63 protein-coding genes and 3 pseudogenes (2 of these 66 cut by a window edge) are annotated in these 54,688 nt (G+C 67.8%); 33 read left to right on the forward strand and 33 right to left on the reverse strand.

The genetic code is table 11. From position 1 onward, the window contains the following. The 24 genes from ACZ7J0_RS03090 to ACZ7J0_RS03205 form a co-directional block, all read left to right on the forward strand. Nucleotides 1-437, forward strand: partial view of a hypothetical protein gene (locus ACZ7J0_RS03090; protein ID WP_470883411.1) — the 3' end only. The gene continues 1,384 nt to the left of window position 1, outside the view; only the last 437 of its 1,821 coding nucleotides appear in the window; its start codon lies beyond the left edge, outside the window; its stop codon occupies nt 435-437. Next, the gene (locus ACZ7J0_RS03095) at nt 434-643 is read left to right on the forward strand and encodes a hypothetical protein (RefSeq protein WP_470883413.1); all 210 of its coding nucleotides are present in this window, start codon (nt 434-436) and stop codon (nt 641-643) included. Before ACZ7J0_RS03090 ends, ACZ7J0_RS03095 begins: the two co-directional genes overlap by 4 nt. Nucleotides 644-655: 12 nt before the next feature. Continuing rightward, nucleotides 656-883, forward strand: a complete 228-nt coding sequence (locus ACZ7J0_RS03100) for a hypothetical protein (RefSeq protein ID WP_470883415.1) — start codon at nt 656-658, stop codon at nt 881-883. Nucleotides 884-905: 22 nt separating this feature from the next. Continuing rightward, nucleotides 906-1,355: a hypothetical protein gene (locus tag ACZ7J0_RS03105; RefSeq protein WP_470883417.1), complete on the forward strand. Its 450-nt coding sequence runs from the start codon at nt 906-908 to the stop codon at nt 1,353-1,355. Beyond that, nucleotides 1,355-1,546 carry a hypothetical protein gene (locus ACZ7J0_RS03110; protein WP_470883419.1) on the forward strand — a complete coding sequence of 64 codons (192 nt, stop codon included), beginning with the start codon at nt 1,355-1,357 and terminating at the stop codon, nt 1,544-1,546. The genes ACZ7J0_RS03105 and ACZ7J0_RS03110 overlap by 1 nt, the downstream gene beginning before the upstream one ends. Next, complete coding sequence (locus ACZ7J0_RS03115) at nt 1,547-6,286, forward strand: hypothetical protein (protein ID WP_470883421.1); 4,740 nt, start codon at nt 1,547-1,549, stop codon at nt 6,284-6,286. Continuing rightward, nucleotides 6,287-7,150, forward strand: a complete 864-nt coding sequence (locus tag ACZ7J0_RS03120; RefSeq protein ID WP_470883422.1) for a hypothetical protein — start codon at nt 6,287-6,289, stop codon at nt 7,148-7,150. A gap of 3 nt (nt 7,151-7,153) precedes the next feature. Beyond that, nucleotides 7,154-8,446: a C40 family peptidase gene (locus tag ACZ7J0_RS03125; protein ID WP_470883424.1), complete on the forward strand. Its 1,293-nt coding sequence runs from the start codon at nt 7,154-7,156 to the stop codon at nt 8,444-8,446. A 1-nt stretch (nt 8,447) separates the two neighbouring features. Beyond that, nucleotides 8,448-9,761, forward strand: coding sequence for a hypothetical protein (locus ACZ7J0_RS03130; protein ID WP_470883426.1), 1,314 nt, complete (start codon nt 8,448-8,450; stop codon nt 9,759-9,761). A gap of 4 nt (nt 9,762-9,765) precedes the next feature. Further along, complete coding sequence (locus tag ACZ7J0_RS03135) at nt 9,766-10,917, forward strand: hypothetical protein (protein WP_470883428.1); 1,152 nt, start codon at nt 9,766-9,768, stop codon at nt 10,915-10,917. Nucleotides 10,918-11,060: 143 nt separating this feature from the next. After that, entirely contained in the window at nt 11,061-11,594 is a 534-nt protein-coding gene (locus ACZ7J0_RS03140) for a hypothetical protein (protein WP_470883430.1), read from the forward strand. A gap of 45 nt (nt 11,595-11,639) precedes the next feature. Continuing rightward, on the forward strand, nt 11,640-12,614 hold the full coding sequence (locus ACZ7J0_RS03145) for a N4-gp56 family major capsid protein (protein WP_470883432.1): 975 nt from the start codon (nt 11,640-11,642) through the stop codon (nt 12,612-12,614). 62 nt (nt 12,615-12,676) lie between these two features. Beyond that, nucleotides 12,677-12,883, forward strand: coding sequence for a hypothetical protein (locus ACZ7J0_RS03150; RefSeq protein WP_470883434.1), 207 nt, complete (start codon nt 12,677-12,679; stop codon nt 12,881-12,883). A 9-nt stretch (nt 12,884-12,892) separates the two neighbouring features. Further along, nucleotides 12,893-14,056, forward strand: coding sequence for an SGNH/GDSL hydrolase family protein (locus ACZ7J0_RS03155; RefSeq protein WP_470883436.1), 1,164 nt, complete (start codon nt 12,893-12,895; stop codon nt 14,054-14,056). 9 nt (nt 14,057-14,065) lie between these two features. After that, nucleotides 14,066-14,203 (forward strand): hypothetical protein, encoded by a 138-nt coding sequence (locus ACZ7J0_RS03160; protein WP_470883437.1) that lies wholly within the window; start codon nt 14,066-14,068, stop codon nt 14,201-14,203. Then, nucleotides 14,203-14,490 carry a hypothetical protein gene (locus ACZ7J0_RS03165; protein ID WP_470883439.1) on the forward strand — a complete coding sequence of 96 codons (288 nt, stop codon included), beginning with the start codon at nt 14,203-14,205 and terminating at the stop codon, nt 14,488-14,490. The genes ACZ7J0_RS03160 and ACZ7J0_RS03165 overlap by 1 nt, the downstream gene beginning before the upstream one ends. Then, the gene (locus ACZ7J0_RS03170; protein ID WP_470883441.1) at nt 14,490-14,867 is read left to right on the forward strand and encodes a hypothetical protein; all 378 of its coding nucleotides are present in this window, start codon (nt 14,490-14,492) and stop codon (nt 14,865-14,867) included. Before ACZ7J0_RS03165 ends, ACZ7J0_RS03170 begins: the two co-directional genes overlap by 1 nt. A gap of 1 nt (nt 14,868) precedes the next feature. Then, nucleotides 14,869-15,780 (forward strand): phage adaptor protein, encoded by a 912-nt coding sequence (locus ACZ7J0_RS03175; RefSeq protein WP_470883443.1) that lies wholly within the window; start codon nt 14,869-14,871, stop codon nt 15,778-15,780. Then, nucleotides 15,780-16,985, forward strand: a complete 1,206-nt coding sequence (locus tag ACZ7J0_RS03180) for an H-type lectin domain-containing protein (RefSeq protein ID WP_470883445.1) — start codon at nt 15,780-15,782, stop codon at nt 16,983-16,985. The genes ACZ7J0_RS03175 and ACZ7J0_RS03180 overlap by 1 nt, the downstream gene beginning before the upstream one ends. Nucleotides 16,986-16,994: 9 nt before the next feature. Then, complete coding sequence (locus ACZ7J0_RS03185) at nt 16,995-18,908, forward strand: hypothetical protein (RefSeq protein WP_470883447.1); 1,914 nt, start codon at nt 16,995-16,997, stop codon at nt 18,906-18,908. Nucleotides 18,909-18,916: 8 nt separating this feature from the next. Next, a complete protein-coding gene (locus tag ACZ7J0_RS03190; RefSeq protein ID WP_470883449.1) occupies nt 18,917-19,204 on the forward strand; it encodes a hypothetical protein in 288 nt (95 codons plus the stop codon). Further along, nucleotides 19,204-19,434: a peptidoglycan-binding domain-containing protein gene (locus ACZ7J0_RS03195; protein ID WP_470883450.1), complete on the forward strand. Its 231-nt coding sequence runs from the start codon at nt 19,204-19,206 to the stop codon at nt 19,432-19,434. The genes ACZ7J0_RS03190 and ACZ7J0_RS03195 overlap by 1 nt, the downstream gene beginning before the upstream one ends. Before the next feature lies 1 nt (nt 19,435). Next, nucleotides 19,436-19,609 (forward strand): hypothetical protein, encoded by a 174-nt coding sequence (locus ACZ7J0_RS03200; protein WP_470883452.1) that lies wholly within the window; start codon nt 19,436-19,438, stop codon nt 19,607-19,609. Next, nucleotides 19,606-19,857, forward strand: a complete 252-nt coding sequence (locus ACZ7J0_RS03205) for a hypothetical protein (protein WP_470883453.1) — start codon at nt 19,606-19,608, stop codon at nt 19,855-19,857. The genes ACZ7J0_RS03200 and ACZ7J0_RS03205 overlap by 4 nt, the downstream gene beginning before the upstream one ends. Nucleotides 19,858-20,069: 212 nt before the next feature. Here ACZ7J0_RS03205 and ACZ7J0_RS03210 read toward each other — a convergent pair whose 3' ends face one another. The 21 genes and pseudogenes from ACZ7J0_RS03210 to ACZ7J0_RS03310 form a co-directional block, all read right to left on the reverse strand. Then, nucleotides 20,070-20,303 carry a hypothetical protein gene (locus ACZ7J0_RS03210; RefSeq protein WP_470883455.1) on the reverse strand — a complete coding sequence of 78 codons (234 nt, stop codon included), beginning with the start codon at nt 20,301-20,303 and terminating at the stop codon, nt 20,070-20,072. Next, nucleotides 20,296-20,496 carry a hypothetical protein gene (locus ACZ7J0_RS03215; protein ID WP_470883457.1) on the reverse strand — a complete coding sequence of 67 codons (201 nt, stop codon included), beginning with the start codon at nt 20,494-20,496 and terminating at the stop codon, nt 20,296-20,298. The genes ACZ7J0_RS03210 and ACZ7J0_RS03215 overlap by 8 nt, the downstream gene beginning before the upstream one ends. Continuing rightward, nucleotides 20,493-20,801, reverse strand: coding sequence for a hypothetical protein (locus ACZ7J0_RS03220; RefSeq protein WP_470883459.1), 309 nt, complete (start codon nt 20,799-20,801; stop codon nt 20,493-20,495). The genes ACZ7J0_RS03215 and ACZ7J0_RS03220 overlap by 4 nt, the downstream gene beginning before the upstream one ends. Further along, the gene (locus ACZ7J0_RS03225) at nt 20,801-20,929 is read right to left on the reverse strand and encodes a hypothetical protein (RefSeq protein WP_470883461.1); all 129 of its coding nucleotides are present in this window, start codon (nt 20,927-20,929) and stop codon (nt 20,801-20,803) included. The genes ACZ7J0_RS03220 and ACZ7J0_RS03225 overlap by 1 nt, the downstream gene beginning before the upstream one ends. Beyond that, nucleotides 20,929-21,300 carry a hypothetical protein gene (locus ACZ7J0_RS03230; protein WP_470883463.1) on the reverse strand — a complete coding sequence of 124 codons (372 nt, stop codon included), beginning with the start codon at nt 21,298-21,300 and terminating at the stop codon, nt 20,929-20,931. The genes ACZ7J0_RS03225 and ACZ7J0_RS03230 overlap by 1 nt, the downstream gene beginning before the upstream one ends. A 112-nt stretch (nt 21,301-21,412) precedes the next feature. Beyond that, nucleotides 21,413-22,084, reverse strand: a complete 672-nt coding sequence (locus ACZ7J0_RS03235) for a toprim domain-containing protein (protein WP_470883465.1) — start codon at nt 22,082-22,084, stop codon at nt 21,413-21,415. Between the two features lie 25 nt (nt 22,085-22,109). Continuing rightward, nucleotides 22,110-22,346: pseudogene (locus tag ACZ7J0_RS03240) on the reverse strand (CHC2 zinc finger domain-containing protein); the annotation flags it as partial. After that, nucleotides 22,286-22,690, reverse strand: coding sequence for a hypothetical protein (locus ACZ7J0_RS03245; RefSeq protein WP_470883467.1), 405 nt, complete (start codon nt 22,688-22,690; stop codon nt 22,286-22,288). The gene ACZ7J0_RS03245 and the pseudogene ACZ7J0_RS03240, both read right to left, overlap by 61 nt. Nucleotides 22,691-22,882: 192 nt before the next feature. After that, on the reverse strand, nt 22,883-23,269 hold the full coding sequence (locus ACZ7J0_RS03250) for a DUF2493 domain-containing protein (RefSeq protein WP_470883469.1): 387 nt from the start codon (nt 23,267-23,269) through the stop codon (nt 22,883-22,885). Further along, nucleotides 23,257-23,415 (reverse strand): hypothetical protein, encoded by a 159-nt coding sequence (locus ACZ7J0_RS03255; protein ID WP_470883470.1) that lies wholly within the window; start codon nt 23,413-23,415, stop codon nt 23,257-23,259. Before ACZ7J0_RS03255 ends, ACZ7J0_RS03250 begins: the two co-directional genes overlap by 13 nt. Beyond that, a complete protein-coding gene (locus ACZ7J0_RS03260) occupies nt 23,412-23,615 on the reverse strand; it encodes a hypothetical protein (protein WP_470883472.1) in 204 nt (67 codons plus the stop codon). Before ACZ7J0_RS03260 ends, ACZ7J0_RS03255 begins: the two co-directional genes overlap by 4 nt. Next, on the reverse strand, nt 23,615-23,809 hold the full coding sequence (locus tag ACZ7J0_RS03265; protein WP_470883474.1) for a hypothetical protein: 195 nt from the start codon (nt 23,807-23,809) through the stop codon (nt 23,615-23,617). The genes ACZ7J0_RS03260 and ACZ7J0_RS03265 overlap by 1 nt, the downstream gene beginning before the upstream one ends. Next, nucleotides 23,806-24,639, reverse strand: coding sequence for an AAA family ATPase (locus ACZ7J0_RS03270; RefSeq protein WP_470883476.1), 834 nt, complete (start codon nt 24,637-24,639; stop codon nt 23,806-23,808). Before ACZ7J0_RS03270 ends, ACZ7J0_RS03265 begins: the two co-directional genes overlap by 4 nt. Then, nucleotides 24,640-24,816, reverse strand: coding sequence for a hypothetical protein (locus ACZ7J0_RS03275; RefSeq protein ID WP_470883477.1), 177 nt, complete (start codon nt 24,814-24,816; stop codon nt 24,640-24,642). It lies immediately after the preceding gene. Between the two features lie 146 nt (nt 24,817-24,962). Next, the gene (locus ACZ7J0_RS03280) at nt 24,963-25,598 is read right to left on the reverse strand and encodes a hypothetical protein (RefSeq protein WP_470883479.1); all 636 of its coding nucleotides are present in this window, start codon (nt 25,596-25,598) and stop codon (nt 24,963-24,965) included. 90 nt (nt 25,599-25,688) lie between these two features. Then, nucleotides 25,689-25,928, reverse strand: coding sequence for a hypothetical protein (locus ACZ7J0_RS03285; RefSeq protein ID WP_470883481.1), 240 nt, complete (start codon nt 25,926-25,928; stop codon nt 25,689-25,691). 8 nt (nt 25,929-25,936) lie between these two features. Then, a complete protein-coding gene (locus tag ACZ7J0_RS03290; RefSeq protein WP_470883483.1) occupies nt 25,937-26,785 on the reverse strand; it encodes a RecB family exonuclease in 849 nt (282 codons plus the stop codon). Then, the gene (locus ACZ7J0_RS03295) at nt 26,769-27,506 is read right to left on the reverse strand and encodes a WhiB family transcriptional regulator (RefSeq protein ID WP_470883484.1); all 738 of its coding nucleotides are present in this window, start codon (nt 27,504-27,506) and stop codon (nt 26,769-26,771) included. The genes ACZ7J0_RS03290 and ACZ7J0_RS03295 overlap by 17 nt, the downstream gene beginning before the upstream one ends. 8 nt (nt 27,507-27,514) lie before the next feature. After that, the gene (locus tag ACZ7J0_RS03300; protein ID WP_470883486.1) at nt 27,515-27,676 is read right to left on the reverse strand and encodes a hypothetical protein; all 162 of its coding nucleotides are present in this window, start codon (nt 27,674-27,676) and stop codon (nt 27,515-27,517) included. 53 nt (nt 27,677-27,729) lie between these two features. After that, nucleotides 27,730-27,987 (reverse strand): hypothetical protein, encoded by a 258-nt coding sequence (locus tag ACZ7J0_RS03305; protein WP_470883488.1) that lies wholly within the window; start codon nt 27,985-27,987, stop codon nt 27,730-27,732. Between the two features lie 67 nt (nt 27,988-28,054). Then, nucleotides 28,055-29,437 (reverse strand): annotated as a pseudogene (locus ACZ7J0_RS03310) (AMP-binding protein); the annotation flags it as partial. Nucleotides 29,438-29,538: 101 nt separating this feature from the next. Between ACZ7J0_RS03310 and ACZ7J0_RS03315 the strand changes: the two are divergent. Further along, nucleotides 29,539-30,387, forward strand: a complete 849-nt coding sequence (locus ACZ7J0_RS03315) for a helix-turn-helix transcriptional regulator (RefSeq protein ID WP_470884113.1) — start codon at nt 29,539-29,541, stop codon at nt 30,385-30,387. A 228-nt stretch (nt 30,388-30,615) separates the two neighbouring features. On the opposite strand, the gene ACZ7J0_RS03320 is transcribed toward ACZ7J0_RS03315, so the two are convergent. Further along, the gene (locus tag ACZ7J0_RS03320) at nt 30,616-31,749 is read right to left on the reverse strand and encodes a winged helix DNA-binding domain-containing protein (RefSeq protein WP_470883490.1); all 1,134 of its coding nucleotides are present in this window, start codon (nt 31,747-31,749) and stop codon (nt 30,616-30,618) included. Nucleotides 31,750-31,952: 203 nt separating this feature from the next. On the opposite strand from ACZ7J0_RS03320, the gene ACZ7J0_RS03325 reads away from it, so the two are divergent. Continuing rightward, nucleotides 31,953-33,101, forward strand: coding sequence for a magnesium and cobalt transport protein CorA (locus ACZ7J0_RS03325; protein WP_470883492.1), 1,149 nt, complete (start codon nt 31,953-31,955; stop codon nt 33,099-33,101). A 390-nt stretch (nt 33,102-33,491) separates the two neighbouring features. On the opposite strand, the gene ACZ7J0_RS03330 is transcribed toward ACZ7J0_RS03325, so the two are convergent. Beyond that, on the reverse strand, nt 33,492-34,166 hold the full coding sequence (locus ACZ7J0_RS03330) for a site-specific integrase (protein WP_470883494.1): 675 nt from the start codon (nt 34,164-34,166) through the stop codon (nt 33,492-33,494). 117 nt (nt 34,167-34,283) lie between these two features. Here ACZ7J0_RS03330 and ACZ7J0_RS03335 point away from each other — a divergent pair, with 117 nt between their 5' ends. Beyond that, a complete protein-coding gene (locus ACZ7J0_RS03335) occupies nt 34,284-35,537 on the forward strand; it encodes an IS256 family transposase (protein WP_470883496.1) in 1,254 nt (417 codons plus the stop codon). 48 nt (nt 35,538-35,585) lie between these two features. Here the strand turns inward: ACZ7J0_RS03335 and ACZ7J0_RS03340 are convergent, their stop codons facing one another. Both ACZ7J0_RS03340 and ACZ7J0_RS03345 read right to left on the reverse strand, forming a co-directional pair. Beyond that, nucleotides 35,586-36,530, reverse strand: coding sequence for a methylenetetrahydrofolate reductase (locus ACZ7J0_RS03340; protein ID WP_470883498.1), 945 nt, complete (start codon nt 36,528-36,530; stop codon nt 35,586-35,588). A 1,277-nt stretch (nt 36,531-37,807) separates the two neighbouring features. Further along, on the reverse strand, nt 37,808-41,317 hold the full coding sequence (locus ACZ7J0_RS03345; RefSeq protein ID WP_470883500.1) for a PIN domain-containing protein: 3,510 nt from the start codon (nt 41,315-41,317) through the stop codon (nt 37,808-37,810). Nucleotides 41,318-42,211: 894 nt separating this feature from the next. Between ACZ7J0_RS03345 and ACZ7J0_RS03350 the strand changes: the two are divergent. Beyond that, nucleotides 42,212-42,409: pseudogene (locus ACZ7J0_RS03350) on the forward strand (CorA family divalent cation transporter); the annotation flags it as partial. Between the two features lie 9 nt (nt 42,410-42,418). On the opposite strand, the gene ACZ7J0_RS03355 reads toward ACZ7J0_RS03350, so the two are convergent. Then, complete coding sequence (locus ACZ7J0_RS03355) at nt 42,419-43,003, reverse strand: DinB family protein (protein ID WP_470883502.1); 585 nt, start codon at nt 43,001-43,003, stop codon at nt 42,419-42,421. Nucleotides 43,004-43,308: 305 nt separating this feature from the next. On the opposite strand from ACZ7J0_RS03355, the gene ACZ7J0_RS03360 reads away from it, so the two are divergent. Then, a complete protein-coding gene (locus tag ACZ7J0_RS03360) occupies nt 43,309-43,524 on the forward strand; it encodes a DUF6243 family protein (RefSeq protein ID WP_470883503.1) in 216 nt (71 codons plus the stop codon). Nucleotides 43,525-43,897: 373 nt separating this feature from the next. Here the strand turns inward: ACZ7J0_RS03360 and ACZ7J0_RS03365 are convergent, their stop codons facing one another. Beyond that, nucleotides 43,898-45,163 (reverse strand): NAD(P)/FAD-dependent oxidoreductase, encoded by a 1,266-nt coding sequence (locus ACZ7J0_RS03365; protein WP_470883505.1) that lies wholly within the window; start codon nt 45,161-45,163, stop codon nt 43,898-43,900. Nucleotides 45,164-45,673: 510 nt separating this feature from the next. Here ACZ7J0_RS03365 and ctaD point away from each other — a divergent pair. Together ctaD and ACZ7J0_RS03375 are read left to right on the forward strand one after the other, a co-directional pair. Further along, nucleotides 45,674-47,407, forward strand: coding sequence for an aa3-type cytochrome oxidase subunit I (gene ctaD / locus ACZ7J0_RS03370; RefSeq protein ID WP_470883507.1), 1,734 nt, complete (start codon nt 45,674-45,676; stop codon nt 47,405-47,407). Beyond that, a complete protein-coding gene (locus tag ACZ7J0_RS03375; RefSeq protein WP_470883509.1) occupies nt 47,404-47,763 on the forward strand; it encodes a hypothetical protein in 360 nt (119 codons plus the stop codon). The genes ctaD and ACZ7J0_RS03375 overlap by 4 nt, the downstream gene beginning before the upstream one ends. Here ACZ7J0_RS03375 and ACZ7J0_RS03380 read toward each other — a convergent pair. Further along, nucleotides 47,757-48,086: a hypothetical protein gene (locus ACZ7J0_RS03380; protein ID WP_470883511.1), complete on the reverse strand. Its 330-nt coding sequence runs from the start codon at nt 48,084-48,086 to the stop codon at nt 47,757-47,759. The genes ACZ7J0_RS03375 and ACZ7J0_RS03380 overlap by 7 nt on opposite strands. Before the next feature lie 116 nt (nt 48,087-48,202). Further along, complete coding sequence (locus ACZ7J0_RS03385) at nt 48,203-48,478, reverse strand: isoamylase early set domain-containing protein (RefSeq protein WP_470883513.1); 276 nt, start codon at nt 48,476-48,478, stop codon at nt 48,203-48,205. 291 nt (nt 48,479-48,769) lie between these two features. On the opposite strand from ACZ7J0_RS03385, the gene ACZ7J0_RS03390 reads away from it, so the two are divergent. Then, a complete protein-coding gene (locus ACZ7J0_RS03390) occupies nt 48,770-49,468 on the forward strand; it encodes a hypothetical protein (RefSeq protein ID WP_470883515.1) in 699 nt (232 codons plus the stop codon). Here ACZ7J0_RS03390 and ACZ7J0_RS03395 read toward each other — a convergent pair. Then, a complete protein-coding gene (locus ACZ7J0_RS03395; RefSeq protein WP_470883517.1) occupies nt 49,458-50,771 on the reverse strand; it encodes a benzoate/H(+) symporter BenE family transporter in 1,314 nt (437 codons plus the stop codon). The two genes, ACZ7J0_RS03390 and ACZ7J0_RS03395, sit on opposite strands and share 11 nt — an antisense overlap. Nucleotides 50,772-50,968: 197 nt before the next feature. On the opposite strand from ACZ7J0_RS03395, the gene ACZ7J0_RS03400 reads away from it, so the two are divergent. Continuing rightward, a complete protein-coding gene (locus ACZ7J0_RS03400; RefSeq protein ID WP_470883519.1) occupies nt 50,969-51,682 on the forward strand; it encodes a TNT domain-containing protein in 714 nt (237 codons plus the stop codon). A gap of 352 nt (nt 51,683-52,034) precedes the next feature. Here ACZ7J0_RS03400 and ACZ7J0_RS03405 read toward each other — a convergent pair whose 3' ends face one another. The 3 genes from ACZ7J0_RS03405 to ACZ7J0_RS03415 form a co-directional block, all read right to left on the reverse strand. Further along, complete coding sequence (locus ACZ7J0_RS03405) at nt 52,035-53,330, reverse strand: MFS transporter (RefSeq protein WP_470883520.1); 1,296 nt, start codon at nt 53,328-53,330, stop codon at nt 52,035-52,037. After that, a complete protein-coding gene (locus ACZ7J0_RS03410) occupies nt 53,327-53,866 on the reverse strand; it encodes an ArsR/SmtB family transcription factor (RefSeq protein ID WP_470883522.1) in 540 nt (179 codons plus the stop codon). Before ACZ7J0_RS03410 ends, ACZ7J0_RS03405 begins: the two co-directional genes overlap by 4 nt. 181 nt (nt 53,867-54,047) lie before the next feature. Next, nucleotides 54,048-54,688: the 3' portion of a cytochrome P450 family protein gene (locus ACZ7J0_RS03415; protein WP_470883524.1), read on the reverse strand. Its footprint extends 574 nt past the window's final position; 641 of the gene's 1,215 nt are visible here — the last part of the coding sequence; its start codon lies off the right edge, out of view; it ends in the stop codon at nt 54,048-54,050.

The following is a 54,688-nucleotide window of genomic DNA, read 5'->3' on the forward strand; positions in this document are numbered from 1 at the left end:
CCGCCCTTCAGGCGGAGGTCGACAAGGAGCAGGTGACCGACGCCCTCAAGCAGGGCATCTTCGCCATGCTCAGCAGTGCCGGGATCATGGCCCAGCAGGGCATGGACCCAACGATGGTGCTCGCCCAGGCGGCCTCCATCATCGAGATGCGCGAGAAGGGCATCCCGATGCACGAGGCCGTACTGAAGGCGTTCCAGCCGGAGCCCGCGTCCCCCACGTCCGCGGCGGCTCCGCCCGGGGCCCCCGGCGCCGAAGAGGGCGGCGCTGGGGTGCCCTTCGGGATGAACCCGACCACGGGTGCGCCGGGTGGCGTCGCCCCCGGCCAGGCGCAGCTCGGGCCGGGCGGCAAGCCTGACCTGATGTCGATGCTCGCCGGCCTCACGGCCGGTGGCCGTCCCTCCCTGTCCACCTCCGTCAAGCGTCAGGTACCGGCATGACATGCCAGAAGTGCGGCCGTGAGGCCGAGAGGGGCCGGGCCACCCACTGGCTCGGCTGCGAAGAGATCACTCCGCAGCACTTTGAGGCTGACCAGGTCGCCCTTGACCCCGTCGCTATCTGCGAGTTCGAGGGCTGCGAGAACGAGAAGAAGGAATGGTCCGGCCGGGGCGCCAAGCCCAAGTACTGCCCCGCCGGCCACAAGTAGAAGGAGATCTTCATGTCCGAGGGATTCGCGGGCGACCCGTTCCACGAGGGCTCGGCCAAGCCGATGATGCACCTCCAGGGCGGTAGCGACGCCGTTCACACTCAGCAGCCGCAGACCAGCGAGAACAGCGGCGACACCGGCGGCAACACCAGCTCGCCGGACATCGCGGGCTGGGCCTCCACCTCGCTCGGTCCGAGCGCGGGCACCACTGGCTCCAACGACAAGAACAAGGCTCACTGAGCCAGATCTGCAAGGAGGAGTCATGCCGAGTGGTGGATACCGCCAGCCCGGCTCCCCTGCCCCGGTCTCCGGGCCGGGGGCGCTGAGCAAGCGGACGGACGGCGGTCCGGGCCAGCCCGTACGCGCGCCTTCGGGCGGGGCGTACGGCGACCGCCAGAATCTGGAGCAGCTTCAGCAGGCGGCGCCCCTGTCGGCGTCGCCGGGTGGTGATGTCGGCGCACCGGCGCCGGCTGACGTCACCGAAGGGCTGATTGGCTTCGGTGAGCCGACGCAGCTTCCGGACGAGCCGATCACGGCCGGTGCTGCCCTGGGTGACGGACCGGGCCTTGAGGCCTTGGGTCTGCCGAATCAGCCGGGCGAGGACATGAAGCGCCTGGTGGCATATCTGCCCGTGCTGGAGCACATGGCCAACCAGCCGGGCGCCTCGAAGGCGGCTCGCAACCTGGTCCGACAGATCAAGGGGTACGCCTGATGGACTGGTTCAACCAGCTGGGCAACATGGCCGCCTTCTTCCCCGACGCGCCAGGGCTGGCTTTCGACTTCGCCCTCAACGGGGCCGACCCCGATCTGGTCGGGTACGGCCTTGCTTACGGTCTTCAGGTCAGCCCGACCTCGATCGACGTCTACCCCCCGGAGGGGATGTCCTTCCCCGAGGGAGTCTGAGTGGGCACTGGCGGCTTCCTGAACGAGATCTTCGGCGAGGGCGGTTTCCTGCGGGACGCGGGTGACTGGGTCGAGGACAACGTCTTTGGCGTTGAGGACGAAGAGACTAAGTACACGACGGTCAACGGCAAGAGCGTGCCGATTCGGCAAGAGCGAGGCACGCCCAACAACGTCGTTTCTCGCAACCTGGGCACGCCCGTGCTTCACGGCCTGGAGAAGGTTCTCCATGGCATGACCTGGCTCTACGACAACGGCATTTCTCAGCCGATCAGCACGTTCCTGCTTACCGGCACCAACGCCGAGAGGAACGGCATCAGCGAGGCATTCAAGGGGTCGAACTGGTCTCGCTCGTGGCACGTCGCCGAGCATGTCAGCCCTGGGCAGGCATTCTGGGCCGACCACCAGGAGGTCCAGGAACTCCTGAAGGACCGGCCGCTGTACGCCCAGCCAGCCGAGTCAGCCCTGCCCCCCGGGTGGCGGGACATGAGCGAGGATGAGCAGCAGGAATTGCTGAGCAAGGCGGGGATGCCGCAGGTCGGCAATCGCGCCGTGGAGCAGATGCGCCGGGATCACTCGTGGTTCACCTTCGCCAGCGGGGCTACCGACTTCGCGGCCCGCTGGTGGCTGGACCCCATCATTCTGGGCGGCAAGGCAGTGGGCGCCGTACGGGAGGCGACCATCGTCCAGCCCCGCCCGAAGGGCGGGTGGGGTAAGGACGACATCGAGACCATCATGGCCAACTCGAACATGGGCAAGGCTCAGGATTTCCTCTGGGCCAACCGCGAGAATCCGGCCCTGATCAACAACTTGTCCATGTTCAAGAAGAGCGCTCTGGGGCCCCGGGCCGGGGGCATCATCTCCACCCTGAAGAGTCCCGAGGAGGTGAATCTCTTCCTCCGCACCACCCTGGGCGACGTGGAGGCCCGCGCTCTCCTTCAAGAGCGCAACGCGGCTGCGGCGCAGCGGATGGAGCAGGACACGGCACGCCTGTCCGAGCTGGACTTGGCGCTTCCGCGAGTCATCGCGCACAACAACCCGCGCGCAGAGGCCCTGGTTCAGAGCCGTCGAGAGTCCCTGACCAAGCAGATCAACGCTGATGACGAACTGGTTGCGCGGTACGAGGCGACGCTTGCTCACTACGCCGAGCTGGACGCCATCAACCTCACTCGCTGGTCCTTCGCCAGGGCGGAGCGCCGTACCACAGCTGGCGCAAACTACCGCACCGGTCCCGCCCTAGGTACGGCAGGTACGCCGCAGTCACGTCTGGGTACTGCCCGGATCTATGCGAAGGACTTCTTCGGCCCGAATGTTGTCGTGGTCCGTTCGTTCAAGGAGTCGCACCCCAACGGCCTTATCGCCGTAGATGACATCCACCCGGAAGCCGTGGACGAGCTGCGCGGACACCTGGCCCGCATCCCAGGCATCGGCTCGAACATCCGGCAGAGCCTGCTGAATGACTACCTCAAGACCACGACTGAAGGCGAGCGGCTGGACTACCTGGAGAACGTCCAGCGCCTGGGCGTCAAGAAGGTGGCCGAGAAGCACGGCTTCACCAACGACGAAGCGACGAAGCTGTATCGCGAGTACCAGGCGAACATCCAGGGCGGCCAGGAACAACTGCGTCGGTACTCGGCGGGAGCCTTCCCCGGCGAAAAGGTGCATCTGGACGAGTTCATGACGGAGGGCGGCAAGCTCAGCGTTCATCCCAACCTGGTAACCAAGCTTGCCAACGACCACGTAATGATCGACCTGAAGGCCCTGGACACCACGCTGAAGCGGCATGGCAGCGCCCTGAAGGCGCTGCGGACGGCCAGCGCCGGCAACACGGACTGGATGGTCAGCTCGCTGGACTACCTCTCGCACCTGTGGAAGTTCGGCACTCTTTTCAGGCTGGGCTACATCCCTCGCGTGCTCGGCGACGACATCGCCGGGCAGATGGCCCGCCTTGGAGCGGCAACGATGGCCGTACGCGCCGGTTACGGCGTCAAGAACCTGGCAACCAATCTGGCCCACTGGAAGCCGGCACGTCACTACGAGGCTCAGCAGGCTGCCGCCCGTGAGGGCGTTAAGTACATCGACGAGGAGATTGCCGCTCTTCAGCCGCGCATGAACGAGCTGCGAGCGGAATTTGAAGCAGGCAACACGTGGCGCCAGCACTCGCATGACGCTCTCTCTGAGAGGCTGGATGACCTGCAGGCCCGCCGAGAGGCGGCGCTTGCCGACATTGAGCGCCTGAAGACGGCCGGCGAACTTGGGTTTCGCAAGTCCAGCCAGCTGTACAGGGAGCCAGAAGTAGCCCCTGGAGTGGTGGTCCCCGCGGCCTTCGCTGGCGAGCGCGGCGAGTACTTCCAGAAGATGATCTCTTCGGACGACTCTCTGAGGACCATGCTTGCCCGAAACAAGCAGGTCGTGCACAGCAACCTCCAGAAGGCCTATGGCAAGCAGGGCGTTGCGATCTCCTACCCTCAGAACGCCGCGAAATTTGTGAGCTCTTGGCACACGGCGATCAATCACATGATCATGCAGGATGGTGCTGCGCAGCTGGCGGTGAAGGGTGCCTCTGTTGAGGAGATGACGCGTTGGCTGACGCGTACGCCAGCAGGCAGGGCGTACCGCAAGCGGCTGGGCCTTGTGCGCTCATCGTCCGAGCGGATCGCAGCCTCCATAAAGCATGAGGTGGATGACTACCTCCCCACGCCGGAGCTGCGCATGGCCGCCCTGGAGGGCAAGGCGGACGTCGACTTCCTCAAGCAGGCCGCGGAGATGGGACATCACCCCTTCCAGGTGCACACGACCGCGCTCGGTGAAGTCCTGGCCGGGTCCAACGGCATGTCGCAAGGCGTCGATCGCGTCATCGACTGGTGGTACAAGTGGGCGGCGTCCCTGCCCGCAGACCGCATGTCCAGGCACCCGCTCTTCAACCAGCTCTACGAGGGGCACGCCAAGGCGCTGGCTTCTCAGGAGATCAAGCAGGGCGGGAAGGTCACTCAGGCCGAAGCTGACGGCATTGCCGAGACGGCCCGGCGTCTGGCGCTGAAGGACACGCGCAAGCTGGTCTTCGATATCGCTCACCGCAGCGATGCCGCACACATGATGCGCTTCATGTCGCCGTTCTTCGCGGCCACGACGGAAGCGTGGCAGCGCTGGGCCCGCATCATCGCCGACCGCCCCCAGGTAGTCGGATACGCGGGGATGTTCTTCAATGCGCCGGCCAGCATCGGCTGGACGCAGGACTCCGACGGCAACAAGCTCATGCGAGACGGGACGGTCATCGACCCAGTCACAGGCAAGAAGCGCTTCGTACCCAAGGGCGAGCGGCGCATCATGGCGCGCATCCCCACGTTCGTGGCGAACGGCCCCATCGGCAAGGCGTTCGGCATGGACTCCAGCGGCAACTGGTCCATCAGCCAGGACTCGATGAACCTCATCACCCAGGGGGACCCCTTTTTCAACCCGGGCACGGGCCCCATCGTCAGCATCCCCGTGAACGAGTTCGTCAAGGACAAGCCCAAGCAGGCCGAACTGGCACGCCACTTGGGCATTCTGCCCTTCGGCCCCACGGCCGGCACGCCGCTGCTGGGTAACACCCCGCTTGGCAGGGCCGGCGACCTGACCTTGCCGCAGACGGTCAAGAACTTCCTGACCGCGTACGACACCACGGACGAGCGATACCAGCGGGTCAAGTTGCAGATCATGCAGAAGGCCGCGTACGAGCACGCCGAGCTGGGCAAGCCGATGCCGACGGCCCGCGAGATCGCGGACCGGACCAGGAGTTACTGGCTCTGGTCGGCCGTCTCGGCCTTCAATCAACCGTTTGCGACGCAGAAGCCGGACGCGTACCAGATGTACCGCGATCAGTACAACAACCTGCGCCGCAAGAACCCGCTGACCGCGGATGAAGAGTTCTTGGCCCGCTTCGATGAGTCGTTCTTCATCTTCGCCCAGGCCACCAGTAAGAACAAGGTCGGCGCCGAGGCAACCCAGCAGGCCGTGGAGCTGTCCAAGAAGCACGAGGAACTGCTGGCCAAGAATCCCGAGCTGGGCGCCCTTGTTATCGGCCCAGAGGGTAACGGGCCCTTCAGCCCGGAGGCGTACACGTACCAGCTGACGCACCCGCTGGTCCCCGGCGGGTCGGAGATGCAGCGCACGAAGCTCTCTGCCGAGGAGGCGATGAAGGAGAACGAACGCCGTCGCGGCTGGGCCAAGTTCACGCAGCTCCAGAACTCGATCACTGCCCAGCTCCACGCAGCTGGCTTCCAGTCCTTCGCCGACCCCGGCGCAGAGCAGTTCAAGGCCATGCAGAGCGCTGTGAGCAAGCTCCTCGGGGAGCCCACGCTGCCTGACGGCTCTGTGAATCCGTACTACAACGAGCAGTGGTCAGAGGACTTCAACACCTTCGATCCGAAGAAGTACGACCGTTTGATCCCGGGCCTGACCGAGGTTGCCAACTCGGAGATGGCGAAGGATCCCCACCGGTCGGACCTGCGGAGTCTGCGCACGTATCTCATGGGTCGGCAGCTGATCACGCAGGAGCTGGCCGCCCGGGGCCTGGCCGGGGGTTCCAAGACGCTCAAGGCACAGGCGAACGCCGACCTGTCCCACAAGTGGACGCGCTTCGTGGACGGCCTGCGCGAGCAGGACACCCGGTTCGGTGACCTGCACAGCCGGTATCTGAGCCGGGATCTCGGCATTGACGTGGAGGAGATGGCCGACGCGCTTGAGGAAGAGGAGGTGGCATAGATGGCGATCAGAGCGGCAAAGCCGGACCCCAAGGAGCTAGAGGCGCTGAAGGCGCTGCTCGGTGCTTCCGGCACCGGCACGGCGGGGGGCCGCGTCTTCATGGGCCGGACCTTCGCCAAGCCCACTGCGCGGGACGAGAAGTACGGCCTCATGCCCAAGGACGTGGCCAAGTGGGTGTCCGAGGATGAGGCGATGGCCGAGTTCTACCACTGGGACGAGAAGAAGCGTCGCAACTTTCTGGCTCAGCTCGTGGTCGGGGGGATGCTCCCAGCCGGAGCAGGCACCCTGGAAGCCGAGGGCGAGTGGAAGAAGCTCGTCCAAGCCGCCTCCCGCTTCGGCCAGGCGGGCAAGGAGGTCACCCCCTATGACCTGCTCACGGGGTACGTGAAGGCAGCTGGTGGAGCTGGCAAGGACGCCTGGCGCCAGCAAGGAGCCTTCGAGGTCAACGTGGTCACGGGCGAGAAGCGCTACGCCGGCCCCGGCGTGTATCTGGGCAATGGCCGCGCTGCGGTCACGGACGTCCGTACGGACCTGACCGACCCGGACACAGCCAAGAGCATTGCCACGAAGCTCTTTCAGGACCTGATGGGACGCGACCCGGGAGCCGGAGAGCTGGGGGCCTTCGCCTCCGCTCTGCACGCCGCTGAGGCGGCGAATCCGGTCATGCAGACCACCACCACGCAGTACGACATGGAGACCGGCCAGCAGCTCAGCCAGGACACCCAGTCCTCTGGCGGCATGACTGCCGAGGGCAGGGCCTACCTGGGTGAGCAGCAGATCAAGAAGACGAAGGAGTACGGCGTCAACCAGGCGGCCACCACGTACATGGGGGCCTTCGAGAACCTGATGGGGATTCGGGGGTAACCCATGGCGCGCGGCGAAGACATAGTCGAGCTGGCTCGCAAGAGCCTGGGTGTGCAGTATGTCTGGGGAGGCAACTCCCTGACGTCAGGCATCGACTGTTCGGGCCTGGTGCAGCAGGTCTTCAAGCGGTACGGCATCGACCTGCCCCGCGTGACGTACGACCAGATCAACGTGGGTGCGTCCGTTCAGCCGAACAAGCTTCGCCCGGGTGACCTGGTCTTCTTCGACACCGACCGGAAGCGGTCGGGACCGGATCATGTGGGGATCTACATGGGCGGGGGCAAGTTCATTCATGCCCCACGCCCCGGGTCCTCGGTGAAGATCAGCTCTCTGTCCGAGGGCTATTACATGGACCGGTGGATGGGCGGCCGTCGGGTCAGCGGCGTCACCGCCAGCAGCGTGTCCGGCGGTGGGGAGTCGGAAGAGGTTGCGCCGAAGCTCGATGCTCACGAGCTGGCTGAGACCTACGGCATGTCGTACGCGTTCTTCAAGAGCCAGCCCGAGCTATGGAAGATGCTCAACGGCGCAGTGGAGAGCCAGTGGACTCCGGAGAAGTTCCAGGCCGAGGTGAAGAACTCCTCTTGGTGGAAGAACCACACGGACAGCCTGCGTAAGGCGCAGGTGCTGGCCAAGACCGACCCGGCGACGTACAAGGCGCAGATCGAGGCGGCCCGGGTGGCCGCTCGCCAGATGGCCGTGAGGGCCGGCGCGATCCTCTCTGAGAAGCATGTGAACCAGCTCGCCGGCAACATGGTCCACTTGGACTGGAACGACGCGCAGGTGGCTGACTTCCTCGGCAAGTACATCCAGTTCGGCGCCGATCACACCATGGGCGGCATCGCCGGCCAGGCAGCCAAGGCCATCAAACAGGAGGCGTACAACCTCGGGATTGCGGTCACGAATCAGTCGATCCTGAACAATGCGCAGTACCTCGTGCGAGGCCTGACGACCATGGAGCAGATCACCGGCTCCATGCGTCAGCAGGCGGCCGGGCTTTACCCGGCCTTCGCTGATCAGATCAAGGCGGGGGCCAGCATCCAGGATCTGGCGCAGCCTTACCGGCAGGTGCTTGCTCAGGAGCTTCAGCTCCCGGAGACCGACGTGGACGCCTTCAGCCCGAAGATCAAGGCGGCCCTGAACCGGGTGGACGGCAAGGGGCAGCCAGCCCCCATGGACCTGCACGACTTCACCCAGACCGTACGCTCTGACCCCTCCTGGCGCCGCACGCAGCAAGCCTCGGACAAGGTCATGGGCATTGGCCGTCAGGTGCTCGCTGACATGGGACTGGGGTTCTGACGTGGCGATGAGCTTCGAGGCGTTCCTCTGGGCGCTCACGCAGCAGGAGTCCGGCGGCAACTACCGTGCCGTCGGTGTCTGGGTCGGCGGCGACCGTGCGTACGGTCGCTACCAGGTCATGGGCGCCAACATCCCCAGCTGGACCGCCAAGTACTACGGGCGGCGCCTGACGCCGCAGCAGTACCTCGCCAACAACGCCGCCCAGGACGCGGTGGTCCGCGGCGTGCTCGGCGGCTACGTCAAGAAGTACGGCTACCGCGGCGCTGCAAGCGCCTGGTACAGCGGCAATCCGAACCTGCACAACTCAACCCGGTCGCAGCCCGGCGGGCCCTCGATCAAGGCGTACGTGGACTCCGTCCTCAACCGCGCTGTCGGCTACAAGGGTGGCTCCTCCTCCGGGGGCACGGGAGGGACGGACCCTGTGACGCCGAAGCTGGACAGTGCGGAGCTGGCCGAGCAGTACGGCCTGTCCTCCGCGCTCATCAACTCCTCGGGCGAACTGAAGAAGCTCTTCGGTCAGGCCGTGTCCGGCTCCTGGAGCGCGCAGCTGTTCCAGGCGAAGCTGAAGAACACCAAGTGGTGGAAGGTGCAGAGTGACACTCTGCGTAAGTACATCACTCTGCGCTTCACGGATCCTGCGACCTGGGAGCAGCAGCGCACCGCGGCCCTGGTGTCGATGAATGCTCTGGCCGTCAAGGTCGGCCTCGGTGACCAGATCAATCGCAAGACCGGCAAGGCGAGCAGCCTCCTCATTTCCGCGGCGTACTACTCGCAGGCGCTGGGCTGGAGCGAGGCGCGGCTCAAGGACTGGCTGGGCTCCAGAGCCAGCGTCCATGGTGGCGCCATGTACGGCGAAGCCGGTGATGCCTGGGACAAGCTGCACGAGGTGGCGTACCTCAACGGCATGACGTACAGCAGCGACTGGTACAAGTCGCACGCTGTGGCCGTGGTGTCCGGCCGGGCGACGGTCAGCACCTATGAGGATCAGATCAGGGCCGCGGCAGCGGCCAGGTACAGCGCCTTTGCGGATCAGATCAAGGCGGGCATGAACGTGATGGACCTGGCGGCGCCGTACATCAAATCGGCCAGCCAGATCCTGGAGCTGCCGGAGACGGACGTCGACCTCTTCAACCCCCACGTTGCCAAGGCGATGACCGCGAAGGTTCCTGGCACAGAGGGCAGCAACTCCATGCCGCTGTGGCAGTTCGAGAACAGCCTCCGCGAAGACCCGCTGTGGAAGAAGACCAACAATGCCCGTGAGTCGATGATGTCGGTGGCCAGGTCAGTGGCCAAGGACTTCGGATTGGCCTGGTGAGGACATGAGCACTCCGACGCAGTACGTCCCGCCCGAGTGGCAGGACGAGTTGGATCTGCCCAAGCCCGGCTCTACGCCGGGCAACACGGGCAACGCCCAAGCCCAGCTCGATGCCCGGAACAAGGCGCTGACGTACGAGCAGAAGCGCCTCAAAGATCTGGAGAAGGCGGCAGCCCAGAAGGGGCTGGATCCCGCCTCCAAGAAGATCCGTGACCAGCGCGTGGTGCTCGCCAAGCAGCGCCTGGAGGCGGCGCAGAAGAATCAGGTGACGGCGCAGAATGCGCTGTACACGGCTGCTGGTCAGTACGACAAGCTGCTGTCCGGTGCCAACCGGGATGCGTACCTCGCGCTCCAGTCGATGTTCGGTCAGCTGGGTCTCGGGTCTCTCGCGGGCCGGATCTTTGACTACGTCAAGCAGGGCTACGGGGCCGACACTATCGGCCTGCTGCTCCAGGACACGCCCGAGTACAAGGAGCGGTTCAAGGCGAACGAGGCTCGAGCGAAGGCAGGTCTGGCGGTGCTCTCGCCGGCCGAGTACCTATCGGCGGAGTCCGCCTACCGGCAGATCCTGGACAGCGCCGGAATGCCCAAGGGGTTCTACGACAACCCCGCGGACCTCCGCGGGTGGATCGCCGGCGACGTTTCTCCGAGCGAGATCAAGAGCCGCGTGGACATGGCCACCGAGGCGGTGAACAAGACCGATCCGAACTACCGCGGCGCGCTCTTCCAGCTGTATGGAGTCGGGGAATCCGACCTCGCGGCGTACTTCCTGGACCGCAAGAAGGCGGAGCCGATCCTCAAGAAGCAGGCCGCGGCCGGGGCCATCGGAGCCGCCGCCCTGCGGCGCGGCTTCGGCGTGAACCGCCTGGATCTGGAGAGCTACGCCTCCCTGGGCATCAGCGCCTCCGACGCCGAGGCGGCGTACGGGCAGATCGCCAGCGGGTTCGAGGACATGCTGGGCATCGCGGGCCGCTACGGGTCCACCTGGACCCAGCGCGAGGCGGAGCAGGAGGTCTTCACGCCCGGAGCGGGAACGCTCGGGCAGGAGAGCGCCTCCGACAAGGGCAAGCGGCTCAAGTCCCAGGAGCGCGGCATGTTCGCAGGCAACCGCGGCAGCTCCTCGCAGGGCTTGAACGCGGGCTACCGCCAGACCTAATAGCGCTGCTAGCAGATATGCGCTAGCAGATGTACATTCCCGCGCCGACGGACCTACCGGCCCCGTCCCCAGTCAAGACCGGCAGCGGAGCGCGGACTTCTTCCCCGAGAAGCGAGCTGGCCGCGAAGCGAATGGGAGTGGCAGTGAGCGAGTACAGCTTCGGATATGACCCCTCCGGCGAAGAGTCGGACCTGGGCGAGGCGGAGATCCAGCCGAAGGGACCCAAGTGGTTCCGAGAAGGCCTGGCAGAGCTCTCGGGACAGGTGAAGGAGCTGAGGGCAGAGAACGCCGCCCTGAAGGCTCAGAAGGTCAAGGACGAGGTAGCCGACGCGCTCAAGGCCAAGGGCTACGCCCCGAACGCAGCAGAGCTGTACACGGGCACGCCCGACAAGCTGGACGAGTGGCTGACCGCCCACGGCGGTGCTCTTGCCAAGCTCCCTGCCGAAGGGCAGGAGCAGCCAGGTGAGCAGGCGCCCGCAGGGCCTCCGGCCTCGACCGTTCCGGCTGAAGGTCAGGAGCAGATGCAGCGCATGATGGAGCAGGGCACGCAAGGCGTGGCCCAGCCCCAGGGCACTGACAAGGAGATTGCCGCGGCTATCGCCGCAGCGCAGTCCCCCGAGGACTTTGCCAAGCTGATGCAGTCGCACGGTTCGCCGTACGACTGGAACGCCTCCTGACCTCTCCCCGTCCCTTCGGCACCCCTTGGGGGGTGAGAGGCCACCATGGCTAACGCGTACACAGACACTTCAGCGATGTCGAATGCGGTGCAGACCGCATACGACAAGACCTTCTCTTTCGTTCTCCGTGACCAGCCCATGTTCCGGGCGGTCGCCGACAAGCGTCCGGCGAACATGACGGCGCCCGGCTCCTCGATCGTTCTGGAGCGCTATCAGGACCTGGCGGCGGCGACCACGCCGCTGACGGAGACCACTGACCCCGACTCGGTGGCCCTGGGCAACCCCACCACGACCACGATCACGCTGACCGAGTACGGCAATGTGGTCCTCAGGACGCGCAAGCTGCACCTCTTCAGCCTGACCGACGTGGACCCGGCGGTCGCGAACATCATCGCGTACAACGCCGCGGACAGCATGGACCGCGTGGTTCAGACCGAGCTGCGCTCGGGTACGAATGTGATCCAGCGCAAGGCTGGCACCGTCTCCTACGTCACCAACGGCACGGTCAGCACCCCGGTCGGTACCACGATGGCCGCGACGGACAGCTTCAACAGCGCCATCGCCCGCCTGGCCCCGGTCAAGCTTCGCGCCAACAAGGCTGTGCCGCGCAAGGGCTCGCTGTACTGGGCTGCGATCCATCCCGAGGTCTCTCACGACCTGCGCGCCGAGACCGGCGCCGCGGCCTGGCGTGACCCGCACAACTACAGCGCGGCCGGCAATATCTGGGCGGGTGAGATCGGCGCCTACGAGGGCGCCTTCTACATCGAGTCCCCCCGTTGCTACAACGCCGTGGACGCTGGCACCGGCGACAACACGGTGCGCCGCTTCCGTACCTACTACGCGGGCCGTGAGGCCCTGGCGGAGGCTGTGGCGGAGGAGTTCCACGTCGTAGCCGGTCCGATCACGGACAAGCTGGGCCGGTTCCGGCCGCTGGGCTGGTACGGCGTCGCGGGCTGGAAGATCTACCGCAACGAGGCCCTCATCCGGGCCGAGACGACCTCCACGGTCAACTCCTCCTGATGGACTGGACGTTCCGGACCCCCGTCGTTGACGAGGGTCCGGCGGTCCCAGGGAACCCCCTCATGCGGTTCTACAAGCTCTCTCGCGGCATCACGGTCCTGGAGCACGGCGGCATCTACACCGCGGTGCGCTACCCCACGCAGGACGAGATCGCCGCAGCCACGACCGCATACATGGGCGGCCATGAGCACGTCGTGAACGACGCCACGAAGGCCGCGCTCATCGCGGGTGGTGTGGGCGTCACCGAGGCCAATTTCACTGCCCTGTAAGGAGGGGACATGCCGGTCAACTCGATCAATGGCCAGGACGGCAACGTCACCCTGACCAGGACGCTCCCGGACCTGGCAACGGTGGACAGCGTCTCCTCGCTGTCGCCCACCATCACGCTCGCGCAGCAGTCCACGAGCACCATCGCGAGCGCCCAGGCGCTCTTCGCGCCTGACAACGCGTGCTTCACGTACACGGGCTCAATGGCTTTCAGCACGCCGTTCCCGGACACCACGCTGTATCAGCCGGTCAACCGGCACCCCTACACCTGGGGTTCGCCCCCGGTTTGGTCGGTGGTCTTCGGCACCGACGCCACGACGTTCGAGTACTTGTTCAAGCACGTCAGCGCCTCTTCGCTGTACCGCATGTCGGTAGACAACCGGAAGCTCACGGATCTGATGACGGCCACCGGCGCCTCCAGCGTCGGCAGCAGACACGTCCTGAAGTTCGCGATGGGCTCGACCGCACCGCGGAAGATCCGCATCGACGGCTACACGCTCCCCTTCGGCGGGGTGTTCATCGGCCCCAACGATTCCATCTGGAAGGTGCCCTTCACGGGCAAGCGCGTCATGGTCACCGGCGACTCCCTGTCGGCTGGCTCCAGCCAGAACACCGGCGGCGGCGCAGGCACCTGGTTCAGCCGCTTCTGCCGGGTCCTCGGCTACGAGGACGCCTGGAACGTCGCCATCGGCAATACGGGATACATCGCCGACAACTCGGGCGCTTCCGGAACGATGGAGGCCCGGGTCACCGACGTGACCGGCTACGCCCCTGACCGGCTCATCATCTGGGCGGGCCACAACGACGCGAGCCAGACGCAGGCGGCCATCGACGTGGCCGCCCGCTCGTACTTCCGGCAGATCGCCTCTGGCCTGGACTCCTACACCGTGGTCATCGGCTGCTGGTCGCCGTCCGGCTCGCCGGCGAACTCGCTCATCAACACGGACGAGACGCTGCGCATTGCCGCAGCGGACAACAAACTGCCCTTCATCAGCCCCATCACCGGCAAGGTCTACAACGCTGACGGCGTACTGCTCGCGACCACCGGAGCCTGGATCACCGCCGCCAATGCGTCTCGGTTCGTCGCCGGCGGCGACGTGCACCCGACCGACGCAGGTCACACCTACATCGCTCAGCGCATCGCCCAGGCGTACGCGCTGCTCGGCAACGTCTGAGGAGACGGCATGGAAGACAAGTGCTGCCCGGTGGGGCCGGGCGGGAACTCGAACCTCACCAATCAGGACGAGCAGATGATCCTTGACCGCACCACCCAGGGCCTGGCCGTGCGCACCGAGGGCGCACAGGACGGGGAGCTGCACTGATGTGCCGCACAGGCTGCCCGACTCAGGACCACGCCAACTGGGGCGAATGCGCCCGAGCGGCCAACATGCGCGTGGCGTACTGCGGGATCGGCGGCGGGGATGCCACCGCCCAGAAGCAGTGGGACAACGAGCTGTCCCTCTACCGCCAGGCCCGCAAGCAGGGCATCCAGCCCGACGGGACCAAGACCAATCAGATCATGCGGGCCCTGAAGGCGTCTGACGCCGCCGGAGCGGCGTACGGCCGGGACTTCTCCAAGTCCTCGGGCATGCCGGAGGGGGCGGCCTGATGGCCGAGATGAAGGTAAGCATCGACGGCGTCAACGCCGGTGCAGACAACGCCCTGCAGGTCTCCACGGGCCTCCAGAATGCCGCGGCGACGCTGAGCGCCGTCACCGGCGCAGCGACCGGTGCCACGGTCTCCTGCGGCTCTGCCCGCACCACGGCCACCGTTGTGGCCGTGGGCACTGCAACGCTCGCCGGGACGCTCACGATCGAAGGCTCGCTGGACGGCGCCACGTGGGTTTCCACCGGTGCAACGGTGGCTCTCACGGCTGCCGCCACGGTGACGGCCTCCAGCACCGGTAAAGCGTTCCGGTTCTACCGGACCAGCCTCACTTCCACTTCGGGCAGCGGTACGTGCACTGCCGTGATGATGGCGGCGTGACATGACCGTGACCTTTGATCAGCTCGTCCTCAGGGTGCGGCGGGAGCTGAAGGGCTTCACGCTGGACCAGGCGTCGGTGTCCGAGCTGACCGCGCCGATGGGCGCGTCAGACACGGACTTCACGTGCGACCAGAGCACCGTGGCGAACTTGTCCCGCGGCCTGGTCGAGATCGACGATGAGCTGATCCTGGTCAAAACACTGGACGCTACCAGCGGGACCGTCACCGTCATGGGCCTGACCAACGGCCGTGGCGCCGAAGGCACCACCGCGGCCAGTCACGACATCAATGCTCTGGTGACGAGCAATCCGGCCTTCCCGAGGAAGGCCATCAAGGACGTCATCAACGACTCGATCACGGCTCTGTATCCGGCCCTGCTGGTCTTCGACGAGACGGACTTCGCGGCCAACGCCGCGCAGATTGAGTACCCATTGCCGGCCGACGTCAAGGACGTCTGGTACGTAGTGGGCCGCTGGGTCGGCCCGGAGAAGGTCTCCGCCCCCATGCCCAACTGGCGCCTCAACCCCAGGGCGTACGGCACGGACTTTCCGACGGGGAAGAGCATCCAGCTTTTCGATGCGGTCACGCCCGGCCAGAACATCCGGGTCGTCTACACCAAGGCCCCGTCAACGCTGTCCGCCGACGCGGACGACTTCGCCGCAGTCACCGGCTACGCGGAGCGCGTGGCCGATCTCGTGGTCTGGGACGCCGCCAAGCGGCTCCTGCCCAGCGTGCTCTCCGCACGACTCCAGCAGACGTCAGTGGAGTCCACCGAGCGTGCACAGCTGGTCTCCGCCCGGGACATCGCCTCAGCCGTGCAGACATACGCGGCGCTGTACGCCGAGGGCCTACAGAGAGAGCGAGACCTGATGTTCCAGGAGACGCCGAACTACGCCACCTTTCAGGGGTCCTGATGGCGAACGCATACTTCTACAGCAACACCGCGGTACAGACCACGCTGTCGGGGTCCATCACGGCCGGTGCCACAACAATGAATGTTGCGGCGACAACGGGCTTCCCGGGCTCCTTCCCATACACCCTGGCCGTGGATTACGGAGCCAGCACGGAGGAGCTGGTCAAGGTCACCGCGGCTGCGGGGACCACGCTCACAATCACGCGCGCCTTCTCCGGCACGAGCGCCCAGAGCCACAGCCTTGGCGCCGTCGTACGGCACGTCTACCACGCCGGCGACGCCACCGACTTCCGTACGCACGAGGACGCCTCCAGCAGCGTCCACGGCGTCACAGGCGCCCTCGTGGGCGCCACGTCCACACAGACGCTCACCAACAAAACGTTGACGTCGCCCACCATCAACTCGGGCGCCCTGTCGGGCACCTTCACTGGTACGCCCACCCTGTCCGGTGCGCTCACCTTCTCCGGGGGTATCACCTCCTCCAGCACATCAGCCCTCTCTGGGGGCGGCTCGCTGGCCGGGACGTTCACCGGCACCCCGACCCTGTCAGGGGCGGTCCTGTTTACCGGTACGCCCATCTTCCAGGCCGCCGCTGCGGCCACCATTGCCACCTCGCACCGAGTCGCAGCGGACACAACGCCCCGCCTCCAGATCCAGGCGGACGGCAAGCACCTGTGGGGGCCGGGCAACGCCGCAGCCGACACCAACTTGTACCGAGCGAGCGCGGACGTCCTGGCGACTGACGACACCTTCCGCCTCATCCAGTCCGCTGCCAGCGGAGACGCCATCCAGGCCCGCGTGAGCGGGGATGCGGGCATCCGCTACCTAGTGGAAGCCAGCGGCGCCATGGGATGGGGCGATGGGACGTCATTCACCGTCGACACGAACCTCTACCGCTCCGCGGCCAACGTCCTGAAAACGGATGACGATCTGGTCATCCAGACCCACAAGGCGCACTACGGAGAGTCGAGCACCGCCAGCTTCACTTTCACGTCGCAGACGTCGTCCACGACGGCCGTCAGCTTCGGTACCGCGTTCAGCGCTGTACCGCACGTCCGCTGCAACATCAACAGCACCGCAGGCAGCACGCTTCAGTGGACCGCCAAGGCGGGCGCGATCACCACGTCGGGCTTCACGCTCATCGTCAGCGGCCCTGCCGCCACCTGGTCCGCAGTCGAGGTCCAGTGGTCCGCATTCGCGGCGTAAGGAGGGGCTGTGGCTGGAATCGTTGAGCGCATCCCGTTCGCCCTCTCGGGCCGTACGGCCACCGCCTCCAGCAGCTACGCCCTGGAGGGCGTGCAGTACGACGTAGCCCTTGGCGGAATGCCGTGGATGCTGAAGGTCGACAACGACCACGCAATGACCAGAGCTGGTGCCCCGGTCCGCAAGGAGCAGCGCGACCAGCAGCCCATCCCGGGTGAGCAGAGCCTCGCGAACTGGTGGCTGCGCTCGCAGTCCACCTTCGTCGGTGGCCAGGGCCTGCTCTACCAGGACCCGTCCAACGACAACCAGTACGCGATCCGATACGCCGAATCCGTCGGCGTAAACCCCTGGGTCAACGGCAAGCTCACGCTGCTGCGCGAGACGAGCCAGCGCATTGTAGACGGCACCTCTGACAAGCATCATCTGGTGGGCTGGAACGACGGCACGGACCGCTACTGGTCCGCCGTCGGAGCAGTGCTCAAGAGCGATACCGGCGCGGCCATCACCACCATCACCTGGGGCGGAGCCAACACGATCCGGAGCCTTGCATCCGACGGCACCAACTACTACGCCGCAGACAACGTCCAGGTCTACAAGGGCACCGGCGCCGGCGTGGGCGCCGCCTGGACAGCCACCGGCACCACCAAGACCCTCGTGCGCTGGGTCAAGGGCCGCATCATGGTGGGCCTGGACAACACTCTGAACGAGTGCAGCAGCGCGGGCGTGAAGACCCTCAAGTTCACGCACCTCAACTCGGCCTGGACCTGGACCGACATGGCCGAGGGCACCAACGCCATCTACGCCTCGGGTTACGCCGGAAGCCAGTCCGACATCTACAAGCTCGGCCTGGACACCACCGGCGCCGTTCCGGCGCTCTCCTCGGGCGGCGTGCTCGCAGCACAGCTGCCCCGCGGCGAGATCGTGAACTGTCTGACCACCTACCTCGGCGCCTTCGTCGGCATCGGCACCTCCCGCGGTTTCCGCGTCGGCGAGATCGACGACCAGGGCGACATCCGGTACGGGCCCCTGCTCATCGAAAACTCCAACGGCGTGAAGAGCGTTGCCGCTTACGACCGCTTCTTCTACGTCGCCTGCACCAACGGCATCGAGTCCAAGAGCGGCCTCTACCGGGTCGACCTCGGACAGGCACTCCAGAACGAAGGCGTGTCCTCCGGCGTGCGCTACGCCTACGCCACGGACCTTCAGACCAAGGTGACCGGCGAAGTCTGCTCGGTCACCAACTTCGGCAACAGCGACCGCATGGCCATTGCCGTGGTGGGCCAGGGCAGCTACCTGGAGTCCGCCTCCACGCTGGAGGCGAGCGGCTACCTGGAGACAGGCAGGGTCCGCTTCAACACCCTGGAAAAGAAGATCTTCAAGTTCGTCACGGTGACCACGCCCACAAGCCTGATGGGCTCGGTCGGCGTCTCCGTGCTCGACCCCGGCGGAGCCGAGACGTCCATCATCACCGTGGCCGAGGGCACCGCCCTTGCTATCGAGGACGTCGTCATGGCCGCGCCCAGCACAGCTGCTGAGTGGGTCGCCCTCAAGCTGTCGCTCACCCGCTCGGCCACCGACACCACCCAGGGTGGCGAGGTCAACGGATGGCAGCTCAAGGCCATGCCGGGCGTAGTGCGCCAGCGGGTCTTCACGCTGCCGCTGCTGTGCATGGACAAGGAGAAGGACCGCGCCGGCCAGACGGTCGGCGCCGAAGGGCGCAGCCTCGCCCGCATCGAAGCCTTTGAGCAGATTTTCGCCCGCGGCGACGCAGTCACCTATCAGGACCTGCGAAGCGGCATGTCGTACCTGGTCGTCATCGACGACTACCGGTACGAGCAGAAAGCCCAGCCAGCCATGAATCAGTCCAAGTACGGCGGGATCTTGTGGGTGGAGCTGCGCACCATCGCCGACGTCATCACTGCGTAGGAGCAGACGTGGACTACCAACTGATCGAGGACGATGCGTACGACGTGACGCCGTTCCTCTCGTACGCCCGCCAACGGTCCGCCGACCGCGCCGAGCGGGACCCCATCGTCGGGGACACCGTGCACTTCTGGGACGGCGACCGCTGCCTTGCGGCGATCGTCACGCAGGACGACCTGTACACCGTCTGGCTGTCCTGTCTCGCCCCCGGCGAGACATCGGTGCGCCCTGTGCGCGAGGTACCGCACGACGAGAGCAAGGACACCGCCTCCTGGCACTGGCCCTGCGGGGGTCAGTGATGTGGCCTCCTGAGCGTGTCATCATCCGCCCTGCCAATGACAGTGAGCGCGAGTCCGTACGGACCGCTCAACGAGCCCTGAGGCTCGACGAGACGGGCGAGATGGACGCGGCCACAGAGGCCGCCCTGCGGGGTGCACAGCGCCTCTTCAAGCTCCCGGTGACAGGCGTCCTGGACCGGGCCACAGCCGAGGCGCTGGACCGCCTGCGGCCACCATCACTGAGGGAGTGACATGAGGGACTACATCGACATCGTGGAGCGCGCCGGCTGGACCGGCGCCGAGGCTGCCCTGGCGGTCGGCATAGTCGAGCTGGGGGACGTCAGCCTCTGGTGGGCTGCGCCCCTGGCCCTGGTCCTGGCTGCTGCCAAGACCTGGGTGGTGAACCGGCGCAAGGCGACCGGATGAATGACGACACAGGGACGGTTGCCGTAGCTCTGGCAGATCTGCGCGGAGCCGTCGACGTCGGTTTCGCCAAGCTCGATGGCAGGCTGGACGTCGCACTCCAGCGCACCGACACAGTGGAGCGGGAGGTGGTGGAGCTGAAGGCCAAGGTCTCCAGCCTGGAGGCCAAGATCTGGAAGTTCTCCATGGCCGCCGCCGCCGTAGGCACAGGCGGGGCCACAGGGCTCTGGCAGGTGCTCCACGGCGGATGAGCCCACAACGCAAAAAAGACCCCCAGCCCGGAGGCTGGGGGTTTTCTTTTCCAGTGGACCACGTTTCCGTGACCGAGGCCAGGCGCTGCGCACTGGAAGCTTTGCACCCGGCGGAGCCGGCATAAGCCAGCCCCGCCGGGCTGCTCCGGGGAGAGGCCCAGATGATCAGTCCGGGTCCCAGAGCGTCCCTTGGAGAGGGAGCACTCAGTGTCTCATGGAGCTGGAGGAACGTCTGCTTCCTCGATCGTCACTCTCACGCGGAAGACCTTGATCTCTTTGCGGGTGTACTTGGCGATGGTCAGGCCGCCGGCGAAGCCCGGCGCCGCCAGGCGGGCCGCCTCCACGGCGGCCTCCTTATTGGGAAACCGAGTGTCGCCCGCAGGGCCTTGCAGCTTCCCTCCGTCGCGCCCGGCAGCCTCCACGCAGTACCACTCCTGGTCAGCCATTGCTGCTCACCTCCGGGTCGATCAGGTCAGCGTCGTAGTCCTTGCAGCCGTAGTGGCACAGCCTGTGCCCGCCCTCCCGGCGGACCTCCTCCGCCAGCTCGTGGGCGAAGGCGTCCAACAGGGAATCCAGCTTCTCCCGCTTCGGGTACGTAAGGGCCGTGGCGTACAGCCACAAGTCATCACGCGCGCTCACCCCTCCTCCCCGGGCTGCACCAGCTCGACCTCACCCTGAAGGCGCTCGGGCAGCTCGGGCGGGGCGTAGACGGCCCAGCCGTTGGTGGACTGGGAAGCCTCCAGCACCACGCCACCCCTCACGGGAGGGGGCGCAGGCGTGAAGAGGGGCTCGGGCTGCCCGCCCTCCACAAAGGCGATGACCCGCTTGAGCTTGCGCACCATGTCCTCGTCGATGTCCCCCTTGTCGATGTACACCGAGGTCTCCGCGTCCTGATCGGAGTGCTCAAAGCGCACGCCGTTCTTGGTCGGCTTAAGGATCAGCATCAGTCCTCGTCCTCCTCGTAGCTCGCTTCGTTCTCGCCGTCCTCGCAGCACTCTTCCGATTCGCCCTGCACCTCGTCACCACACGAGTTACAGAACCAATAGGAGGGCTCCTGATAGATGTCGGCCATCACTGTTCCTGTCGCACGGGGAGCACCTGCGTGATGCCGCTGATGACACTGCCGCTGTGCTCGATGATGAGTACGCCGTTCATGGCGCACACGGTGGCGTCCCCGGGGATGTACGCCTCGAAGAGCTGGCCGTCCACGCTGTACGCCACGGCGTACGGAGGGCGGCGCTCAGGCTGAGGTTTCGTGTCCGCGGTCACGGTCTCCGCGTACGCCTCGCAGGGGTCCCAGCAGTGGCACTGGGCGAGGGGGCGACGCTCCTCTTCCTCCTCGGGCGTGAGGGGCGGCTCTTCGAGCCCCGGGCGATTGAAGGGGCAGTTCTCGGGGTCTACGCCCTCGCAGTTGCCGCAACTGTGCGGCTCCGGCAGCCCCAAGTCCACGATCCCGGGGCGCTCGTACTTCTCGCACGCGCAGTCCGGATGAGAGCACCGGCTGTCTGCGTCCTGCCACTGGTGGCGAAAGCGTATGTGATGGCACTTGCAGCGGTCATCCAGCGATGAGGGCTCGGACGGCATCCGCGCCTCCTTCCATGTAGATCTTGTTGACGTCCTTGCCCTGCGGGATGCGGATGGGCCGGGCCTTGGCCTCCTTGGCGAGGAACTTCGAGAACTTCCGGCCGGCGATGTCGCCGTCGGCGAACGAGTACACGACGTCGAAGTCCGCCAGGCAGCGGCTGAACCAGTCCTGCCAGTTCTCCACGCCGGGCACCCCCACTGCAGGGATGCCCGAGAGCGAGAGCGACATGGCGTCGATCTCGCCCTCCGTCACGCCGATGTGCGGCGACTCCTTCTTCAGGTCCAGGACGTTGAAGAGATTCGAGGCCATGCCCTCGATGGACAGGTACTTCGTGCAGGTGTGGGGCTTGCCCTTCTCGTCCGTCCAAAGGACGGTCTTGCCGCAGTCGTGCGGCTTGATGCACCTAAACCGCAGGTTCACCACGCCGGCAGGCGTCAGGTATGGGATGGCCAGGCGCCCGCGGTAGGCCTCGTGGCCGATGAGAGGGCGCCTAACGACGCCCAGGCGGAACGTACTTGCGTGCTGGGCGAGACCCCGTCCCGCCAGATACGCCTGGGCGCTGGTATCGCCCGCCAGATCGCTCTGGTACGTCGACACCGCGTGCTCGAAGAATGTCCGCTGCGCGGTCGAGAGCGTCTGCACGGTCGCAGCCCTCCATGAGCATGATGAGGTTGATGGCGGAGCCCTTGGCGCCGCAGGAGTGGCAGAAGAACAGGCCCTTCTCCGCGTTGACACGCATCGAAGGGCGCCGGTCCCCGTGGACGGGGCAGCAGACCTGCTCCTCGCCCCAGCGGCCCGAGTTCAGCTCGACGTCGTAGTGGGCGAGGACGGGAGCAATGGGGATCAGAAACCCAGCTGTTCGCTCAGGAGCACCGCGGCGAGCTGGAGATCCATACGTGCCCATTGCTCGGTCTCCCTCTCGCCCTCGTGATCCCCGGAGTCCCAGGGGAGCAGGACGTACGGTACGTACGCGTCCCACTGTCCGACGGCTTTGTAGGGCCGCTTGACCACGAGCACGCACGTGTGCGCCTTGGCGTTCTCCATCTCCGCCCAAGTCTCGCGCGTCCACGCGGCCAACTGCTGCGTGGCAGCCGCCTTGACCTCGACCACAAGATTTGGGATACCGGCGACGTCGCCCTTGTCCTGGTTGCCGGACAGCGCCCGGCGCTCAGCAGCGGGCCACCAGTTCTGGAGGTAGCGCACGACGGCGGTCTCCGCCGCGGTGCCCTTGGCCTTGCTCTTGCTCACAGGCACCTCCGTGCGTGCTCGTTTGCGTGCTTCAGGGCCAGGCGCCACGTGAGGTAGCTGTGGCCCTGGCTGTGTGTGATGGCGTCGCACTGGTGGCCCCAGTTCCAGCCCCACGGGCCCCGATACAACTGAACCCGCCACTTGGGCGGGTGGTTGGGCACGTACTCCGGCAGGTCATGCGGGAGCGGGGGGTCACTCATGCTTGTGCTCTCTCACCTCGATGCCCGCCTCTCGGGCGAGACGCATTGTGTCCTGGGTGCCTGTCCCCTCCGGCAGGGGGAAGGCCAGGACCAGATCAGCTCCGGCCTCCACCATGCGCCGATTGCGCTCCGGGCCGGCGGCCTTGACGTTGCCGCGGGCCGCCCATGCTTCCCAGGCGGCAGGGAAACGCTCTTCCTCGACCTGCACGAACTGCACTGCGGCCTCGTACCACTCGTGGGCGATGGCGTCCGCTCCGGTGGAGCAGGCGCCATGCACGAGCGTGAAGGGGCCGTGCGTCTGGTAGACGTCGTTCAAGGCGTCCCAGACGGCCGTCCAGTTGGCCCACTTGCGTGAGCCGGTCACGATCACACGAGGCACGAGAGCACCTCCTCCACTTCCTCCAGAGCGTGACAGCGGCGGCAGGAGCGCCACCACTCCTCGACCACGACCGTCCGGTCGTCGGGGCACTCGCGGATCTCTCCGAACCACTCCGTCCAGGCGTGACGGACGAGACAGAAGATCACGAGGCGTACACCGCCTTGGTCCAGTAGCTACGGCTGGCCGAGTCCGGCCCGCCGGGCGGCAGCGCAGTCGCGGCGGCGAGTGCGAGCGTGGCCTCCGCGAGGGCCAGTTGAGCCTGCACCAGCGACCACTGTGGATCGGTCTCGTTGCGTGCTGCGGTGACGCGCTTCTCCGCCTCGCGGTAGTGCTCGGGGCCGGTCATCACATCTCCTCCGCCTGCTCGATCAGTGAGGCGTAGTTGTCCGCCTGCGCCTGGATCTCCTTGACGCGCTTGCCGAGCGCGGCGGCCTTGGGGCCGGTCGCGGGAGCGGTGCGCCACTCCACGCGCAGCTTCTCGGCCTGAAGGTCGAGCTGAGCATGACGCAGGCGCAGCTCCTTGAGCACGAGATCGGTCATCCCCAGCCCTCTCCTTCTCCCCAGCTCGCGTACGAGTGCTGAGGCACGTTCGGTACGTAGTCCCCGACGAAGGACGTCGCAGCGTCCAGGTGCATCGGGAAGTGGTTGTTGGCGTCGGCGTCCGCCTTGGCGTGCCGGTTCTTCACGCAGGCCACATGCAGATCACCCGTGTTCGTCAGCCCGCAGGTGACGATGACCTCGGGCAGTGCCGAGACTTTGCCCTGCATGTCGCTCTTCCTCGGACAGGGGCGCTTGGTGCGCTCGCTGTCAGAGGCGTGGTGTACAAGCAGGACGTGCGCTTCCGTCTCGCGGGCCAAGACCTTGGCCTGGCGCATGAGGTCCCGCAGGGACGACCATTCGTCGCCCGTGTCGTGGCCGACGTCAGAGGCGATGTCGATCACGATCTGTTCGGGCCAGCGGCCCTCGGTCTCGTGGTACGCGTACGTGCTCAGCCAGACGTCATCCAGGTCCGGGCTCGGCATGAACTCCCAGCGCAAGAAGTCGTACTGCTTGAGGATCTGCGCACACTTCTTGGGCTCGGTACGGAGCCACTGTTCCGTGGTCTCCGTGGGCGTACGGGCGTGGATGGCAAGGAGCCGGCTGGCAACCGTGTCCTGATCGGAGTCCGTGCTGAACGCCAGCGTGGGCACCTTCATGTTCAGCAGCGCGTTGAGCACGATCCGGGTCTTGTGTGACCCGGACTGCCCGAACAGCATCGACATGGAGGCCCGGCGGAAGCGGATCGCACGGGCCTCCCAGGACGCAAAAGCGGGGGGCAACGGCTCTTTGCCGATGGCCCCCCGCGTCACGGAACGTGAGAGCGTCTGCATCTACAGCACCGAAATCAGCAGCACCGCAACCAGGACGACTGCGGCGTAGCCGAGCCAGAATGCCGGTGCGTTCGCCCGCTGCCTCTCGCGGTGGTCACCCCACCACGCATCGGGCCTGCGGATGCTGGACGGCTGCACGGGCGCCAGCGCCCGCCGGATCTCCCCGGCGCGCTCCACCTGCTCCGGTGTCGGGACCGGTCGGAACCGGCCCTCAGGGTCCGCTGAAGGGCGCGTGAACGCCCTGGACCTCGAAGCCATGTACTCACCCCCTCTCCCTTGCCCCACAGTGTGGGGGAAAGGGGGATAGAGGGCGTATGCAACGGTCATGCGGGAACGGGAGTGAACTGCGGGAAGGCGCCCACGTACTGCGGATCGATGTGCCACCCCTTCACGCCGCCCTTGTCGCCCTTGTTCCAGGAGACCTGTCCGCCCTCGGAGGGGCGGCCCTTGCGCATCTGGTACTGCGAGACGATGGCGTCGAACTCGGCCTTCTTCGGGAAGGGCACATCCAGCCGGTACCAGCCGTGCTGCGTGTACTCGGTCGCCGTGACCGGCGGCGCCGGTGGAGCCGGCGGGCCCTGGTAGCCGGGGGCTCCCGGCACGCTGACGTTCGGGCCGAACGGCGGAGGCGTGGGGGCACCGGCCGGAGGCATCGGCGGCCCCTGGGGGGCCGGGACCGGGGAGACCGGGCCGATTCCCTGGGCCACGCCCATCTCGGCCTTCATGTGGCTGTACACGGACGCGGCGATGGTGGTCACGCCGCCGTCCATCAGCGCCTGGAAGCGCTCGTTGACCTCCGCCGGGGTGTTGCCCCGAACGACGATCATCGGCCCGCGGCCGTCCATGCTGATCGTGTAGACGTGGTTGTGAGGGTTGGCGGGCATCTCCGGGTAAACGCTGTCCGCGCTGTGCTCCACGTCGCTCCAGTCCTCGTTCTGCTCGGGCATGGTGTCAGTCATGGTCTTCCGTTCTCTCGATCTCGTTGCGTGCGCAGTTGGACTCATGGCCGCACTGCTCGCAGCAGGCGCCGCAGTCGCAGTTGGGGAGCATCAGCCCCTGTCCAGGTCCTTGCGTACGCGGTAGCGCCAGACGATTGCGTCCGCAGCGACGACGGCCAGGAAAATGGAGCCCCAGAGGGGCTGGTCCTCGGAGAAATAGCGGTACGAGAAGACCGCCGCACCGGCCATGTTGAGGGCAAGGCCCTCTGGGCGCCCCTTGGTCATCACCGTGACGGCGAAGCCCCCGAGGATCAGGAGCAGGCCGACAACGTAGAGCAGCTGGGAAAGCATGAGTCTCCTCAGAACGGAGGTTGGAATCCCGGAGAGTCCGGGTCATAGAGGTGGGCCAGCGGCCCGCCCTTGGCGTGGCACGCCGACTGCACGTCGCACAGGAAGCAGTCGCCCTTGGCGATGCCCTCAGCGGGGAATGCGCCGGTCTGGATCTGTGCCCACGCTTCGCCGAAGACCTTGCCGACGGCAGTCGGCGTGTACTCGGTGATGTCGTACGGCTTGCTGGGCGTGCCCTTGCGATTCATGAAGGCCACGCCGTGGTCCACCTGGACGTCGTACTTGACCTTCATCAAGGCGCCGTAGACGCCGAATTGCGCTGCGTCCTTGGGCGGCCTCTTGGAGGTTTTCAGGTCGACGATCCACAGCTTCTTGAGCAGTGGGTCCCAGAAGACCCGGTCCAGGTACGCCTTGATCTCGACCGGGCAGCCGGGCAGACGACCGGAGATATCCAGCTCGATAGCCGGCTCGCCATCGGGTGTCGTCCAGATCTCCCACCCGGCGCGCTCGCGCCAGTCGATGTACGACCGGACGAATTCGAGTCCGACCTGACGCCAGACCTCCAGCGGTTCCGCGGCGCTCTTGCGCCACAGGTTCGCGTTGGGCTCCTTCTCATGGAGCTTGGCCACCTGCATGTCGAAAAGCCGCTCCCAGACAAAGCCCGCCTGGAAGGCATCCGCGTTTCCGGCCATCGACATGAGGTCGTAGTGCTCAGTGGTCTCGTGTACAGCAGAGCCCCCCGCCAGCCATACGGACTGGGAACGGGGGGCCTCGGTCATGTACTTGAGGAACCAGCTCTTTGCGCATCTCTCCAGGGTCTCTCTGGAGCTATGGCTGATGTGCTCAGGCGGCGTGCGCATCTTTCCTTCCCGGGTACTCCACGATCCACAGATCCTGAGGGTGGTAGAACTTCACGTCCTCGGCCAGGAACCACTTAATGACCATTCCGCGGCCGGAGTAGCAGAGCATCTTGATCCATTTACCGTCGGCGGTCTGGCCGCCGTAGTAGGCGTCCACCACGAGGTGTTCGTGACGCACCCATGCGTGCCTGCGGCCAGGCTCGTCCGGAAATCGTCGGCGCGTGGCCGTGCGGGGAAGCGGCTCCTCGGGCAATGGAAGGTCGACGACCTCAGCGTCCGCCTTCAGCAGGGACTTGAGGTGGTCTGCCCATTGCCCCATCAGGCCCTCGCACACCGAGACCGTGAGTCCGGTGCGGAGCTGAATCTCCCGCCAGGTGATGCCCTGGGTCCGCAGATACGTCAGATGCTCACCCCATTCGAGGCGCTCCGCCTCGGGCCACCGCTTCCAGAGGCGCTTCTTGGCGATGGCGTGCCGCTCGCGGTATCGCTCGTGCTCGTCACGGCCTCCGAAGACGCCGTACTCCTCGCCCAGGGTGTCCCGTCGGCACTGCTCCAGGACCGGACACCGGGCGCAGATCTTCTTGGCCTCGTCCCAGGTGGCCTGCGTCATCGGGCTGGGAGCCCGGTCCAACTGGCTTCCATTCGGGGCGAAGAAGATGCCCGGCGGTACTCCGACGCAAGCGCCCCGGTCGATCCACCGCCGCTCGGCGTCGTACAGCAAGGTCCCTCCTATCTGATCCACAGGGCCACGAAGAGCCAGCCGCCAAGCACGCCGATCACTCCGCCAATGGCGGCATAGACGGCGTCCTCCTTGGCCCTGAGGCGCAGCCAGTCCGCGGTACGAGAAAGGCCGCCCCGAAGGCGGCCGGTCAGCTTTCCGAGGGCGCTCATCGCGGCCTCCGGCAGATGCAGTGCACCTGCTTGCAGTTGTGGCAGACCATCGGTCAGCCCCTCCCCTTCTTGGCCAGCTCCAGCTCGCGCCGGAGACGGACGTTCTCCTGGACCAGGCGGCTGCCGGCGTGGAGCTTGGCAGCCTCTTCGCCTCGCTTGAAGGCGAGTTCAAAGTGAGGGAGGACGGTCATCATTACGGCCGTCACAGCCGTCGTCATCCGGTCCTCCTGGATGTACGGCTCCACCGCCGCGCGCACGTCCCGGCGGAGGTCCAGCCGGGACTCTCTCTGGGGTAGCGGCTTGCGTGCCATCTGGCCTCCAATGCGAAGAGCCCCCGCATCAGCGAGGGCTCTGGGTTGATGTTTGTGCAGGTCAGGCGGCTAGCTCCATTAGGAATGAAATTGTTCCTGGTTCCGACGCCTTGAAGACGTCGTCGGCCCGTCCGATGTAGGTGATGTAGCCGTCGGCGTCTCGGGCACCGATGTCCCCGGTGCGGTAGTAACCACCCGCCATCGCCTCGGCCGTACGCTCCGGGTCGCCGTGGTACCCGGTCATCAGGCCGACCGGATGGGCCGACAGGTCGAGGGCGATCTCGCCCTCATCGGCGCCCGGCCGCCCCGTGGCCGGGTCGAGCAGCTCCACCGTGAAGCCGGGGCTCGGCCGGCCCATCGACCCCGTCTTGAGGCGCTGCCCGGGGCTGTTGGAGACCTGCACGGCCGTTTCGGTCTGCCCGAAGCCGTCGCGGATCGTCACGCCCCAGGCGCGGCGCACGGACTCGATGACCTCCGGGTTGAGCGGCTCACCGGCCGCGACCACCTCCCTGGGCGGGGTCCGCAGCCGGCCCAGGTCGGACTGGATCAGCATCCGCCACACCGTCGGCGGGGCGCAGAAGCTGGTGACGCCGGCCCGGTCCATCTCGTCCATCAGCCGGGCCGGGTCGAAGCGGGTGTAGTTGTGGATGAAGACGGTGGCCTCGGCGTTCCACGGGGCGAAGAGATTCGACCAGGCGTGCTTGGCCCAGCCGGGCGACGAGATGTTCAGATGGACGTCGCCGGGCTTCAGCCCGATCCAGTACATCGTCGCCAAGTGCCCGATGGGGTACGACACATGGGTGTGTTCGACCAGCTTGGGGCGGGCGGTGGTGCCGGAGGTGAAGTACAGCATCAGCGGGTCGTCGGCGAGGGTGGCGCCGTCCGGCCGGAAGGTCTCCGACTCGCCGTGGGCCTCCTCGTATCCGAGCCATCCGACGCGGTCGCCGCCGACCGAGATACGGGTGTAGTCGCCGGGGACGTCGTCGAACTTGGGGGTGTCCTCGGCGCGGACGATCACATGGCGCGCCCGGCCGCGCTCCACCCGGTCGCGCAGATCGGCCGGGCCGAGCAGCGGGGTGGCGGGGATGACGACGGCCCGCAGCTTCATCGCCGCGAGCGCGGTCTCCCACAGTTCGACCTGGTTGCCGAGCATGACGATGATCCGGTCGCCGGCGCCTACTCCCCGCGCGCGCAGCCAGTTCGCGGCCCGGTTCGAGCGGACGGACATCTCGGCGAAGGTCCGCCGGGTCTCGGTGCCGTCCTCCTCGACGATGTGCAGCGCGGTCCTGTCGTTGCCGGCCGCGATGACGTCGAACCACTCCAGCGCCCAGTTGAAACGGTCCGGCCGGGGCCATGCGAAGCCTTCGTACGCCGCCTCGTAGTCCTCCCGGTGCTCCAGCAGGAAGTCCCGGGCTGCCCGGAACCTCTCCGTCGCGCCGCGTTCCGACATGTGTCCTCCTCATTGCGGGACCGGTCAGGGACATCGTGTAATCGGTGACCCGGGTCTCACTACCCCCGTACGGGGGTGACCGCGGCGTCGACGAGAAGGAAATGCGCGTGGCCGAAGCGGTCGAAGCGGTGGAGATGCGGTCGGCGCTGCTGCGCATGCGCCGCGCCACCGGTCTGCAGGTCGTCTTCGGCGGTCTGCTGCGAGAGCCCCACCGGATGCGGATCGCCGAGCTGAACGGTCACCTGTCGGAGGCGCTGCACGGTCTGGCGATCTCCACCGGGAACGGCCTGGGAGGCAAGGCGATCGCACTGTCCCGGCCCTGTGCGGTGACGGATTACCACGTGGCACGTCACATCACGCACGAGTACGACGGGCCGGTGGGCATGGAGGGCCTGCGGTCGGTCCTCGCGGTACCCGTGGTCGTACGCCGCCGGGTGCGCGGGGTGCTGTACGGCGCGCTGCGCGAGCCGCTGCCGATCGGCGAGCGCGTCTTCGACGCGGCGGTCGCCGCCACCCGCGACGTGGAACAGGCACTGGTGGCACGGGACGAGGCCCAGCGCCTCCTCGCGACCGCGGGCGAACCGGCGTCGGGCGCGCCGGGATCGGCCGCACCGGCCTGGGAGGAGGTCCGGCAGGCACACGGTGAGCTGCGGGAACTGGCTCCGCGGATCACCGACCCCGAGCTGCGCCGGCGCCTCCTCGAGGTCTGCGGGCGCCTCGCCGCGGCGTCCGAGGCACCCACGCGCCCCGCGGGCCCGGCGCTCGCCCCGAGGGAGGTGGACGTCCTGGCGGCGGTGGCGTCGGGCGCGACGAACGCGGCGGCCGCCGAGCGGCTGGGGCTGCGGCCCGAGACGGTGAAGGGGTATCTGCGGTCCGCGATGCGCAAACTGGGCGCACACACGCGCCTGGAGGCGGTGGTGGCGGCACGCCGCGCGGGGCTCCTTCCGTGAGGGACGCGGGCGGGCGCCGGGAGAGTCGGCGGGCGGCCCGGCACGCCGGGCGGGGGTCCCGGCGTGCGGGGCCGCTTCCGTAGGGGCGGGCGTGTTTCGGGAGAGGGGTTCGGCGCGCCGCTCGGGCGGTTCGGGCCCACTGTGCGCGGCCCCGGCGGGGCTCCACAGGCCGGCTCGCTCCGGCGCGGGAACCGCCGGGCGGCCGCCGGGGACGCGGCGCCGCGTGCGTCAGGCGCCGCCGGCCGGCTGGTCCCGTACCGCGCCGAACCGCACGGAACGCACCGGGGCCGACGTCAGCAGCGCGAGCGTGCGCTCCCCCTCCGCCACGAGCTCGTCCCGCTGCGCCCGGGTGGGCGCGCCGAAGGGCTCGACGGTCATCGTCACCTCCTCCTTGGTCTCCTCCAGCCGCCAGATCCCGGCGAGGAACCCGTCCAGGAGGAAGGTGCGGTAGGCCTGATTGCCCTTCCACGTCCGGTGCTTGTACTCCTTCGGGACGACCCGGGAGCGGTCGGCGTGCGAGAGCAGCAGGTTGTCGAACTCGGGCAGGAAGCGGGGCGGGGCGGGGGTGTCCTCGTCGGGGCGGGGAGCGTCGGGGAGATCGAAGAGTTCGACGCCGTTCTCGTCCTGGAAGGTGAGGAGTCCGGGCCGCAGCCGCTCGAAGGCCTCCCGCAGCCGGGTGAGCCCGGCCCAGGTCTGCATGTCCTTGACGGAGGCGGGGCCGAAGGCGGCGAGGAAACGCCGTACGGTCGCGTCGGGCGCCGGAGCGGGGTCGGCGGCCGGGCGACCCAGCCAGCGTTCGGCGGTGGTGAGCGAGACCTGCCCGCTGCGGCCCCACATGCCGCGGGGGGTCACCTGCACCAGTGGCAGCAGACAGCGCGCCGCGACGGTCAGGGCGAGCGGGTCGGCGTCCGGCCACTCCTTGAGCAGTACGTCGCGGATCTCCTTGGGCGGCCGGGGCCGCTCCTCGACCAGCTCGCGGCTGAGTGCGGTGAGCCGGGCCAGGTCCACCCCCGCGAGTCCCTCGCGGAAGTTCCTCAGCTCACGGTCGCGGGCGGCCTGGACCAGCGGGCGCAGGGTGAGGATGTCGTCCGCGGTGTGGGTGTGGATGGTGGAACGCATGGTGACGATCCGGGCCACCGCGCGCGACTCCATGAGCCCGGAGAGCTCCTCGGGGCGAAAGCCCTCGAGCCGGGCGGCGAGGGCGTAGTACGGCGGTTTGGTGTTCTGCGCCTGGAGGCCGACGAGGTGCTCGACGGCGTCCTTGGCGGACATCTCGGTGCGGGCGAGCAGGAGCTGCCGCGCGAGGGTGGCGCGGTTGAGAGCGCGGGTGGAGAGCACCGGGTTCGTCGTCTTCGAGGCCATGAGCGGCACGCTACTCGGGCTTGCGGACAGTCCTCGTCCGCAATTCGGCGGGGGCACCGACCGGCGGGGGCCGGCCTCTGCCGTGCCGGTGCGATTTGGCCCGTATATCCTGCACCGAGACCGCGGACCCCGGCCCTCGGGCCTCCGACCCCGGGGTTCGGACCGACCAGACGTACGGATCACGCGGGAGGTGTGAGCCCACGATGTCGGAGCGCCGTCCCCGCCCGGCCGTGCCGCCGAGGAAGCACTCCTGGCGTCGCCAGCCGCCCGCGCCACCGGCCGCGCCCGCCCCCGACGGCGGTACGACGACGCCCTCCGGCGACCGCGACCAGGGCAGCGTCGTGCAGGCGTCGCTCTACCGCGACGGTCACCGGGTCTCCTCGCCCGACTCGCTGGCCGAGACCTTCCGCCAGCTGCGCGAACAGTCCGCCGGCATGGCATGGATCGGCCTGCACCGCCCGTCGGAGTCCGAACTGCACTCCCTCGCGGCCGAGTTCGACCTCCACGAGCTCGCGGTCGAGGACGCCCTCGAAGCCCATCAGCGGCCCAAGCTGGAGCGCTACGGCGACACCCTCTTCGTGGTCCTGCGGGCCGCCCGCTATCTGGACGTCCAGGAGGAGGTCGACTTCGGCGAGCTGCACGTCTTCGTGGGCAAGGACTTCCTGATCACGGTCCGCCACGGCGCCGCCCCGGACCTCTCCGCCGTACGCCGCCGCATGGAGGAGACCCCGGAACTCCTCGCCCTCGGTCCTGAGGCGGTGCTCTACGCCATCCTCGACGCGGTCGTCGACGGCTACGCGCCCGTGGTGGCCGGGGTGCAGAACGACATCGACGAGATCGAGACAGAGGTCTTCAGCGGCGACCCGGCGGTGTCCCGCCGCATCTACGAACTCTCCCGGGAAATGGTGGAGTTCCAGCGCGCGACCCGCCCGCTGGTCGGCATGCTGCACGGTCTGATGGCCGGTTTCGCCAAGTACGGCACGGACGAGGAACTCCAGCGCTACCTGCGGGACGTGGCCGACCATGTCACCCACACCAGCGAGCGCGTGGACGGCTTCCGCCAGGCCCTCACCGACATCCTCACGGTCAACGCGACCCTGGTGACCCAGCAGCAGAACGCGGAGATGCGGGCGCTGGCGGAGGCGGGCTTCGAACAGAACGAGGAGATCAAGAAGATCTCGTCGTGGGCGGCCATCCTCTTTGCACCCACGTTGGTGGGAACGATCTACGGGATGAACTTCGACGCGATGCCGGAACTGAACTGGACCTTCGGCTACCCGTTCGCAATTCTGCTGATGGCAGCGGTATGCACGGGCCTCTACTTCATCTTCAAGCGGCGGGACTGGCTGTAGACGGCGAGCTCGACCAAGTGATCAACTCCGCATTCGCGAATTATCTGAAGGGGTCGTTTCGGGGCCCTGGGGGGAATCTGGGGAGAATGCGCGGCGCTGGGGAGCGGGCGATCACCTCCTCCACCTGCTATTCCATGTGTCTCGTGTGGCCCGGCGACAATCGAGCCGCCACCGCCACCCGTCACCGAGAGTAGCGGGCGGGGCCGCGCCGATCGCTGCCCGGCTCCTCTGCGGCCGCTCGACTGCTACCTGGGCGCCTTCGCTGCTCAGAGCAAGGGGCAGCGGGAGGCGTGGCCATCCGCGGCGGGGCAGCAGCCGAGCCTGAGGGGGCTGCCGTACAGCCGGCACAACCAGAACGGGTGGCACAGCAGTGCTGTACCACCCGTTCTCTCACGCAAGCGCGAGGTTCTCTGGGACGTACTCGGGGACCACACCGAGCAGTGCGTCGACTGCCGCACGCCCCTTGCCGCCGGCCTCGGGCATGAAGTGGGCGTAGTGGTCGAGGGTGATGGTCGGGCTGGAGTGACCGAGCCATCGGGCAAGGGTCACGACGGACTCGCCAGCTTCTAGGATGATCGAGGCGTAGGTGTGCCGCAGGACGTGAAAGCCATCCTTACGGGATGCCTTCCATCGCTCCCCCTTCGCCCTCATGGGGATGACTCCGACCTTCGCGAGGGCGGGCTTCCAGACCTCGACGTTGAAGATGTTGGCGCGGATCGCGTTGCCGTACGTCGTGGTCAACACGAGCGGGAAGGTCTGCTTCTCCCGCTCGGGCTCCGGACCACCCCACGGCAGCTCGACATCGACCGCCGGATGCTGCAGGAAGTAGGCGGCCAGCTCGGCGGCGACCGACCGGGGCATGTCAACGATGCGTGTCTTCCCTCCCTTGGGCAGGGTGAAGTACAAGCGGCCGTTGAGGAGTTGGACCTGGCGACGTACGCGGATGACACCGCGCTCGAAGTCAACGTCCTGCGGCGAAAGGCCGAAGACCTCCCCCTGGCGCAGCCCGCATCCAAGGGCAAGCACGACCGCGACTCGATAGCGCTGATTGATGACGTCCCGCACCCGCTGCGCTGTCTCAGAAGCTGTGGATCGGCTCGGTGAGGGCGCACCCTCCCGAGTGATCGATTCGAAGGTCACTGAGTAGGCCGGCGTTGGCGCGTCGGCTGGGAGGGCACGCCCATGCTTACCGTAGTTGATGCCGCCGGAACGATGCCGAACGGCTTCCTGATCGACGAGATCGTCCGGGAGGGCGCCCGGCGGATGCTGGCTGCCGCGCTGGAAGCGGAGGTGAACGGCTATCTCGCTGACCTGGCCGACCAGCGTGACGAGCATGGTCGCCGTCTGGTCGTGCGCAACGGTTTCCACGCAGAGCGGACGATAGCCACCTCGGCCGGGCCGGTGCAGGTCAAAGCGCCGCGAGTGAACGACCGGCGGATCGATGCCGAGACCGGGGAGCGTAAACGGTTCTCCTCGGCGATCCTGCCGCCGTGGGCCCGCAAGACCCCGAAGATATCGGAGGTGCTGCCGCTGCTGTACCTGCACGGCCTGTCCACCGGCGACTTCGTCCCGGCACTGGAACAGTTCCTCGGCTCGGCCGCCGGGCTGTCGTCGGCGACCGTGTCGCGGCTGACCGCGCAGTGGAGCGACGATCACAAAGCGTTCCAGAAACGGGACCTGTCGAAGACCGACTTCGTCTACGTGTGGGCCGACGGCGTGCACCTGAAGGTGCGCCTGGACGAGGCCAAGGCATGCGTGCTGGTCATGGTCGGAGTTCGGGCCGACGGCAGCAAGGAGCTGATAGCCCTGGACGAGGGCTACCGGGAGTCCGGCGAGTCCTGGGCGAACCTGCTGCGCGACTGCGCCCGGCGCGGCATGCGCGCCCCGGTACTGGCCATCGGTGACGGCGCGCTGGGCTTCTGGAAGGCGCTGCGCGAGGTGTTCCCCGAAACGCGCGAACAGAGATGCTGGGTGCACAAAACGGCAAATGTCCTGGACGCTCTCCCGAAGTCGGCGCAGCCCGCGGCGAAGAACGCGATCGCAGACATCTACAATGCCGAGGACAAAGACCAGGCCAGGGCCGCCGTCAAGGCGTTCGCGAAGCAGTATGGCGCGAAGTTCCCGAAGTCCGTGGCGAAGGTCGTCGACGACGAGGATGTGCTGCTGGCGTTCTACGACTACCCGGCCGAGCACTGGATCCACCTGCGTACCACGAACCCGATCGAGTCGACCTTCTCCACTGTGCGGCTGCGCACCAAGGTCACCCGCGGCGCGGGGTCGCGGTCGGCCGCTCTGGCGATGACGTTCAAGCTGATCGAGTCCGCCCAGGAACGCTGGCGCGCGGTCAATACGCCGCACCTGGTCGCCCTCGTGCGAGCCGGAGCCCGCTTTAAGCGCGGCGCCCTCGTCGAACGGGAGGACGCCAGCGCGGCCTGAGCCGCGTCCCGATCGCGGGATTCGACAGCCGCACGTTCGTGCCCGGCTTCACACCGAGGGTGTGCCTCGTCCGAGCAGCCTGCTGAGCTCGTGGGCCAGGGCGACCGAGGCGTCGATCTCGACTTTGCGGATGGACACGCTCTCCACGAGGAAGCCGAACGGCATGCCGAGCTTGCGGCAGAAGGCGATCAGGTCCCGGGCGTTCGCCAAGCAGTGCTGGTATGACTCGGCCAGGGTGTCGTCCGCATGACGCAGGGAGTTCTCCAGCCAGCGCGGGACGTCGACGCCGAGCCATTGGAGGAACGCCAGCGTCTTCACCGAGCCGCACACCGAGAGCGTGAACAGGACGGGCCTCGGTTCGAGGTCCCGCTCGCGGCAGGCGTAGTAGTAGTCGGAGACCATGCTTTTCGCCGCGTCGGCGCTGTAAATGACCTGCGAGATGAAGTACGCGCATCCGGCCACCTGCTTGGCGACGAGCCGCAGATGCTCCTCGGGGCGTTCGGTGATGGCCACGGCACCGAGCAGCAGGTCTGGGCGGACATCGCGGCGCAGGTCCTGCGCCTCGGACAGGCCGGTCCGCACCGCCTTCCCCTTCGAGGACGCGCCGACGAAGACGCCGAGCAGCCGGTCGGCGTCGGCCGTCCGCAGCCAGGTCCGCAGCTCCGTCTGGGAGTACTTGCCGACGCACCGGTAGACGACCACCGGGCGATTCCACTTGCCGAGATAGTCCGCGTGGTACACGGCAGGGTCGATGGTCGGCAGGTACGGAAACGGCCGCTGCGCCGGATTACGGTCGCTCTCATCGTCGATGTCGTACAGCGCCAGACCGTCGACATCGAGGGACTCCAACCGTGCCAGGGTGGCTGCGGTGATCTCCCGGATCCGCTCGGGAGTGTTGCTCAGGCGGGGCGGCGTGATGCCGAACAACAGGACACCGCTGTCGGCATCGGCCACCTGGCTTCGGAGATCTGTGCCGTAGCTCTGGTTCGCCATGACGCGGAAGTTAGCAGCTCATCCGCCATGCGGCAGGCGAACACCACCCTGTGAGACGGGACTCGGTTCTGAACCAACTGACGTCCGGCCGCGCGGACCAGATCCACAGAATTTGACAATTGCTCATCACGAGATCATGCGGTGGCGTGTCCGGCTGTACTGCGGCCACATCATCGAGACAGAGGCGCACTACTCATAACACCGACCCGCTCTCAGCCGGGTCATACGGCAGGCGATGCTCGGAGTGCGGGGAAGACCGGCAAACGATCGTGGCCTTCGAACCCATCGGGCTGCGTGGCGAGCCTCCGAAGGCACGGAGCCCCTACCTCCTCCGCCGCCGAAGAAGCCGACACGAGCCGAACTCGAACGACGCGTTAAGACGTTGGAGAAGGAGAACGAGCGCTTGCGCGCGAAGTTCAGTGACTGAAGGTCCCCGGCCAAAGCACTGGGCTGACTCGCCAGCAGGTCACGGGGGCCGAGCTGACGGCAACGGTGAAGACGCCGGCCACACGGACATAGACACGGTCCACGTCACTCCCGCTCGTTCGAGCGAATTGTTTCGAACCACCCGTCGCTGACGGACGGAACTGACAACATGCCGGCGTCATACGTCAACCTCGGGTCGAAGGCCGGCCATTGGACAGGCAGGTCAATGAGCGGCAACTCTCGGTGTGGGTGGAAGAGGGTACCTGCCAGCGTCTGGGAGACCAGCTCCTACAAGACCACCTGCCAGGCACTGCAGAACCGGGGCCTGGTCACGATCTCCCGGAAGGCCGGCCAGTGGAGCGTCGCCCTCACCAGTGCAGGCCGGCACTACCTGGAGCACGGCTCTGGACACACGTGAACCCCTACGGCGTGCCCGTACGGCACCAGCGCTCGCCGTCGGCGCGGGTGTGGTGACCCTCGTACGGCATGAGGCTGGGGCCGCACAGCGGGCATGCGCGTAGGGGCCCGCGGCTAGGGTGCGGGGCTGCCACAGCTGCAGGACATGGCTGGTGGTGACCGAGAGGCCAGCGATACGGCCATGGCGCCTTACCAATGCGGAGCGTGGCAGGGGTAGCGCCACCGGGCGTGGGCGACGGCCACACGGGACGGTCTGGCACGGCTGAACCGCGCACACCCTGTCGGTGGCCGTCAACCGGAGGGGCGCCGGGCGAGTACCTTCCACTCGACCAGTCTGCTGCCGGTGGACCCGGTAGGCGGCCAGCACGTCGACGTCGTAGGCCGCCACAGATGAGGCGCTCGACCAAGCGAGTGACCTTGACCCGGAACCGATACTAGTCGCGAGAGGTCAGCACAGTGCGCGCTGCGTTGGCTTTGTCCTCCTCCTCGGTGAGGGTGAACAGGTTCATAAAAATGTCGGCGGCGGCAATGTGGCCCAGTTGCTCGACGAGTGCGCGGTAATACTGGGCGAGCGCGGCCCGTAGCGGTTCTTCGGTATGAGCGGCAGCCTCTGCACCGGCGTGCAGGCCCGACAGGACGAACGGCAACGAGGATACCGACACCCAGGGGCACGTGAAGATCTGCCAGCACAAGGCCGTGAGGTTTCGAACCCGGAACTCCGCTAGGGACGCGCGGTGCAAGCCTGTGTAGGCGGCGCCGATCCACCCCGAGGTCTCGTGCGGCATGGAGCTAACGACTTGCGAGGCGGCGTAGCAGGCAAACCTTGCGACTGCTTGCGGGTCAGACCACACGGCGGGCCGGGACACGGCTGCGGCGACGGCTCGTGCCTGCCAGCCGTCAGCCTGCGCTGCAGCACGGTAGAGCTCATCGGAGAACGGGATATCGACAAAATAATGGCGCAGCAGATCGGCCTTGATGACCAGCCCCTCCTTGGAAGCCAGCAGGCCAGCGCTGTCGCATGCGTCGATGAGGCTGAGCGTGCCGAACGTGGCCACACCCTCAGCCCGTGCCAAGGCACGCATAACCCGGTCGTCGCACCACAGGACGAGTCCGTGTTCCTTCGCGTAATCCAGAGCCGTCAGCCAGTGCGTACCGCGACGGCCTCCCGGCAAGGGGGGAAGGCTGCGCAGCTCCGGACGCGAAACCCGGCTGGTGGCTTGCAGGAGGTCGACCAGACGAGCGGCGGTGGCGCGCCGCGCGGCCATGTCCTCAGGAGTGGAGAAGAAGGGCGTGGCGCTGGCTGTGCGTTCGTCCCAACCGAGCGTCAGGTCCGACTGCAGTGACAGGGATTCTTTGGCCTGTAGCGCGTCTGCCATGAGCTGATCGGTGGTAACGACCGCCTGGAGGTGGCCGATGAGCTGCTCGGAGACGCGTGTATCCAGAACAGAGAGGGTGACGGCGGCTGTGGTGTCGAGAACTGCCCGCCCACTGCGTGCAGTCTGCACGGCCTGGGCCTCCATGGGGGCTGGAGGAAGGTCGGCCGCGAGAACGACGCCGGCAGCCCTACGGATGCAGCACTCGGCGTAGGTCCGACTAGTCGCCCTCGTGAGCACGCCAATAGGGAGCTCCGCCTGGCTGATCTTGCTGAGGACTTCCTTCGTATTCTCGTGCAAACGGCGCAGATCATCGGCGATGTGGGCCAGCGGATCATCCTGCGTACCCACTTCGACGGCCCGCAGCAGGGAGCTGTCAGGGAAACGCTCCAGGAAGCTGGTGGTGGCCTCGCGCAGTTGCTCAGCGTCCTGCTCGGACAAGCCCTGCTCAGTGCTCGCGGCGCGCATGTGCAGTGCACCCAGGAACAGACCGAGGAGCTCTTCGTCCCCCGGCCAGCGCTGCATCAGATTCAGGGCATGGCCGATGAAGTGCGCATCCGTCGATGATCGCGCGCCCAGATCCACCCACAGAAGGGCTTCGTCCCGGCTGCGGGGCTCCAGCGGTGAGCCCAGCTCGGTCAGTATCTGCCAAGCCTGCTCTCTGAAGGCGCGCATGACGTAGCACTTGACCAACGCCCAGCGGGCGTCGTGGTCCTGGGGATCGAGAGCAAGCAGGCTCACGGCCGCGTCCGTGGCCCGGTCCATGCGCCCGCCGGCCGATTCGGCCTCCACGAGGACGGCATACATGGCACCCCGCCCCGCCCAGCCGGCGCCTGCCAAGTTCAGCGCCACGTCTGCGCTCTCCCGTGCCTGCGCATACTCCCGAGCTTCAAGGAAGCACTTGGCGGCCATGGCCATCAAGCGGTGGTCACGCCAGTGCTCGGCCCCGTCCTTCAAGGTCCGGGCGGCAAGTGGGACGTCACCGCGGCGGTGATAGCGGTGGGCGAGCTTGAGCGCGATCAACGGGCTCTTAGTGAAGTTGGCGCGCAGCACTGCCAGCTTGTCTCCAGTGCTTTGCCGTACTGCACGGGCAAGCAGCTCCAGCTCAGCGACCGCATCGGGGTACTCGTCCCTGAGATGCGCAAGATCCGGCAGTTCCGCTCCGGCTTCGGCCAGACCTATGGCGGCAACCAGCTGCTCCTGCTCGGATTGCGCTGCCTCCCACGCCTGCTGCCACAAGGCCCGCACTTGTGGGTCTTCGCTATCGCCCTCCGAGCGGTACTCCTCGATCACCGCCAGCACCTGGGCTCTGACGAACCCGCTCGTCACACCTTCCAGCAGCTGCTCGGCCTCCCGCCCCCGGCCCGAGAGCGCCGCCACAAGAGCGGTCTGCTCCCGCATCCTGATGTCGTCGGCCTCATGCGGCAGGGCCTCTCCCTCCGGCGGCGGCTGTGTCAGACTCCACGCCTTAGGCAGGTCCTGACACAGCACGGCGGCCTGCACGGCAAGGAGCGCCGCGGCAACGCTGTCCCCGTACCACGAGCGGCGACTGTTCCTGGCCCATACCGATACTGCAAGGGCCTCCTGCGCGTCCGCCAGTCTGTTACGGGTGGGACCATGAGTGCCGCGCTGAAGCAGCACTCTGGCCAGGTTTACGGCAATCCCCGGGAACCTCTCATCCTCTGCTGCGGCCCGCAGCTTCGTCAGTGCCGTGCCGACCTGACTAGTATTGATCAAAGCTTCGGCTTCGAGCTGAACCTTAATCGCCTCGGCCATCGCGTTAGGGGCCTGCCACCGAGCCAGAAGCTCGATGCACCTGGCCCAGTCCCGGTCCAAAAAAGCGTGAAGCGCATCCAACACAGGCGAGGCGATATCGCCATACACCGCGAGGTAGTCCCGCGTCTCCTGCTCCCCGCCGGAGCCCACCTGCAGCGCCGCGCGTGCCACAAAGAAGTCACGGGGGTAGCCGCCCTCACGGACACAGCGCTCGAAGAACGCATGGGAAGCCTGCCGGGCGTCGTATTCGGCAGCAATCTGGCCGAGCCACTCAAACGCCTGAGGCGGCGCGCTCTGCAGCCACGCCGGTTCCTGATCAGCCCACTGCTGCACCACGGATCCACGCGCCGTGCCCTTACCGGCCAAGAGCGCGACCGCCGTCTCCACAGCGGGCCATACCGGAACCAGGCGCCGCGCCTCCTGCGCAGACCACGGACTCAGCGTGCGAAGGACCACCTCGAAGTGCGTGCGCGCATCAAGACGCCCAAGGACCACGCTTTGCAGACCCCCTACCACATCCCGCGTCCTGGCTCCATCCTCAAGGGTGACCTGCCGCCCCCACCCACTGGTCACGACCGCCGCCTCTGCCGGCGGGCCCGAGCCGACGTACTCCTCCATCACAATCTGCAGGACCCGCAGCGAATCAGCCCGGCGCTGCTCGCCAACGACACCGGGAACCAAGTACTCCAAACGCCGGGCCGCCTGCTCCAGGGAACGCTCAGTACACTGCCGCAGCTCTTCCGCCGTGTCTGCCCGGGACAACCAGGTCCGCAGCGACCTCTTCGTGATCGGCACCCCCGCCACCGCAGCTCTCTTAGCAGCAGCACGCGCCACCCGCCGCACACGCGTAATCTTCATCAAGCCGCCCATGGCGAACCGACTGGCCACAGGCCCTGCCCACTTGGCCAGAACCGCTGGTGAAACCGGATCCACACGCCCTCCCACGACACGGTGTACGACGCCCACCGGCCACATGAGCGCCGTCCGGCAGCCTACTGTCTGGCACTGACAATCCACGGCTAAGTAACAGCCGACCTAGGAGGGCGTAGGGACCGCCGAGCACTCGATCTGGATAGCCACTCAGAAGCCCACACCCCTCGAAAGCACGAACTGCCTCCCCGCACCGACCCGCCGTCTGCCCCCGCATATGACCACGTTCGCCCGCGCTGTGCCGACAGCGGAGTCGACGATGTGGGAGAACAAGCACTCCGGCCGGTACGTGAACGCGCCGAAGTTCCGGGCGCACGACCCGTCCGCGCCACCGACCGGTGAAGCGTGGGAGACCGCCCGCAACGGCACCCTCCCGTCGCCTCCCAGAACCTCACAGTCAGCGAGCAGAAGATCATCCTCGTCAAGGTGCAGCGTGGTGCGGACACGCAGCGGCTTGTCATCAACCTGTATGCCGAGCTCCAGCGGTACGTCGAGGCGTGCTTGTCCGCTCGGCGCCAGGCTTGCCGCGCGGGGAAGTCACTCAGCGTGTCCTACGCCGCCCCTCCAGGGGCAAACGTCCGTGCCACCACACCCCGCCGCAGCGGCTCTTCCTGGGGAGAATCTGGGGAGTATCGACGGCGCTAGGGAGCGCGTGGGGAGAATCGACCGCGTAATGCAGCACAACCCTGAAAGACGCTGAAATACTCATCCACGCAGGTCAGGGACGTGTAAACCTCCATCGACGCAGGTCAGCGCCACCAGGTGGACAACTTCAAGAAGATCTCGTCGTGGGCGGCCATTCTCTTTGCTCCCACACTCGTGGGGACTATTTATGGCATGAACTTCGACAACATGCCGGAACTGAAGTGGGCGGGTGGCTACCCCTTCGCGATCCTGCTGATGGCAGTGGTCTGCGTGAGCCTCTATGTCATCTTCAAGAAGCGCGACTGGCTGTAGACAGCACCTCTAAGCCTTGATGGGTGCGGCCGACCTGGCGGCCTGCTCGATCTTCGCGCAGTAGGCTGCACGGGCTTCCTCGTCGACCTGCTTCTCGAGTTCGGCGCGCAACCCGGTCCGGCCGTCGAGGCTCTCGCGCAGGATATCGGCGTGCCCGGCATGCCGGATGGACTCGCCGAGGACATGGACCATGATGGCGAACAGGTTGGTGTCGGCATAGGGCTCCGGCCACCACGGCACGTGGCCGGGGGCGTCGAGGGGAAGCTCGTTGATCGTCGTGTCCGAGTGTTCCCACGTGCGCCGGTAGAACCCGATGATCTGATCGCGGGTCTCGTCCTCGGTCGCCCACAGATCGCTGCCGTTGGAGTCCTGCCACTGGGGCAGCGGTTCCGGCGAAGGGCGGTCGAAGACCTCGCCGAAGTACCTGGCCTCGACGGTGGCCACGTGTTTGACGAGGCCGAGGAGGTTGGTCCCGGTCGCTGTCAAAGGTCGGCGGGCGTCGTACTCGGACAAGCCGTCGAGTTTCCAGAGCAGCGCCTTGCGGTCCCGCCGCAGTCTCCCGTGCAGGTTGTCTTTCGCGAATTCATCGATCATGCGGCATGAGCCTGCCATGGGCTCCTCATGGTCTCAAGATCCCGTACATGGTCCGCAACGACTGGCAGATCCGAGGCCTGTCCATGGCCGCCGCCCGGCGCTCGCGGGAGGCCCGGCCGACGCCGGGGAGGCGAAAAGCTTGGCGTGCGGGGCCGCCGGGACCGGGTAACGTCTTTGTCATGTTCTTCCAGACGCCGATTTACGAGTGAGAGCGTGACGGGCCCCTGCTGACGTCCTTCGACGTCGCCGCGCCCGTCCCCCACCGCTGAATCCGTAGATCACTTCACACATCACCGGGAGAACCCGTGACCGACAGCAAGAACATCAACAACCCCGTGGGCCAGGGCGGCGGCCAGCGCAAGAAGCTGTCCCGCGCCGAACGGCAGAACCACGGGCCGCACCGCAACCTCGACCGCCAAGGCGCCGCCGACAAGAAGGCGGAGCTGGTGCGCAAGATGCGCGAGAAGGCAGCCGCAGCTCAGGGCGCCGGGCAGGCGGGCGACGACACCGTACAGAGCTGACGCACCGCCGCCGCAGGGCGGCACCGCACGGGGCAGGGCCAGGACCGCGACGCGCGGTCCTGGCCCTGCTGCCGTACCGGGCGCGGCTGGTCCCGCCCGCGGGCTCTTCTGGCACCCCGCCCCTGGCGCCGACTCCGCCGAGGACGTCTGGGGTCCACTACGGCTTCACCGGCACAGGCATGTGGGTCAGCCAATGCAGGGGCGCTGGGCGGTCCGACGCCCCACTGGGGTCACAGGCTGTTGTGTCGACCGGTGCAGGACAAGTCCGATGGCGGCGATGGCCACGTCCGGCCGCGGCCGCCGTGCCCGCTCGACGGCCTCCACGCCGTCGGCGGCCTCACCGGAGTGCGGCCGCACCGCACAGCGGCGCAGCTCAACGTGCGGGTGGCGCACTCGCCCGGCGATGCCTGACGTTGACGGCCGAAGCCTTGGCCAGCGCCACGGGGTTCAGAAAGCGCAGCGGCCCGATCAGGCGGGATGCGAACAGATGCATGTGCCGCGCCACCGACTCGTCGCGCGCTGCCGCCGAGAACATCAGCCGCTCCACGGGGTTGAACGGACGGCCCTTGGCGAAGTCGGCGGCCAGGTACTGGTGACCGCCCAGCCGGCGCCGGTGTCTGCGCGCGTACGCCACGAGCGACCTGTCGAGGTCGCCCCGGCCGGTCGCGGCCGGGGCGACCGCCTCTGCCAACCATTGCGCGGACTGCAGGGCCCACCCGCATCCCACGCCCCACAGGGGATCGCCGGTCAGGGCGGCGTCGCCGATGAGCGCGACGCCCGGTGCGGTCGGCTTGCGGCTGTGGAGCGGGTAGTTGACCGTGCCGGTGATCTGCGTGATGCGCTCGGCGGAGTCGATGGGCGGTGCCTCGGGCAGGGCGCGGACGAATGCGAAGAAGCTGCCCTCCAGGTCTTCGCGGAAGGCCGGCAGCCGCTTCTTGTCCGGGAGCACCGCGAGGACCGTCACCCCGTCGTCGTTCGGAAACGCGTACGCCATGTCGGGCTCGAGGAACCAGGTGTGGCCGATCCCGCCGTGCAGCGGAAGGTTGCGGAAGTGCGCGAGATAGCCGAACCGCGCGTTCTCGTACCGCCGGGCAGGCACCCCGGCGAGTTTCGCCACCGCCGAGTCCTTGCCATCGGCGCCGACCACCAGGCGCGCCCGGATCTCGCGCTCACCCTGTGGTGTCGACGCGCGCACCCCCACGGTTCGCCCGGCCTCGCGGACCAGACCGTTCACATGGTGACCGAGGAGCAGATCGACACCAGGGGTCTCTGCCGCACGTGACCTGATGAGCGGATCGAGGGTGCTGCGCCGAATGTTGTACGCGTACGGCAGCTCGGGGCCCGCCGGCGCGGCCCTCGGCTCGATCCATCCCCAACGGGTGTACCAGCGGGCCTCGTTGCGGACCGCTCCCGCCTTCTCGAGAGCGGGGACGAGGCCGAGTTCGTCCAGCACCGGGTAGGCGCCGGCCTGGATGGAGTGGGTGCAAAGCGCCTTGTACGTTTCGGGGTCCGAGCGGCGTTCCAGCAGTGCGACGCGGACACCGCGTCGAGCGAGCAAGATCGCTGCGGCGCTGCCGGCGAGGCTGGCTCCGCTGATGACGACGTCGTAGTCGTATCCCGTGCTCTCAGGCGTGGTCATGCTCTGATCGCCCCCCCTCGGGGTGTGCTGCCGTTCGTGGGAGTGGTGCGGTGCTACTGCTGTCAGGCACATGACCAATTGTAGGGAGCTCTGGGTCGGGTGATGCGGGATCAGGCTGCGGCGCCTCCTTGGCGCATCGACGTCGCCCAGGCGTGGACCCGACCCGCCGGACCACGTCCGCGAACGCCCCGCGGACGGCGACGAGCCGACTGGGGGCGATGACCCTTTCCCCTCCACGATCGCGCTCATGGGGGGTCTCCGCGTCAGCCTCCACGCATTTTCAGGAAGCGCGACTGGCTGTGGCCACCGGCCTGCCGGGCCATTTGTTCGTACTTCCCGATCATCCGGCAGGTGCATTAGCTTTCCGCCTGTCGCCCGGTAGAAGACGTCCGCAGAGAAACGCCGTGGCTCTCCGCACGGCGTGGCGTGGTGCGCCTTAGTGTTTGGTGCCCCAGCAATTCGGGTGCCCCGGCGCCCGTCCTGCCCGTGCAGCGCGTCCTGAGGATTCGTATGGCCACATCGACCGAACCCGTCGCCCCCGTACCGGTAGCAGGCCGCGGCTTGGGAAGCGTGGTGATTTCCTGGCTGACCACGACGGACCACAAGAAGATCGGGCACCTTTATCTCGCGACCTCGTTCGCGTTCTTTCTGTTCGCCGGGCTGCTCGCGCTGATCATCCGGGCGGAGCTGGCACGGCCCGGGCTGCAACTGGTATCGACCGAGCAGTACAACCAGGCGTTCACGCTGCACGGCACGATCATGCTGCTGCTCTTCGCGACCCCGACCTTCGTCGGTTTCGCCAATGCGATCATGCCGCTGCAGATCGGCTCGCCCGATGTCGCCTTCCCGCGGCTGAACATGTTCTCGTACTGGCTGTTCCTCTTCGGCGGCCTGATCGTCGTCGGCGGTCTTTTCACCCCCCAGGGAGCCGCCGACTTCGGCTGGACCGCCTATGCCCCGCTCAACAGCGGGGTACGCACCCCGTTCGTGGGCGCCGACCTGTGGGTCATGGGGCTGGCGCTCTCCGGGTTCGGCACGATTCTGGGATCGGTCAACTTCATCACGACCATCATCTGCATGCGCGCGCCGGGCATGACGATGTTCCGGATGCCGATCTTCACCTGGAACGTACTGCTGACCTCGGTCCTTGTCCTGCTTGCCTTCCCCGTGCTCGCGGCCGCGCTGCTGGTACTGGAGGCGGACCGGCAGTTCGGCGCCCATGTGTTCGATGCCCAGAACGGTGGCGCGCTCTTGTGGCAACACCTCTTCTGGTTCTTCGGGCATCCCGAGGTCTACATTCTGGCGCTGCCCTTCTTCGGCGTGGTCACCGAGATCCTTCCGGTGTTCTCCCGCAAGCCGCTCTTCGGATACATCGGGCTGATCGGGGCCACGATCGCCATCACCGGCCTCTCGGCGACCGTATGGGCGCACCACATGTTCGCCACCGGCGCGGTACTCCTCCCCTTCTTCTCGTTCCTGAGTTTCCTCATCGCCGTGCCGACCGGGGTGAAGTTCTTCAACTGGATCGGCACCATGTGGAAAGGGTCGATCACGTTCGAGACCCCGATGCTGTGGGCCATCGGGTTCCTCGTCACCTTTCTCTTCGGCGGCCTGACCGGCGTCATCCTCGCGTCGCCGCCCATGGACTTCCATGTCACCGACACGTATTTCGTCGTGGCCCATTTCCATTACGTACTCTTCGGGACGATCGTCTTCGCCATGTTCGCGGGCTTCCATTTCTGGTGGCCGAAAATGACCGGGACGATGCTCGACGAGACGCTTGGAAAGATTCATTTCTGGACGCTCTTCATCGGATTTCACACGACGTTTCTCGTCCAGCACTGGCTGGGTGCGGCAGGAATGCCCCGCCGGTACGCCGACTACCTGCACGCCGACGGTTTCACGGTCCTGAACACGACCTCGTCGTTCGGCGCCTTCCTCCTGGGTCTGTCGACCCTGCCCTTCCTCTACAACGTGTGGAAGACCGCGAAGTACGGAAAGCGCATCGACGTCGACGATCCGTGGGGATACGGGCGCTCGCTGGAGTGGGCGACTTCCTGCCCGCCGCCCCGGCACAACTTCGTCACGTTGCCCAGGATCCGCTCCGAGTCGCCGGCGTTCGACCTCCACCACCCCGAGATCACCGCGCTGGTGCGGGTGGAGAACGAGGGCCGACGAGACGTCATCGAGCCGGGCAAGGGCATGGCCTCCCCGCTGTCGGGCGACGAGGACAACGACCGATGACCGCGCCCTCTCCGCTGGGCCGGGAGGTCGCGGCCGGCATCAACCGCATCGAGGGCTACCTGCTCTACCAGGCGGAGCTGGGGAAAGCCCACGCGGAGGCGGAGGCCTTCGCCCGGCGCATGCCGTGGCTCACCACCGCCCAGCACGAGGAAGTGGTCCGCCTCTACGCGCAGGACCGGGTCGCCCGGTCGAAGGAGAGCCTGCGCGCGATCGGCGAACGGTGCGGCGAGCTGCGCGGCCAGTACACCGCCCGCTACGAGGCCCTGCGGCGGCGCCTGCTGTGCCTGAGCGTCGCGGCGCTGATGAGCGCGGCGACGCTGTACGCGGGCACGGCGCTGCTGGTGGGGCGCTACTGAGTCGGCTGGGGCGGCTGAGACCGGCGGGAGGGTCTGGGCGGGGAGGGCTGGTACGGCGGGACCGTGGCGCCGCCGCCTCTGCGCACCGCCTCGACGATGGCGTCATGCAGGGACCGGCTCTCCTGCTCGGACGGGCACGGCGTGGGGCTGCCCGACATCGTGAACCAGTCCGACGCGCCGCTGAACTGCACAGCGACCTGTACCTCCCCGTCCGACCAGGTGGTGTGCACGGTGAGATCACCCGTGAGCACGCCCGCCTCGTCGGTCCGCACCCCGCCCCGCCCGGCGTACACACCGGCCGTCGTCCACGATGCCCAGCTCATGCTTCCAGGCTCACACCGACAGCCCACTCCCGCTACCGCGCGCGAAGCGTGGTGGCGGGAGGAGACGGGCCGGGAGCGTGATGAGGTGGGGCCGGGGCGCGGCGGGGCCCGGGGGGTCAGGTGTGCAGGATGCCGTTGCGGCCGTCGTGCCCGTCGGCCTGCTCGTCGTCGAACCAGTAGTCCCCGGCCGCGAGGTAGCGGAAGCCGTACTGCTGCTCGCCCGGCAGGGTGACGGTGACGGCGCGGGTCCCGTCCTCGCGCGGGGTCATGGGGTGGCTGCCGGGCTGCCAGTCGTTGAAGTCGCCGACGACGCTGACCTCTCCCACGGGCCGGTCCGCCGGAATGACGAAGGTGACCTCGGTCTGCTTCTTGCCGCGCGCACGCTCAAGCATCAGGGTTCCTTTCCCTGGGAGATATTTGGGCCAGGCTGCCCCTCGGCGCCGTCCATGTCGCGTGCGGGGGCTCGGGCGGCGCCGACGTGTCACTCGGACGGCTCCCTCACGGAGGTCCGGAAGAAGGTGCGCCGCCGCGTCCAGCGCCCGGCGATGGCCACCTGATGATCCGTCACATGCGTGGCGCAAAGCGCACCTGGACACCATTACTCGCCAGTCCTACTCTCAAGTCACTTTGCACCTCCTCGCACCCCCACACATCGAATCCGGTTCGTTCCGAGGAGATCCCCCATGGCAATCCGCAGCTCCGGCACGCGCTCCTTACTCGCGTCGGCGGCAGGCCTCGCCGCCGTGACCGCCCTCACGCTCGGCTCCACGAGCGTCGCCAACGCCCTTGACACGGCCGCCGCTTCGACGACCGTCGCGCCCGCCGGGCACTCCTTCGCCGCCAAGCTCACCGGGAAGGCCACGTTCACCGCCGGGTCGACGACCATGACCTGCACCGTCTCGGCGTCCGTTCCCACGACCACGAACGCCGACAACCGGGTGCCCGCCGCACCCGGCAACCACAACGCCGCCGGACCGGTCACGTCGAACATCAACCCGCCGACGTTCAGTGGGTGCACGACCAACCTGCTCGGGGTCGGCGTCACCGTGACGAGCAACTCCGCCAACGGGGCCTGGAGCCTCTCGGCGCAGCACGGGGCGCCGATCACGGCCGGTCTGACCATGCCCAAGGGCGGGGTCGTGCTCAAGACCAGCGGGCTGGCGAGCTGCACGATCACCGCCTCCCCCACCGGCCCCACCGCGGTCAACGGCACCTGGACCAACGGGACGCCGTCCACCCTGGCCGTTGCCAACGCCCCCGTTCCGGCCACCGTGACAGGCGGGTTCTTCTGCCCGACGGGGAACCAGACGGCGACGTTCACGGCCGCGTATCAGATCACGGACACGACCGACGCGAGTCAGCAGATCACCGTCACGAGCTGACCCCGCTGCGGGCGTCACCCCTCCGTCGTCCTCGCACCGTGACCGGGCGTGAGGACGACGGGTCCCCGGACACGCCCCCGGGCCGGTCCCGCCCTCCGGGCTTCCTCGGTCGCCAGTGCCGCAGCGCGTACACACCACCGCCGGCCAGCAGCCCCCAGAAGGCGCCGCTGATCCCGGCGAACTGCACTCCCGACACCGTCACCACCAGCGTGACGACCGCCGCCTCACGGTCCTCCGGCTCGGCCACCGCCCCAATCAGTGAGCTGCCGAGGGCGCCGAGGAGCGCCAGGCCCGCCACCGCCTGGATCAGGGTCGGCGGCGAGGCGCTCACGAACGCCACGGCGGCCCCGGCCCCCAGGCCGAGCAGGATGTACGCCACGCCGGAGACGGCCGCCGCACGGTACCGCTTGCGGGGGTCGGGACCCGCCCCCTCGTCGGCGCACAGCGCCGCGGTGATCGCCGCCAGGTTCACGGCGTGCCCGCCGAAGGGAGCGGAGAGGAGGCTGAAGCCCCCGGACCAGCTGAACAGTGGCCCCGGCCGGGGCTCGTAACCGTTGACGTTGAGGACCGCGATGCCGGGGATGTTCTGCGACGCCATGGTGACGACGTAGAGCGGCAGGGCGATACCGATCATGGCGGCCGCCGAGAACTCCGGCCGGACCAGCACCGGTCCGGACCACAGCGGGCCGAGCTCCGCGGCGGAGACATGGGTCGTGGTGGCGATCAGTACGGCGGCCACGACCACCGCGGCCGGAACCGCGTACAGCTTCCTGAAGGCCGCGACCAGCGCCCAGGTGACCACGACGGCCAGTCCCAGCACCGGCTCCTCCCGCACCGCCTTGGCCGGGGCGAGACAGAGCGGCAGGAGGATGCCCGCCAGCATGGCGTTGGCCAGGGGCTTGGGGATCGCCGAGACCCAGCGCCCCAGCGGCTGCCAGAGCCCGGTGACCACGATCAGCGCGCCGGTGACGAGGAACGCCCCGACGGCCGCCGGGAATCCTCCGTCGGTCGCCGCGGAGCCCGCGAGCAGGGCGGCGCCGGGCGTGGACCAGGCGATGCTGATCGGCATCCGGGTGCGCAGGCTCAGGAAGACGGCGCAGGCGCCCATCGCGACGCAGAGCGCCATCAGCCCGGAGGCCGCCTGGACGCGTGTCGCCCCGACCTTCGCCAGCCCTTCGAGGACCACCGCGAAGGAGCTGGAGAAGCCGACGAACGCGGCGATCAGCCCGGCCGTGACCGCCCGAACGAGCTCGCCCCGGCCATCCGTGTCCCCCGCGGTCCCGGGCGCGTGACGCGTGCTCAAGGAAGCCCCCTCCTTCTCGTGCGTCGGGCCACGTGTCGCGCGTGACCTCAGTCGCCCCAGTCTGACCGGCGGTCAGGCGGTGGCGGACGCCGGGTCCACCCACCCACTGGCGGAGGCCGCTCCCCTCACGATCCGCGCATGATCGACTACTCTGTGCGTCGACTTGACGGACCATCACCGCACAGGGAGATCTCCGCGTGGAGCGCAGTCGTACCGACCTGAGGATCCGTGCCGTACTCGCCGCTCTCGGCGTCACCGCCGCCCTGGTGACCGCCCCGGCGGCGCAGGCCGCCGCGGCCGGCCCCGCCGCTCCGGCCGTCACGGACAACGCCGCCCCACGGCCCGCGCCGCCGGAGCCGTGCACCGGCGAGTTCCAGGGCGACAAACGGCTCGGCCCGAAGTGGCTTCCGAAGAAGTGGCAGTCGCCGGTGGGGCCGCTGCTGAACGGCTACGCGCGCACCGGATCCCTCTCGGCACAGGACTTCCTGAAGAAGTACTGGGAGGGCCCGGCCGACAGCGGCAGCTGGAAGTACCCGCCGAACGACGGCTTCGCCGAGGTCAACGGCGGGGTCGACAAGGAGCCCGAGCAGCTCGTCCCGGGCGAGCGGCTGGACCGGTTCGGCTCCGAGTACGGCTCCTATCTGGCGCCCGCCGGCGACCCGTACGCCGCGCGCGCCCTGCCGCCGCAGAACCTGAACACGCGCGACAGGGCCTTCGCCTGCGACTACCACGTCTACGAGGTGAGCAGGACGTTCGTCGTCTGGGAGGGCGGCATCGCCCCTTGGTTCGAGCAGCCCGGCGGCGGGCGGCAGATCAAGCTCGACCCGGCCTTCCTCGACCCGGGCGAAGGGCAGCGACTGAGCGTCAAGTGGCTTCTCGAGCACGGCTACCTGCGACCGGTCACCGTCTGACCCGGCGGACCGGAACGCCCTGGCCCGGGCACTGCGTGGGATGCCCGAGGGCCACTACTGGACCGAGGGAGTCCACGAACCGGCGCCTGATGAACCGGCAACTCACCCGCCTCGCCCGCGCGATCTGCCACGGCGGCCGCGGCGGATCCGCCAGGCGTACCGCGACGGGCAGGAAGACCGGCTCGCCGCTCTCGGCCCGATTCTCAACGCCGTGGCCCTGTGGAACACCCGGTACCCGGACGCCGCCGGGGGCGACGAGGACCGACGGCCGGCACACCCGACCGGCCCGGCCACTCGTCGCGCCCCGCGAGGGCCTGGCACCCGACCTGTTGTGACGCCTTCGCGGCAGGCGTCACAACACGTCGGGTGCACTCCCCTGGGCGGGATCCTTGGATGCCGGGTGATCCGGACCGCCGGCCGGGGCAGCGGCACGCAGCGCCGCTTCGACCCGGCGGTTGCTGGTCATGGATGCCGTGACGGCCGTCATCGCCAGGAGGAGGACGGCGGCGGCGTAGAGCGGGGTACGGATGTCGTAGGTGGTGGCCAGCCAGCCGCCGAGGAAAGCCCCGATGGGGGCGGCGCACATGGCCAGCATGCGGGAGGTGGAGGCGACCCGGCCCATGAGGTGGGCCGGGACGATCGCCTGCCGGAGGGAGGGCCCGAGCACCATCGTGGCGCCCATGCCGGCCCCGCAGACGGCGAGCGCCAGCCCGGCCGCGTACGGGTTCGGGGCAGCGGCAAGGCCCAGGATGGCAAACCCTTCGACTGCGGCCGTGCAGGTCAGTGCGGTGCCGGTGCCGAGTCGTCGACCAAGGGAGGAGGCGATGCCTGACCCGAGCAGACCGCCGGTGGCCTCCGCCGTGAGGAGCAGGCCGAAGCCGTAGGTGTCGATGCCGAGGCGGTCGTGCGCGAAGAGGGCGAGTACGGTCTCCACGGCGAGGAAGGCGATGTTCCCGACCGCCGGGCGGAGCGCGAGCCCGAGCAGCAACCGGTCCCGGAAGACGTACGAGGCCCCGGCCCGCGCCTGCCGAAGCAGCGACTGGCGGATCTCCGGCACGGGCCGGGGCATGGCGGGAAGCGACCGTACGAGCAGTGCGGAGAGCATGAACGACACCGCGTCGGCGAGCAGCGGAACCGCCCGCCCGAGCGCGAGCAGCGCACTGCCCGCAGGCGGCCCCGCGAAGCCGGACATGGCGGTCTGGGCTCCGCGCAAGCGAGAGTTGGCTCGCTCCAGGAGTGCGGGGTCGCGGCCGAGCAGATCCGGCAGATAGGCCGTGGCGGCCGTGTCGAAGAAGAGTCCACCGAGGCCGAGCAGGAAGGCGACGGCCGCGAGCAGCGGAATGCTCAAGCCGTCGAGCGCGGCCGCTGCCGCCGGTATCGCGAGCAGCACCGCACGCGCCGCGTCCACGACCCACATCGTGCGCCGACGGTCCCAGCGGTCCACCAGCGCACCGCCGAGCACCCCGAAGAGCAGCCACGGCAGCGTCCCGGCGGCCGTGACGACGGCGAGCGCCATCGGATCCCGCGTCAACGTCAACGCGAGCAGCGGCAGCGCGGCATGCGACACCCCGTCACCGAGCGAGGACACCGTCTGAGCGGTCCACAGCCGTCCGAACCCGGTGGGCAACTTCCGAACGCCTGAGGTCACTTGGCACCCCCCTCGGCCTGCTCGCGCGGTGCCGGGTGGAACAGTGCGAAGACGAGTGACGCGTCCGGCAGCGACGGATCGGACAGCTCCCGGTACTCGTCCGCCAGTGCCTCCAGCCGCGCCCCCAGCTGCGCGAACTGCTCCTCGGTGAGCCGCAGATGCGCCATCCGTACGTGCCGCTCGCCATCCACCGGCGACGCCTCCAGGTCCGCCACCGCATGCCGCATCAGCACATCCGGCCCTCCCTCGCCCGGATCCGGCAGCACGATCGCCCGCGCGGCCATCGCGTAGTACCGCTCGGTGACACCCCGCACCTTCCGCGTCCGTACCACCTTCACCAGGCCGGCCCGCTCCAGCAGCCGCACGTGATAGCTGGAACTCCCCTTCGCAAGGCCCACCCGCTCGGCGATCTGCGTAATCGTCGCCGGCTCGAAGCGGAGCACGGCCATGATCCGGTGACGCGTGAGATTGGAGACGGCGCGCAGCTGCTCGTCCGTGGTGACGTGAAACGTCTCGGGAAGATCATCGGTAGGCATGCGAGCAATGGTCAACGATTCTTGACCATTGAGCAAGGGGATTTCGCGCGGCCCCTCAGAAACCCCGGGGGCGCGCACGAGCCGATCGCCACGCACCCGACGGAGGCGGCGGCCTGCGCGCACCCTGCTCACGCTTCTGAGCTGAACCGGACCGGCAGATGGTACGAGCGGCGCCGTGCCGTCAGATGAGCGTGACGGGCAGGACGGCCCAGCCGTTCGCGATGAACGACTCGATGGGGGCCGCCGGACCCCGCTCCGTGTCCAGCGCCAGCCGCGGGAAGCGGGCGAAGAGCGCGGGCAGGGCGATCGCCGCCTCGAGACGGGCCAACGGCGCGCCGATGCAGAAGTGGACGCCGTGGCCGAAGGCGAGGTGCTCCTTGTCGACGCGGGTGATGTCGAAGGCGCCCGCGGTCTCGCCGTGACGGCCCGGGTCACGTCCGGTCGCGGCGTACGCGGCGAGGATCGCGTCGCCGCGCGGGATCGTGATGCCGTCGGGCAGTTCGATGTCCTCGACGGCGTAGCGAAGCGGCAGGTTGGCGACCGAGGGCGCCCAGCGCAGGGTCTCCTCGATGACCTCGTTCCAGGGGACCTCGCCCGCCAGGACCCGCGCGAGCTGGTCGGGGTGGGAGAGAAGGGCATGAACGGCGTTGCCGATGAGGTTGACGGTGGTCTCGTGGCCCGCTCCGATCACCAGGAGCAGGGTGTCGATGAGTTCGGTCTCGGTGAGGCTGGACCCCTCCTCGTCGCGCGCGGCGATCAGGGCGCTGGTCATGTCCTCGCCGGGCTGCTCCCGCTTGAGGGCGACGAGCCCGGCGAGCAGCC

The sequence above is a fragment of the Streptomyces sp. NPDC038280 genome, assembly GCF_055600045.1.

Coding starts and splice junctions, on each gene's coding strand:
- ACZ7J0_RS03220 (WP_470883459.1), bottom strand. CDS start 20,801: ATGCTGATCCTTAAGCCGACCAAGAACGGCGTGCGCTTTGAGCACTCC.
- ACZ7J0_RS03125 (WP_470883424.1), top strand. CDS start 7,154: ATGGCGCGCGGCGAAGACATAGTCGAGCTGGCTCGCAAGAGCCTGGGT.
- ACZ7J0_RS03160 (WP_470883437.1), top strand. CDS start 14,066: ATGGAAGACAAGTGCTGCCCGGTGGGGCCGGGCGGGAACTCGAACCTC.
- ACZ7J0_RS03205 (WP_470883453.1), top strand. CDS start 19,606: ATGAATGACGACACAGGGACGGTTGCCGTAGCTCTGGCAGATCTGCGC.
- ACZ7J0_RS03325 (WP_470883492.1), top strand. CDS start 31,953: ATGTCGGAGCGCCGTCCCCGCCCGGCCGTGCCGCCGAGGAAGCACTCC.
- ACZ7J0_RS03265 (WP_470883474.1), bottom strand. CDS start 23,809: ATGACCGATCTCGTGCTCAAGGAGCTGCGCCTGCGTCATGCTCAGCTC.
- ACZ7J0_RS03225 (WP_470883461.1), bottom strand. CDS start 20,929: ATGGCCGACATCTATCAGGAGCCCTCCTATTGGTTCTGTAACTCGTGT.
- ACZ7J0_RS03320 (WP_470883490.1), bottom strand. CDS start 31,749: ATGGCCTCGAAGACGACGAACCCGGTGCTCTCCACCCGCGCTCTCAAC.
- ACZ7J0_RS03355 (WP_470883502.1), bottom strand. CDS start 43,003: ATGATCGATGAATTCGCGAAAGACAACCTGCACGGGAGACTGCGGCGG.
- ACZ7J0_RS03095 (WP_470883413.1), top strand. CDS start 434: ATGACATGCCAGAAGTGCGGCCGTGAGGCCGAGAGGGGCCGGGCCACC.
- ACZ7J0_RS03365 (WP_470883505.1), bottom strand. CDS start 45,163: ATGACCACGCCTGAGAGCACGGGATACGACTACGACGTCGTCATCAGC.
- ACZ7J0_RS03335 (WP_470883496.1), top strand. CDS start 34,284: ATGCTTACCGTAGTTGATGCCGCCGGAACGATGCCGAACGGCTTCCTG.
- ACZ7J0_RS03180 (WP_470883445.1), top strand. CDS start 15,780: ATGGCGAACGCATACTTCTACAGCAACACCGCGGTACAGACCACGCTG.
- ACZ7J0_RS03135 (WP_470883428.1), top strand. CDS start 9,766: ATGAGCACTCCGACGCAGTACGTCCCGCCCGAGTGGCAGGACGAGTTG.
- ACZ7J0_RS03290 (WP_470883483.1), bottom strand. CDS start 26,785: ATGCGCACGCCGCCTGAGCACATCAGCCATAGCTCCAGAGAGACCCTG.
- ACZ7J0_RS03385 (WP_470883513.1), bottom strand. CDS start 48,478: ATGCTTGAGCGTGCGCGCGGCAAGAAGCAGACCGAGGTCACCTTCGTC.
- ACZ7J0_RS03100 (WP_470883415.1), top strand. CDS start 656: ATGTCCGAGGGATTCGCGGGCGACCCGTTCCACGAGGGCTCGGCCAAG.
- ACZ7J0_RS03390 (WP_470883515.1), top strand. CDS start 48,770: ATGGCAATCCGCAGCTCCGGCACGCGCTCCTTACTCGCGTCGGCGGCA.
- ACZ7J0_RS03410 (WP_470883522.1), bottom strand. CDS start 53,866: ATGCCTACCGATGATCTTCCCGAGACGTTTCACGTCACCACGGACGAG.
- ACZ7J0_RS03120 (WP_470883422.1), top strand. CDS start 6,287: ATGGCGATCAGAGCGGCAAAGCCGGACCCCAAGGAGCTAGAGGCGCTG.
- ctaD (WP_470883507.1), top strand. CDS start 45,674: ATGGCCACATCGACCGAACCCGTCGCCCCCGTACCGGTAGCAGGCCGC.
- ACZ7J0_RS03285 (WP_470883481.1), bottom strand. CDS start 25,928: ATGCTTTCCCAGCTGCTCTACGTTGTCGGCCTGCTCCTGATCCTCGGG.
- ACZ7J0_RS03280 (WP_470883479.1), bottom strand. CDS start 25,598: ATGACTGACACCATGCCCGAGCAGAACGAGGACTGGAGCGACGTGGAG.
- ACZ7J0_RS03315 (WP_470884113.1), top strand. CDS start 29,539: ATGCGCGTGGCCGAAGCGGTCGAAGCGGTGGAGATGCGGTCGGCGCTG.
- ACZ7J0_RS03195 (WP_470883450.1), top strand. CDS start 19,204: ATGTGGCCTCCTGAGCGTGTCATCATCCGCCCTGCCAATGACAGTGAG.
- ACZ7J0_RS03300 (WP_470883486.1), bottom strand. CDS start 27,676: ATGAGCGCCCTCGGAAAGCTGACCGGCCGCCTTCGGGGCGGCCTTTCT.
- ACZ7J0_RS03175 (WP_470883443.1), top strand. CDS start 14,869: ATGACCGTGACCTTTGATCAGCTCGTCCTCAGGGTGCGGCGGGAGCTG.
- ACZ7J0_RS03200 (WP_470883452.1), top strand. CDS start 19,436: ATGAGGGACTACATCGACATCGTGGAGCGCGCCGGCTGGACCGGCGCC.
- ACZ7J0_RS03305 (WP_470883488.1), bottom strand. CDS start 27,987: ATGGCACGCAAGCCGCTACCCCAGAGAGAGTCCCGGCTGGACCTCCGC.
- ACZ7J0_RS03145 (WP_470883432.1), top strand. CDS start 11,640: ATGGCTAACGCGTACACAGACACTTCAGCGATGTCGAATGCGGTGCAG.
- ACZ7J0_RS03150 (WP_470883434.1), top strand. CDS start 12,677: ATGCGGTTCTACAAGCTCTCTCGCGGCATCACGGTCCTGGAGCACGGC.
- ACZ7J0_RS03270 (WP_470883476.1), bottom strand. CDS start 24,639: ATGCAGACGCTCTCACGTTCCGTGACGCGGGGGGCCATCGGCAAAGAG.
- ACZ7J0_RS03260 (WP_470883472.1), bottom strand. CDS start 23,615: ATGACCGGCCCCGAGCACTACCGCGAGGCGGAGAAGCGCGTCACCGCA.
- ACZ7J0_RS03375 (WP_470883509.1), top strand. CDS start 47,404: ATGACCGCGCCCTCTCCGCTGGGCCGGGAGGTCGCGGCCGGCATCAAC.
- ACZ7J0_RS03155 (WP_470883436.1), top strand. CDS start 12,893: ATGCCGGTCAACTCGATCAATGGCCAGGACGGCAACGTCACCCTGACC.
- ACZ7J0_RS03340 (WP_470883498.1), bottom strand. CDS start 36,530: ATGGCGAACCAGAGCTACGGCACAGATCTCCGAAGCCAGGTGGCCGAT.
- ACZ7J0_RS03210 (WP_470883455.1), bottom strand. CDS start 20,303: ATGGCTGACCAGGAGTGGTACTGCGTGGAGGCTGCCGGGCGCGACGGA.
- ACZ7J0_RS03165 (WP_470883439.1), top strand. CDS start 14,203: ATGTGCCGCACAGGCTGCCCGACTCAGGACCACGCCAACTGGGGCGAA.
- ACZ7J0_RS03170 (WP_470883441.1), top strand. CDS start 14,490: ATGGCCGAGATGAAGGTAAGCATCGACGGCGTCAACGCCGGTGCAGAC.
- ACZ7J0_RS03110 (WP_470883419.1), top strand. CDS start 1,355: ATGGACTGGTTCAACCAGCTGGGCAACATGGCCGCCTTCTTCCCCGAC.
- ACZ7J0_RS03105 (WP_470883417.1), top strand. CDS start 906: ATGCCGAGTGGTGGATACCGCCAGCCCGGCTCCCCTGCCCCGGTCTCC.
- ACZ7J0_RS03380 (WP_470883511.1), bottom strand. CDS start 48,086: ATGAGCTGGGCATCGTGGACGACGGCCGGTGTGTACGCCGGGCGGGGC.